The sequence below is a fragment of the Acinetobacter sp. YH16042 genome (assembly GCF_013417245.1).
Classification (GTDB): Bacteria; Pseudomonadota; Gammaproteobacteria; order Pseudomonadales; family Moraxellaceae; genus Acinetobacter; species Acinetobacter amyesii.
In genome coordinates this window covers 1-57,671 of sequence record NZ_VPEJ01000008.1, presented here as the reverse complement: position 1 = coordinate 57,671, position 57,671 = coordinate 1, and the positions used below count along the sequence as shown (strand labels likewise).

45 protein-coding genes, 1 tRNA gene and 2 pseudogenes (1 of these 48 running past the window's edge) are annotated in these 57,671 nt (G+C 40.3%); 23 read left to right on the top strand and 25 right to left on the bottom strand.

Annotation, left to right across the window (positions count from 1 at the left end; genetic code table 11):
* The 3 genes in view from sdhA to sdhC are tightly spaced (at most 12 nt apart) and all read right to left on the bottom strand, a layout consistent with a single transcriptional unit that may run on beyond the window.
* Window positions 1–1,870, bottom strand: the 5' portion of a protein-coding gene (gene sdhA, locus FTV37_RS07840) for a succinate dehydrogenase flavoprotein subunit (RefSeq protein ID WP_180026465.1). The gene continues 29 nt to the left of window position 1, outside the view; only the first 1,870 of its 1,899 coding nucleotides appear in the window; its start codon is at window positions 1,868–1,870; its stop codon lies off the left edge, out of view.
* Between the two features lie 12 nt (window positions 1,871–1,882).
* On the bottom strand, window positions 1,883–2,248 hold the full coding sequence (gene sdhD, locus FTV37_RS07835) for a succinate dehydrogenase, hydrophobic membrane anchor protein (RefSeq protein ID WP_078189907.1): 366 nt from the start codon (window positions 2,246–2,248) through the stop codon (window positions 1,883–1,885).
* Complete coding sequence (gene sdhC, locus FTV37_RS07830; protein ID WP_078192993.1) at window positions 2,248–2,646, bottom strand: succinate dehydrogenase, cytochrome b556 subunit; 399 nt, start codon at window positions 2,644–2,646, stop codon at window positions 2,248–2,250. Before sdhC ends, sdhD begins: the two co-directional genes overlap by 1 nt.
* Window positions 2,647–3,673: 1,027 nt before the next feature.
* Here sdhC and gltA point away from each other — a divergent pair.
* Window positions 3,674–4,951 (top strand): citrate synthase, encoded by a 1,278-nt coding sequence (gene gltA, locus FTV37_RS07825; RefSeq protein ID WP_078189909.1) that lies wholly within the window; start codon window positions 3,674–3,676, stop codon window positions 4,949–4,951.
* Window positions 4,952–5,285: 334 nt separating this feature from the next.
* Here the strand turns inward: gltA and FTV37_RS07820 are convergent, their stop codons facing one another.
* From FTV37_RS07820 to FTV37_RS07800, 5 genes are all read right to left on the bottom strand, one after another.
* The gene (locus FTV37_RS07820) at window positions 5,286–6,926 is read right to left on the bottom strand and encodes an NAD(P)/FAD-dependent oxidoreductase (RefSeq protein WP_180063462.1); all 1,641 of its coding nucleotides are present in this window, start codon (window positions 6,924–6,926) and stop codon (window positions 5,286–5,288) included.
* Window positions 6,923–7,789: an SDR family NAD(P)-dependent oxidoreductase gene (locus FTV37_RS07815; RefSeq protein WP_180063461.1), complete on the bottom strand. Its 867-nt coding sequence runs from the start codon at window positions 7,787–7,789 to the stop codon at window positions 6,923–6,925. The genes FTV37_RS07820 and FTV37_RS07815 overlap by 4 nt, the downstream gene beginning before the upstream one ends.
* Window positions 7,790–7,801: 12 nt before the next feature.
* Complete coding sequence (locus FTV37_RS07810) at window positions 7,802–8,758, bottom strand: metal-dependent hydrolase (RefSeq protein ID WP_180063460.1); 957 nt, start codon at window positions 8,756–8,758, stop codon at window positions 7,802–7,804.
* A 240-nt stretch (window positions 8,759–8,998) separates the two neighbouring features.
* Window positions 8,999–10,435, bottom strand: a complete 1,437-nt coding sequence (locus FTV37_RS07805) for a VWA domain-containing protein (RefSeq protein ID WP_180063459.1) — start codon at window positions 10,433–10,435, stop codon at window positions 8,999–9,001.
* On the bottom strand, window positions 10,423–12,060 hold the full coding sequence (locus tag FTV37_RS07800; protein WP_373683565.1) for an AAA family ATPase: 1,638 nt from the start codon (window positions 12,058–12,060) through the stop codon (window positions 10,423–10,425). The genes FTV37_RS07805 and FTV37_RS07800 overlap by 13 nt, the downstream gene beginning before the upstream one ends.
* 30 nt (window positions 12,061–12,090) lie before the next feature.
* Between FTV37_RS07800 and FTV37_RS07795 the strand changes: the two genes are divergently transcribed.
* Both FTV37_RS07795 and FTV37_RS07790 read left to right on the top strand, forming a co-directional pair.
* Complete coding sequence (locus FTV37_RS07795; RefSeq protein WP_180063458.1) at window positions 12,091–12,603, top strand: hypothetical protein; 513 nt, start codon at window positions 12,091–12,093, stop codon at window positions 12,601–12,603.
* A gap of 374 nt (window positions 12,604–12,977) precedes the next feature.
* Window positions 12,978–14,603, top strand: a complete 1,626-nt coding sequence (locus FTV37_RS07790; protein ID WP_180063457.1) for an NAD+ synthase — start codon at window positions 12,978–12,980, stop codon at window positions 14,601–14,603.
* A 266-nt stretch (window positions 14,604–14,869) separates the two neighbouring features.
* On the opposite strand, the gene FTV37_RS07785 is transcribed toward FTV37_RS07790, so the two are convergent.
* Window positions 14,870–14,946, bottom strand: a tRNA-Met gene (locus FTV37_RS07785).
* A 167-nt stretch (window positions 14,947–15,113) separates the two neighbouring features.
* Here FTV37_RS07785 and FTV37_RS07780 point away from each other — a divergent pair.
* Window positions 15,114–15,530: a hypothetical protein gene (locus tag FTV37_RS07780; RefSeq protein ID WP_180063456.1), complete on the top strand. Its 417-nt coding sequence runs from the start codon at window positions 15,114–15,116 to the stop codon at window positions 15,528–15,530.
* A gap of 293 nt (window positions 15,531–15,823) precedes the next feature.
* Window positions 15,824–16,264 (top strand): universal stress protein, encoded by a 441-nt coding sequence (locus FTV37_RS07775; protein ID WP_078189919.1) that lies wholly within the window; start codon window positions 15,824–15,826, stop codon window positions 16,262–16,264.
* Between the two features lie 109 nt (window positions 16,265–16,373).
* Here the strand turns inward: FTV37_RS07775 and FTV37_RS07770 are convergent, their stop codons facing one another.
* The 3 genes and pseudogenes from FTV37_RS07770 to FTV37_RS07760 form a co-directional block, all read right to left on the bottom strand.
* Window positions 16,374–16,691 (bottom strand): MGMT family protein, encoded by a 318-nt coding sequence (locus FTV37_RS07770; RefSeq protein ID WP_180011029.1) that lies wholly within the window; start codon window positions 16,689–16,691, stop codon window positions 16,374–16,376.
* Window positions 16,692–17,023: 332 nt separating this feature from the next.
* Window positions 17,024–17,456, bottom strand: a pseudogene (locus FTV37_RS17865) (transposase); the annotation flags it as partial.
* Between the two features lie 122 nt (window positions 17,457–17,578).
* Complete coding sequence (locus FTV37_RS07760) at window positions 17,579–19,075, bottom strand: sodium:proton antiporter (protein ID WP_180063455.1); 1,497 nt, start codon at window positions 19,073–19,075, stop codon at window positions 17,579–17,581.
* Window positions 19,076–19,294: 219 nt separating this feature from the next.
* Between FTV37_RS07760 and FTV37_RS07755 the strand changes: the two genes are divergently transcribed.
* A complete protein-coding gene (locus FTV37_RS07755) occupies window positions 19,295–19,852 on the top strand; it encodes a hypothetical protein (protein WP_180063454.1) in 558 nt (185 codons plus the stop codon).
* Window positions 19,853–19,909: 57 nt separating this feature from the next.
* On the opposite strand, the gene FTV37_RS07750 is transcribed toward FTV37_RS07755, so the two are convergent.
* On the bottom strand, window positions 19,910–20,815 hold the full coding sequence (locus FTV37_RS07750; protein ID WP_180063453.1) for a neutral zinc metallopeptidase: 906 nt from the start codon (window positions 20,813–20,815) through the stop codon (window positions 19,910–19,912).
* Between the two features lie 46 nt (window positions 20,816–20,861).
* Window positions 20,862–21,788: a DUF808 domain-containing protein gene (locus FTV37_RS07745; RefSeq protein WP_180063452.1), complete on the bottom strand. Its 927-nt coding sequence runs from the start codon at window positions 21,786–21,788 to the stop codon at window positions 20,862–20,864.
* Window positions 21,789–21,990: 202 nt separating this feature from the next.
* On the opposite strand from FTV37_RS07745, the gene trpS reads away from it, so the two are divergent.
* Window positions 21,991–23,004: a tryptophan--tRNA ligase gene (gene trpS, locus FTV37_RS07740; RefSeq protein ID WP_180007457.1), complete on the top strand. Its 1,014-nt coding sequence runs from the start codon at window positions 21,991–21,993 to the stop codon at window positions 23,002–23,004.
* 669 nt (window positions 23,005–23,673) lie between these two features.
* Here the strand turns inward: trpS and FTV37_RS07735 are convergent.
* Window positions 23,674–25,137: a capsule assembly Wzi family protein gene (locus FTV37_RS07735; protein WP_180063451.1), complete on the bottom strand. Its 1,464-nt coding sequence runs from the start codon at window positions 25,135–25,137 to the stop codon at window positions 23,674–23,676.
* Window positions 25,138–25,316: 179 nt separating this feature from the next.
* Window positions 25,317–26,843: a lysine--tRNA ligase gene (gene lysS, locus FTV37_RS07730; protein WP_180063450.1), complete on the bottom strand. Its 1,527-nt coding sequence runs from the start codon at window positions 26,841–26,843 to the stop codon at window positions 25,317–25,319.
* Between the two features lie 460 nt (window positions 26,844–27,303).
* Between lysS and FTV37_RS07725 the strand changes: the two genes are divergently transcribed.
* A complete protein-coding gene (locus FTV37_RS07725) occupies window positions 27,304–27,810 on the top strand; it encodes a YqiA/YcfP family alpha/beta fold hydrolase (protein WP_078189929.1) in 507 nt (168 codons plus the stop codon).
* A 90-nt stretch (window positions 27,811–27,900) separates the two neighbouring features.
* Here the strand turns inward: FTV37_RS07725 and FTV37_RS07720 are convergent, their stop codons facing one another.
* Window positions 27,901–28,446 (bottom strand): adenine phosphoribosyltransferase, encoded by a 546-nt coding sequence (locus FTV37_RS07720; RefSeq protein WP_180063449.1) that lies wholly within the window; start codon window positions 28,444–28,446, stop codon window positions 27,901–27,903.
* A gap of 526 nt (window positions 28,447–28,972) precedes the next feature.
* On the opposite strand from FTV37_RS07720, the gene rubA reads away from it, so the two are divergent.
* From rubA to FTV37_RS07695, 5 genes are all read left to right on the top strand, one after another.
* Window positions 28,973–29,137 carry a rubredoxin RubA gene (gene rubA / locus FTV37_RS07715; RefSeq protein ID WP_005179369.1) on the top strand — a complete coding sequence of 55 codons (165 nt, stop codon included), beginning with the start codon at window positions 28,973–28,975 and terminating at the stop codon, window positions 29,135–29,137.
* Window positions 29,138–29,214: 77 nt separating this feature from the next.
* On the top strand, window positions 29,215–30,393 hold the full coding sequence (locus tag FTV37_RS07710) for an NAD(P)/FAD-dependent oxidoreductase (protein WP_180063448.1): 1,179 nt from the start codon (window positions 29,215–29,217) through the stop codon (window positions 30,391–30,393).
* 58 nt (window positions 30,394–30,451) lie between these two features.
* On the top strand, window positions 30,452–31,390 hold the full coding sequence (locus tag FTV37_RS07705; RefSeq protein WP_218947575.1) for an alpha/beta fold hydrolase: 939 nt from the start codon (window positions 30,452–30,454) through the stop codon (window positions 31,388–31,390).
* Window positions 31,391–31,401: 11 nt separating this feature from the next.
* Window positions 31,402–32,307, top strand: coding sequence for a LysR family transcriptional regulator OxyR (gene oxyR / locus FTV37_RS07700; protein ID WP_180007453.1), 906 nt, complete (start codon window positions 31,402–31,404; stop codon window positions 32,305–32,307).
* Between the two features lie 1,046 nt (window positions 32,308–33,353).
* Window positions 33,354–33,965 carry a response regulator transcription factor gene (locus FTV37_RS07695; RefSeq protein ID WP_180063447.1) on the top strand — a complete coding sequence of 204 codons (612 nt, stop codon included), beginning with the start codon at window positions 33,354–33,356 and terminating at the stop codon, window positions 33,963–33,965.
* Window positions 33,966–34,053: 88 nt separating this feature from the next.
* On the opposite strand, the gene ppk1 is transcribed toward FTV37_RS07695, so the two are convergent.
* Window positions 34,054–36,135: a polyphosphate kinase 1 gene (ppk1, locus tag FTV37_RS07690; RefSeq protein WP_078189935.1), complete on the bottom strand. Its 2,082-nt coding sequence runs from the start codon at window positions 36,133–36,135 to the stop codon at window positions 34,054–34,056.
* Between the two features lie 145 nt (window positions 36,136–36,280).
* A complete protein-coding gene (gene mtgA, locus FTV37_RS07685; protein WP_180063446.1) occupies window positions 36,281–36,958 on the bottom strand; it encodes a monofunctional biosynthetic peptidoglycan transglycosylase in 678 nt (225 codons plus the stop codon).
* Between the two features lie 78 nt (window positions 36,959–37,036).
* On the opposite strand from mtgA, the gene FTV37_RS07680 reads away from it, so the two are divergent.
* Entirely contained in the window at window positions 37,037–37,861 is an 825-nt protein-coding gene (locus FTV37_RS07680) for a rhomboid family intramembrane serine protease (RefSeq protein ID WP_180063445.1), read from the top strand.
* A gap of 128 nt (window positions 37,862–37,989) precedes the next feature.
* Here the strand turns inward: FTV37_RS07680 and FTV37_RS07675 are convergent, their stop codons facing one another.
* A complete protein-coding gene (locus FTV37_RS07675; RefSeq protein ID WP_180063444.1) occupies window positions 37,990–40,491 on the bottom strand; it encodes an ABC transporter permease in 2,502 nt (833 codons plus the stop codon).
* Entirely contained in the window at window positions 40,488–41,219 is a 732-nt protein-coding gene (locus tag FTV37_RS07670) for an ABC transporter ATP-binding protein (RefSeq protein ID WP_180005271.1), read from the bottom strand. Before FTV37_RS07670 ends, FTV37_RS07675 begins: the two co-directional genes overlap by 4 nt.
* Before the next feature lie 11 nt (window positions 41,220–41,230).
* On the opposite strand from FTV37_RS07670, the gene FTV37_RS07665 reads away from it, so the two are divergent.
* Window positions 41,231–41,860 (top strand): arylesterase, encoded by a 630-nt coding sequence (locus FTV37_RS07665; protein WP_078189940.1) that lies wholly within the window; start codon window positions 41,231–41,233, stop codon window positions 41,858–41,860.
* Between the two features lie 83 nt (window positions 41,861–41,943).
* Here the strand turns inward: FTV37_RS07665 and FTV37_RS07660 are convergent, their stop codons facing one another.
* Window positions 41,944–42,558, bottom strand: a complete 615-nt coding sequence (locus FTV37_RS07660; protein WP_111884438.1) for a carbonic anhydrase — start codon at window positions 42,556–42,558, stop codon at window positions 41,944–41,946.
* 335 nt (window positions 42,559–42,893) lie between these two features.
* Here FTV37_RS07660 and FTV37_RS07655 point away from each other — a divergent pair, with 335 nt between their 5' ends.
* Complete coding sequence (locus FTV37_RS07655) at window positions 42,894–43,934, top strand: alpha/beta fold hydrolase (RefSeq protein WP_373423622.1); 1,041 nt, start codon at window positions 42,894–42,896, stop codon at window positions 43,932–43,934.
* A 46-nt stretch (window positions 43,935–43,980) separates the two neighbouring features.
* Window positions 43,981–44,988 carry a hypothetical protein gene (locus FTV37_RS07650; protein WP_180055370.1) on the top strand — a complete coding sequence of 336 codons (1,008 nt, stop codon included), beginning with the start codon at window positions 43,981–43,983 and terminating at the stop codon, window positions 44,986–44,988.
* Window positions 44,989–45,025: 37 nt separating this feature from the next.
* Here the strand turns inward: FTV37_RS07650 and FTV37_RS07645 are convergent, their stop codons facing one another.
* Together FTV37_RS07645 and nfuA are read right to left on the bottom strand one after the other, a co-directional pair.
* On the bottom strand, window positions 45,026–47,221 hold the full coding sequence (locus tag FTV37_RS07645) for a FepA family TonB-dependent siderophore receptor (protein ID WP_180063443.1): 2,196 nt from the start codon (window positions 47,219–47,221) through the stop codon (window positions 45,026–45,028).
* Between the two features lie 229 nt (window positions 47,222–47,450).
* The gene (nfuA, locus tag FTV37_RS07640; RefSeq protein ID WP_078189947.1) at window positions 47,451–48,089 is read right to left on the bottom strand and encodes a Fe-S biogenesis protein NfuA; all 639 of its coding nucleotides are present in this window, start codon (window positions 48,087–48,089) and stop codon (window positions 47,451–47,453) included.
* A 158-nt stretch (window positions 48,090–48,247) separates the two neighbouring features.
* Here nfuA and FTV37_RS07635 point away from each other — a divergent pair, with 158 nt between their 5' ends.
* The 3 genes from FTV37_RS07635 (at window position 48,248) to FTV37_RS07625 (ending at window position 51,060) form a co-directional block, all read left to right on the top strand.
* Entirely contained in the window at window positions 48,248–48,865 is a 618-nt protein-coding gene (locus FTV37_RS07635; RefSeq protein ID WP_111884441.1) for a rhomboid family intramembrane serine protease, read from the top strand.
* A gap of 245 nt (window positions 48,866–49,110) precedes the next feature.
* Window positions 49,111–49,290 carry a hypothetical protein gene (locus tag FTV37_RS07630; RefSeq protein ID WP_180005268.1) on the top strand — a complete coding sequence of 60 codons (180 nt, stop codon included), beginning with the start codon at window positions 49,111–49,113 and terminating at the stop codon, window positions 49,288–49,290.
* A gap of 219 nt (window positions 49,291–49,509) precedes the next feature.
* On the top strand, window positions 49,510–51,060 hold the full coding sequence (locus FTV37_RS07625) for a hypothetical protein (RefSeq protein ID WP_180005267.1): 1,551 nt from the start codon (window positions 49,510–49,512) through the stop codon (window positions 51,058–51,060).
* Window positions 51,061–51,225: 165 nt separating this feature from the next.
* On the opposite strand, the gene FTV37_RS07620 is transcribed toward FTV37_RS07625, so the two are convergent.
* A complete protein-coding gene (locus FTV37_RS07620; RefSeq protein ID WP_180063442.1) occupies window positions 51,226–52,845 on the bottom strand; it encodes an inorganic phosphate transporter in 1,620 nt (539 codons plus the stop codon).
* A 479-nt stretch (window positions 52,846–53,324) separates the two neighbouring features.
* On the opposite strand from FTV37_RS07620, the gene metH reads away from it, so the two are divergent.
* From metH to FTV37_RS18085, 3 genes and pseudogenes are all read left to right on the top strand, one after another.
* Complete coding sequence (gene metH, locus FTV37_RS07615) at window positions 53,325–57,014, top strand: methionine synthase (RefSeq protein WP_180063441.1); 3,690 nt, start codon at window positions 53,325–53,327, stop codon at window positions 57,012–57,014.
* A gap of 91 nt (window positions 57,015–57,105) precedes the next feature.
* Window positions 57,106–57,450, top strand: a complete 345-nt coding sequence (locus FTV37_RS18155; protein WP_180063500.1) for a lysozyme inhibitor LprI family protein — start codon at window positions 57,106–57,108, stop codon at window positions 57,448–57,450.
* Window positions 57,451–57,605: 155 nt separating this feature from the next.
* Window positions 57,606–57,671, top strand: a pseudogene (locus FTV37_RS18085) (helix-turn-helix domain-containing protein); the annotation flags it as partial.

Here is a 57,671-nt window from a genome sequence, read left to right as displayed (position 1 = left end):
CATCTACAGATAAAGGCTTGTAACGTACTGGTTTGTACTCAAGACGGTTATCTACAGAGAACCATAAAGTGTGTTTCATCCACTCATCATCACGACGACCGTATGGGTAGTCAGCATGATCAGGTGGTAATTCAAAATCTACCACTGTATGCGCACCACGACATTCTTTACGTGCAGCCGCAGAAATCAGTGTCGCTTTCGCAACTTCATACAGGTTTTCAACTTCTAGAGCTTCAACACGCGCTGTGTTAAATACTTTAGATTTGTCTTTCAAGTGAATGTTACGTACACGTGGTTCGATCGCAAGAATCTGTTTCACACCCTCTTCAAGAAGTGCAGATGTACGGAATACACCAGCGTGATCTTGAACGATGTCACGGATTGCATCTGCAACTTCTTGAGCATTTTCACCAGAAGTTGATTCATCAAGATGACGAACACGATTCAAAGTTTTTTCAAGAACAGTTGTAGGAAGCGGTGCATATTCATCACCGTGGTGTTTAGTTACATAGTCAACAATATGTTCACCAGCAGCTTTACCAAATACAACCAAGTCAAGCAATGAGTTTGTACCTAGACGGTTAGCACCGTGTACAGATACACATGAACATTCACCAATTGCATAGAAACCTTTCACTGGTTTAGTGAAATCACGGTCACCCGCATTGTGTGAGTACACACCAGTTTCTTTATTGTAGTTCGCAACCAAAGCTTCAGTTTCACGAGATACAGGAACAACCACTTGACCATGAATATTTGTAGGAATACCACCCATTTGGTAATGGATTGTAGGTACTACAGGAATTGGCTCTTTAGTGATGTCAACGTTCGCGAATTTCTTACCAATCTCAAATACAGATGGAAGACGTTTCATGATTGTTTCAGCACCAAGATGCGTCATATCAAGCAAGATGTAGTCTTTCTTAGGACCACAGCCACGACCTTCTTTAATTTCTTGGTCCATAGAACGTGATACAAAGTCACGAGGTGCCAAGTCTTTCAGTGTCGGAGCATAACGCTCCATGAAAGGCTCACCAGCATCGTTACGAAGGATCGCACCTTCACCACGACAACCTTCTGTCAACAATACGCCTGCGCCCGCAACACCTGTTGGGTGGAATTGCCAGAATTCCATATCTTGTAATGGAATACCTGCACGAGCTGCCATACCAAGACCGTCACCAGTATTAATATAAGCGTTAGTAGATGCACGGTAAACACGACCAGCACCACCAGTAGCGAACAATGTTGCTTTACCTTGGAATACTGCAATTTTACCTGTTTCTTGGTCAATTGCTGTCACACCAAGCACATCACCCTCTTCATTACGGATCAAATCAAGTGCGATCCATTCAACGAAGAATTGAGTACCCATTTTCACGTTGCTTTGATAAAGCGTATGAAGAAGAGCGTGACCTGTACGGTCGGCAGCAGCACATGCACGTGGAACAGGTTTTTCACCATAGTTCGCAGCATGACCACCAAACGGACGTTGGTAAATTGTACCGTCAGCGTTACGGTCAAATGGCATACCTAGGTGTTCAAGCTCATATACAACTTGAGGCGCTTCACGAGTCATAAACTCAATTGCGTCTTGGTCACCTAACCAGTCAGAACCTTTAACTGTATCGTAGAAGTGGTAGTGCCAGTTATCTTCTTGCATGTTACCAAGAGATGCACCAATACCACCCTGCGCTGCAACAGTGTGTGAACGAGTTGGGAATACTTTAGTCAGTACAGCAACTTTCAAACCAGCTTGAGCAAGTTGGTAAGAAGCACGCATACCTGAACCACCACCACCAACAATGACTGCATCGAAAGTTAGGTGTGGAATATTTGTGTAATCTTCTTTAGGGGTTATAGCGCCCATGATATTTTCCTATCAATTTGCCCAAAAAATCTGGATCGCCCAGATCGCGTATGCAAATACTGCAACAATCACTGCAGAAGTCAGCACTAAACGCAGACCGTTTGCTGAAGGACCCATTTGACGAGTAGTCACATAGTCAGTGAATACTTGCCACATACCAATCCAAGCATGCGCAACAAGAGATAAGACAGACAATAAAGATAAAATCTTCATTGGTGTTGTCATCATAAAGCCATACCATTGCTCAAAAGTGAATCCGCTATTGCAAAGGATCCAGCCCAGCACAACAATAGTATAAACAGCCAATACAACGGCACTTACACGTTGGATAAACCAATCGCGCGAACCTGATCCTGTTAAACCTGTAGCACTTTTCATTAGAGAACAATCCATACAAATGCTGCAACAATACCGATTGCAGACAAGATCAATGAAATAGTAGCTGCGATACGACCACTTTGAAGTTCTTCAGCAACGCCAAGATCTGCAAATAGATGCTTGATACCACCAATAAGGTGATAAATTAAGCCGGCTACAAATACCCATACGACAAAACGCACAATAAAGCTATCAAACACAGCTTGAACTTGCGCAAAACCTTCAGGTGAAGATAAAGATTTGTCTAAAATCCAAAGAAGGACCGGTACGAGTAAAAATACGATAACACCTGATAGACGGTGTAAAATTGATGCAATAGCCACAGGGGATTTTAAGTTTACGTCTAAAACTTGACCCATGGACAAATTGACAGGTCTGTTGCTTTTCACAGCGGGCATCCTGTAAGTAAAAACTCCATCCGGAGTTTGTTGGAATTAATTCGTAGGAAAGCTAGCATAGTCAGACATTACAATATAATAAACTCTGCAGCTGTCTGATCTTATAAACGACAGGGAATTATAAAACGTGAACTTTCAAAACACAAACGAAGACAATTAGGAATTTTGCAAAATATCCTTAAATAAGAATCATTAACAATAACTTTTCTAAAAACAAATACCTTATTTATCTAAGAAAATCATACTATGTTGTTGGTTTTAATCAGTTAAATGTAAATTTCACTTATTGTTTTTGTGTGTATATGGCGATTTAAACTTTTAGACTAAAGATGAACAAATCTAAATCTTTCTTTTCCCACTACATTTTAAAATCTTCCAGCACATTCGCCAAGCCATAATCATAAAAATAAATGTGCATCATTTTCTCAAATAATAAAACTCAAAGATCATGAAACGAAATAAGTACTTAGTCTGTGCATAAAAATCTTAGCAACAGCAAATCTGTTTAATAAAACGCCATTTTTTACCTTTCCAATGACAAAAATGCTCATTTATTGATCCTTTAAATGCGTTTAATTAACTATTTTTTAACCAAACGAACTTTTTTTTAAGTACGATTAAGTCGTTTTAATTATGAATAAGAAAACAGCAATTTAGAGCCACAGATGTGTGTAAGTTACGAAAATTATAATAATTTAATAAAATAGTGGTCTTGTAATTCATATTTGTTTCAGAGTTTTTAAGAATTAAAAATTGCTTACAATTAAGGCAATAGGCTTTTTTTAATCTGCACCTCCCCTGCAATTTGACTTATTATACTGCGTCGGCACTGTGATTTTACTCATTTTTTAAGCGGATGAATTGTGCTTCATTTCAATGAATGATCCTCAATTTATATCCATAAGTATAATTGACAAAATTTCAGTTCCCTCTAATCTTAGAGCAAATTTTTGATCCGTCTGATTCTCGCATTAAAAGATTAGTACTGAGTCAGATAAAACATTCACCAGGACAGGAGATCTATTGAATGTCTGAAGCAACTGGCAAAAAAGCCGTTTTACAGCTTGATGGCAAAGAAATTGACTTACCAATTTACAGTGGCACTCTAGGCCCAGATGTAATTGACGTTAAAGATGTGTTGGCCGCAGGTCACTTTACTTTTGATCCTGGTTTTGTCTCAACGGCTGCTTGTGAATCTAAAATCACTTTCATTGACGGCGGTAAAGGTGTTCTTCTACACCGTGGCTACCCAATCGACCAGCTTGCTACTAAAGCAGACTACTTAGAAACTTGCTACCTTCTTTTGAACGGCGAGCTTCCTACTGCTGAACAAAAACAAGAATTCGATGCTAAAGTTCGTAACCACACTATGGTTCACGATCAAGTTGGCCGTTTCTTCAATGGTTTCCGTCGTGACGCTCACCCTATGGCGATCATGTGTGGTGTTGTTGGTGCGCTTTCTGCGTTCTATCACAACGGTTTCGATGTTGAAAACATTGACCACCGCGAAATCACTGCTATTCGCTTAATCGCTAAAGTTCCTACTTTAGCTGCTTGGACTTACAAATACACAGTAGGCCAACCATTCGTTTACCCACGTAACGACTTAAGCTACGCAGAAAACTTCTTGTACATGATGTTTGCTACTCCTGCAGACCGTGATTACAAAGTTGACCCTATTCTTGCTAAAGCAATGGACCGTATCTTCACGCTTCATGCTGACCACGAACAAAACGCGTCTACTTCTACAGTACGTCTTGCTGGTTCTACTGGCGCTAACCCATACGCATGTATCGCTGCGGGTATCGCGGCTCTATGGGGACCTGCTCACGGCGGCGCGAACGAAGCTGTTCTTAAGATGCTTGATGAAATCGGCACTGTAGAAAACGTTGCTCCGTTCATGGAAAAAGTGAAAACTAAAGAAGTTAAACTTATGGGCTTCGGTCACCGAGTTTACAAAAACTTCGATCCACGTGCGAAAGTAATGAAAGAAACTTGTGACGAAGTGTTAACTGCACTTGGTATCAACGATCCACAACTTGCTTTGGCTATGGAACTTGAACGTATTGCGCTTTCTGACGAATACTTCATCAAACGTAACCTATACCCTAACGTAGACTTCTACTCAGGTATCATCCTTAAAGCGATTGGTATCCCAACAGAAATGTTTACCGTAATCTTCGCTCTTGCACGTACTGTTGGTTGGATCAGCCACTGGTTAGAAATGCATAGCGCACCTTACAAGATCGGTCGTCCTCGTCAGCTTTACACTGGCGAAACTCAACGCGATATCCAAGGTCGTTAATTCGAAAGAATTGTGCGAATCTAAAAACCGTCCCTTTGGGACGGTTTTTTTATGCGGTTAGATTTATTTTGCACTATTGAACAGACCCATCTGACTGAATTTTCCTGCTCAATCATTAGATAAAACGATGTCTCACAAGCTATAAAGTATGGTGTATATTGCTGAGTGTATTTTAAATCGTCATTTTCTAGAAAGTCTCACACTGTTTCATCAGATAGCGTCATAAAAAAAGCCTAATTCCACGTAGAAATTATGCTGTAAACAAAAGGCATTAATATTGATAATGCTTTATTTTTGCTTATTGAGTTAGGCAACTTTTAATAAACAATATTTTCTAAGCAACCGTCTCATAGTCTGCCAAGTCCATATGTTTAAGACGCAGCTTTAACTGTTTCAGTGACCACGGCCAAGCTGCAAAATTGCGCCCATTGGCATCTAAGTAATAACTCTTACAACCGCCACTATTAAAGACCGTAGTCTGTAAATGCGTCTGTACTTTTGCATTGTGATAGGCCAATACATTTGGCTTAATTTCAAGCCGTTGTATCTTCTCTTGTTTCATTTTTACCAAAGCATCAACGATATACCCAACCTGTGCTTCTGCAATCCCAATAAATGAGTCATAAACCAAAATATTTGGCCCAAGCACCAAGAAGGCATTAGGTACTTGCGCGATACTGGTACCCAAAAACGCTTCAGGAGAACTGTTTTTCCAAAGTTCTGACAACAACTCCCCTTTGGCATTTTTTACACGTTGCCCAATCGGTGGATGAGAAACCTCAAAACCTGTGCCCCAAATAATGACATCGACTTCATGACGTTCACCATTTGCAGCGATGACGGTATTTCCTTCTATTTCAACTAAACCATGTGGCACAAGTTCAACATTGGCTTGCTGCAAAGCAGGATAATAGTTATTGGCAAATAAAAGACGCTTACAACCAATAGAAAAGTTTGGTGTTACTTTTTCACGTAATTCAGTATCTTGAATCTGTGTTTTTAACAACTGACGACCCAAATAATTCACAGGCTCTAACAGTGAAGGATTACGCAGCCCTAAATTAATACCATTTAATATACCGGCCACACTTTTGCGCCAAGTTTCTTGAACAGTCGGAAAACGGGTAATGATGCCTTTCGCACGGTCATTCAGTGGTAAATCTGCTTTTGGTAATACCCATGGCGCAGTCCGTTGAAACACCACCACATTTTTGGCAATAGGTTGAATCTGAGGAATAAACTGAATCGCAGATGCCCCCGTACCAATCACGGCAATACGTTTATCTTTTAAATCATAGGCATGGTTCCATCGCGCAGAATGGAACATTTCACCTTCAAAGCTTTCAATACCTTTATTTTTTGGAATTTGCGGTTCAGTAATCGGCCCAGTGGAAAAAATCACAGTTCTTGCCGCATACTTACCTTTGCTCGTCTCCAATTGCCATTGCTTTAATTGCTCATTCCATTCCGCTGCCATTAATTCACAGTTGAACTGAATGTTACGATAAAGCCCATGCTGCTCTGCCACATCCTCTAAGTAGTTCAGAATCTCAGGTTGCTTGGCAAATAAATGACTCCATTTATGACTCGGAGCAAAGGAAAAAGAATACAAAGCCGAAGGAACATCACATCCACAACCTGGATAGGTGTTGTCGCGCCATGTACCTCCCACGCAATTGGCTTTTTCTAAAACCACATACTCTGTATAACCCCGTTTATTCATTTGATGAGCAGCAGCTAAACCTGATATCCCAGCACCAATTACAATAGTATCGTAGACACGCACTTGATTTTCTACGCTTGGTTTTTCTAGGCTAGGCTCTGACTCTGATTGATCTTGTACTGCTTTTTTTGCTTTGGCAGAAGACGTTACAGGACGACGTGCATTAGTATGTGCTGTGGGCTTTTTAGTTTGAGTTTTCTCTTGATCTAATGCGTTTACATCTTCGTCATGTAATTGTGTCGGCATGTTCATGCTTTTGCTCCCGACTTTTTAATATAGTTGTTAAATATGGGATAACCCACCCCCAATAAACGGGTATAGGTTTGCGGGGATAAACGCTTTAACCACCAAAATAATTTGGCATCAGGTTGCGGAATGGTGTACAACTTCCCTGCATCTAAATTATTCAATGTCAAATTGACTACATCGTGACTCGTCGTAAATGCATGATTCATCAGCAGTTGATCAGCCAAGCCTGAATATCGATTGGGCAAGCGTCCATTTTTCATGATATTGGTCGGCACCAAAGTTGGGCATAGTACATTCAGACGGATATTTGCCGATCTGAGCTCTGCCGATAAAGTTTCAGACAATGCCAACACACTCGACTTCGTCACGTTATATGCTGTCATTTCTGGTGCAGCGGTATATGCCGCAGCAGAAGCAACATTAATAATCGCGCCCCCCTGCTTATTTTGTTTCAACTTGGGTACAAAATAATGGCAGCCATGCACCACACCCCACAAATTGACATGCATGCACCACTGCCAGTCGTCTAAACTCAGTTCATCAAATTTACCACCCAGCCCGACGCCTGCATTGTTGATCACCAAAGTCACAGCATGTCCCATCAACTGCTCGGCTTGCTCTGACAGCGCTTTAACTTCTTCAGCCTTACCTACATCACACTGCACTGCATAAGCATTTGATGAGGTCATGGATTGAATTTGATCCACCGTTTCCTGTGCTGCCTCTAAATGAATATCGGCACAGACCACTGTTCCGCCACGACGTGCTAGCTCTAAAGCAAAGCTTCGTCCAATACCACTGCCTGCACCTGTGACCACCGCATAAGCGTTTTCACTTGGCTTGTTCTTTTTTCCAAATAGACCCATGGTTTTGTCCTTTTATCGTTTTAATGCTGGGGTAAATTCTTTGACAAAATAAGGTGTTAACACGCCATCAACAGGGTTCAACAAACGCTTTTTGTAATATTCAAGAAATGCAGAAGTGTCATGATCATTCGGATGAAAACTTGGTCGTAAATAATCAAAAATATGCCCGAGGCTGCTGCCATAGACACCATCTTTTAGACCAAAAATCAGCTGGAAACTGCGCGGAACATCCTTCCAGTAACTTAGGCTAATCAAGTTCGATGGCTTTCTGTAGAAAGGGACAATCGAAGCACCAATTGAAATCAAACCCAAAATGGTAATTAATGCAGGGAAAAAACCGGCAATACGTAAAGCATAATTACCTGATAATTCTTGATAGACATCATAGGCAATGTCTTTGTGTTCAGACTCTTCCAACATATGCCACATCCAAATAGCGCGCTGCTTTTCATCTATTGAATTAAAAAAGATTTCTTCATGATTCATCATGTATTCCGCAAGCACTGCGGTGAAATGCTCAATTGCTGCCATTAAGGATAACTTTATTGGCTGTGGCATACGTTCAAAACCATAGGCAAAGACGTAGTGTTCTAACTTTCTAAAAAATTGCACAGGCAGATTTCTTGCGCGATATGCTTCATTCATTTCTTCATGCATACGTGAATGAATGGCCTCTTGCCCAATCAACGACGTGACACGTTGTCTTAATACAGGATCTTGAATAAAGTCGCGATGATATCGAGCAGTATCAATCACCAAATCTTTGCCACGGGTTAAGAAAATAGATAAAGATGCAAAATAGGCACTGGCCAATTCTGCATTCATATAAAATTTTGGATCAATTTTTTCTGGCTCGAAATCAAATTTCATATGACGAATAGGAACAACGGCAGACTGTTTTGTTGGGTCAAAGACAGGGCCTGCAAATACGCGTGCTAAAGTTTTTTTTATCGGTTGAAAAGCGCTCATGATTTTGCTCTCAATTTGGGTGTTTCCCCTTCATTGACTTCATGTCGATTGAAGTAAAAACACATAGATTGAGGATCAAATTAAGTGAGATAGATCACTAGACCATTAGCAAAACCGACCTCTCGATTTGCAAAAATGCTCAAATATTTTCTTTGTCAGACAATCTTTAAAACATCAGTGCTGTATGGCTCAAAAGCTTGTCATTAAAGGTCATGGCGTATTTTTTGTGAGGGACGATTATTAGATTTTTTGCACTTTGCCAGTCGCAGATTGATAGACCCATTGATGATCAAACAGGCTGTCGTCTAAATGATCCAGTTTAAAATTACCGATCGCCACAGCATAGAATCCATTGCCCTGCTGCTTAACATGTGTGATCTCTTGCATGAGTTCTTCAGTCAGTTGACCCATAATAAAGTCGGAAATCACCACCACATCAGCATGTACAAAATTCGGTTGTTTCAGCATGTCCACGGCATGATTCATCGCAGGGATAATATCTGTTCCCCCATGAAATGACTGCCCTAAAAAGTGAATGACATCATCCAAAGCACTATTATGCTGTAAATTCAGCGCAGTTAAATTGGTCGAGAAATTCACCAAATACATCGCTCGCTTTTCTTTTAGCGCTCGAATCGATAAATATAGACAAATCGCTTTGGAAATCAGTTCAGGTTGTCCATTCATTGAGCCACTGGTATCTAAGCATACAATCATCGGGCCTTTTTGTCCGACTCGACGCTGCGTATGGCGTTGGTCTTCGATCACCCGTCCCTGTTGCTGACCTTCTCGATTAAAACTCATCAGATTAGATTCTAAATATTTCAAATCAAATAAAACTTGCAAGTCTGGATCGGCTAACAGCGCCAACTCGCTAGGTAAAGCCATACTGAGTTCTTGTGCCAATTTAATTCCAGTAATTTCCTCTTGCGCCATCGGGGTGTGAATAAGCTGCTGTGGCTCTTGTTCTAACTGAGCAGAAATCCGCTTACGTGGTATATTCGGCTGTGCGCTTCCGATCATTTGACATAAACGTTTAAGCGCCCGATCTTGCTCGAGATAATTCGCCCATTGCTCAAAGTTCTGTACATCATGCTCAGTTAATTGCCCTTTGGAATAGTCCAGAAAAATCCCTGTTTCAAACCCGACACTGTCATGGTGCTTGACCATTTTCGACAATGTCGCGAGAAAATCTTTGATTTCATCTAAAAAGGCATCGCGTTGTAAACGGAGCTGTTCAAACTCCCAATGTGCAATGGCTTCGGTCAATTTGCGCTGCCATTTACCTTTGAATAGCTCAATGTGTAATTGACGCTGCTGCTCGGTCAGCAACGACTGTTGGCTCTGTTGCCACATTTCAGTGAATTCTGGAATCCCCAAGGTTTGCATAAAGGCGGCATATTCAGTGTGGAATTGAACAAAATCACCCTGCTCCCAATGCTTTAACGCAAGCCAATGTTCCAATTGCTGCTGCACCACTGCATAGGGATGCTGCTGATCTAAACTCGATTTTGCCTGAAAGGCCCATTCCTGAATTTTTTGATCGAGCTTTTTTGCCACTTTATGATCATCCAACCAATGTTTTAAGCTGGATTGTTTTAATTCATCATAAAGCTGCGAACTTAATTCATCGAGTGCCGATTGGGTTTGGTGTCTTGTCGGTTTTAATTGCGACATAACTGTTCCAGACGCTCACAATCTTGCAACTGCAACTGATATCGTGCCAATTGCTGCTCAATAGATTGAATCAAATGTTCAATATCCTGTTCAGTGACAAAGACCGATTTAAACTGATGTTTTTGACTGTTAAATCGTTCCGTTAACAGTTCCAATTCTGTTTGAAACTGTGCTTTGAGCTGTTGAACTTCGTGTAACAGCTCATATTGGCTTTGTGCTGAAAGAGAGCTGCGTGGACTACCTTTGGTATGTTTTATATACGGCGTCACCACTTCTTCTAAGCCGTAATAGCCACCTTTTAACGTACACACTCTTGAACCATTAAAATTACATACGATGCCACGCACTTCTTCACCGGTATCATCTAAGGCAAAGAAGTCCTTTTTCGTATCCATTTTATCCAGTTCGAGATACAACAGTTTATCTTTATAGTGTCGATCTAGATTGGTCACTGCACGCAAGTAATCAGTGCCATGAATTAAATAACTCTCATACACATCATCGGTATAATAAAAATGATTGAGCACCCGCTGTTCAAGTGCATCCTTCTCTGCCACATGTTGTTCGAATTGCAAACCGTAATTTAAGCCATTTTCAGCCAATACTTCATCTATCTGCTGCGAAACAAAAGCAATGTCTTCAGGCTGATTCCATAAGCAATGTTTTAAAATTAATAGATCACTCAAAATCACTGATGGACGATCATTTAAAAATGCACAGGCTTTGACTAAATAAGCCACACGTTGCCAACGACGGTCAGAGACATAGACCACGTGATCTTCAAAGTTATGGTTGAGTCGAGTTTTAAGTTGATCAAACAGATTTAAAATCGAAGCGGGTAATTCCACCTGATATATCTGTTCCCGCCAATCTTGCAACTCGGCTTTTTTTATTTTTAAGGTCGCATCGACTTCAACACTGACTTGACTCGGCTTGGCCTGTAATAGTGCATGAAAGTTTTCTGCAACAGCAATCGGCGGCACTTCTAAGCGCAAAATAAAACGATCATACAAGGCATCTAGACCTTGATTTGGTTCGGGAATTTCATTCGATGCACTGACCAAAACATTCAATGGAACTTTTTGGACAATGTCACCATTTTTAAAACTCCGCTCATTCACCAAGGTCAGTAAAGTATTTAAAATCGCAGGGCTGGCTTTCCAAATTTCATCTAAAAATGCAAAATCTGCCCGTGGTAAATAATGTTCTGTTTTACGAATATATTGATCTTCTTTTAAGGCTTTGATCGATACCGGTCCAAAAATTTCTTCCGGTGTACTGAAACGATTCATCAAGTATTCAAAATAGTCATGGACTTCAAAAGCAGACGCGATTCGACGCGAAATCAAACTTTTTGCTGTGCCGGGCAAACCATATAAAAAGGTATTCATGCCCGCAACACCAGCCAGCAAACTCAATGCAATAATCTGCTCGCGTTCATACATATTTTTGCTGATTTCAGAAATTAAAGTATTGATCCGTGCTTGCATCTGACTATCTGTTTGACCGAAAACTAAATTGTAACGCCCTAACCGATTTTTCGCTGTAGCAGATGCAAAAATATCGCTCTTTAAATACAGCGCAACAGCGTGATATTGTATTTTCAGGTTATAGTAAAACTGCACATCCCTTTAGAGCTTTAGACACCTTTCATCATGTTGCCTTTCTTTCACACGCTCATCCGACTATTAAAACTTGAAGGTTTTAAATATCGATCTCTCACGGCAGGTGAAATATCCATGTGTCGGAGTGTGTTTGGGGATTTGATTCAATATGAGCAAGTGAAAGTGATGAATCACCCTTTTTTGCCTTGGCAATCGGCGCATGTGGTCATGGCGCCTCAGGGGTATATCCATGCACGAAATTTACTGTTTAAAGCGGACTATGCCAAAGCGTCTTTAGGATATCGTGCCCTGTTTATTCATGAGATGGCCCATGTTTATCAATACCAGCAGCAGATCAATGTTTTGGGTCGAGGCGCTGTGTTACAGATGGCGTATTTCTTCAGTTTTAAAAAATATAATCCTTACCGCTATACCCTCAAACCACACAAGGCATTTTTTGACTACAACATTGAGCAACAAGGTGACATTGCTCGTGACATCTATTTAAAGCGAATTAAAAATATTATTTTATATCCAGAACTTGTTCATCAAATTGAGCTGTAAAGCGTCAATGCTCTTTGACGAATATTTATAGATAAATTGAATATCGCCAGATCATTCTATTTCACGCTATTGCTCGACCATTGACGCTATTTTAAGTACAAAAAAACAGCATTAATATTTACTTTATGGCACATAAGCTCAGCTAGGCTTTTAAAAGCTATGAATACCTCTAGTATCTCGCTTAAATTCAGATAAAATAGGTTCACCTTATTTTTTTGCTTTGCATCAAAACAAGTGAATTATCATACGATGATGGTGTTTTGTTTTCGCCTTTCGGCAGTATTTTTCGTATCTAAATACACTCGCTGAATAATCACAATAATACAAATCAGTGTGTTAAGTGTATTCACCTATAGGAATAGGATTTAGTTGGAATGAATAGTTTTAAAATTGCACTTGCTCAGTTCTCTCCGCATATTGGTAACCTAGAATCAAACGCAGCAAAAATGCTTCAACAAGCCAATGCTGCAAAAGAACAGAATGCAGATATTATTGTTTTTCCGGAACTTTCTACAGTTGGTTATCCTGCTGAAGATTTATTATTACGTCCAAGTTTAAATAAACGTACACAGCAAGCTTTTGAACAATTAGCGAGCATTAAGGACATCGTTTTAGTCTTTGGTTTTGTGAATCAAACTGAAGATGGTCAGCGCTATAACTCTGCTGCTGTCATGAAAAATGGTCAAGTTCTCGGGATTTACAATAAACAAAATCTTCCAAACTATAGCGTTTTTGATGAAAGACGTTATTTCAGTGAGGGTCATCAACACCTTGTCTTTGAATATTTAGGTCATAAGTTTGGTGTGTTGATTTGCGAAGATGTTTGGGCATTACCAACTGTTCAACAGCTTGCTCAGTTAAATGTTGAAACCGCTTTGGTGTTGAATGCTTCACCTTATGAAGTTGGTAAACCACAGCATCGCATTGAAACCATGGCTGCATTGACCAAACAATTGAACATCAATCTGGTTTACTGCAACCAAGTGGGCGGTCAAGACGACCTTGTCTTTGATGGCACAAGCTTTGTGATGAACAATTCAGGTGAAGTTGCGTTGCAAGCACCAAGTTTTGTTGAAGATCTATATATCGCAGAATACGATGCTGAACAAAAAGCCTTTAAAACAGGTGCAATCACGCCTGTATTAAATACCATGGCTGAAATCTACCAAAGCCTTGTAATCGCAACCCGTGACTACGTACAACGTTCAGGCTTCCCTGGCGTGATTTTAGGTCTATCTGGTGGTATTGACTCAGCATTAACTTTAGCGATTGCTGCCGATGCGATTGGCGCCGATAAAGTTCAAGCGGTCATGATGCCATATACCTATACCGCGCAAATCAGCGTTGAAGATGCTGCTGAACAAGCCAAGAATATGGGCGTAACTTTTGGTATTGCCGAAATCAATCCAATTGTGAATGGCTTTATGCAAACCTTATTCCCTTTCTTTGGCGATGCACCGACTGATGCGACTGAAGAAAACCTACAAGCGCGTTCTCGTGGTACGTTGCTAATGGCCTTATCGAACAAGTTCGGTAATCTTGTACTTTCTACAGGGAACAAGTCTGAATTGTCTGTTGGTTACTGTACATTGTACGGTGACATGGTCGGTGGCTTTGCAGTTCTTAAAGACGTTTATAAAACGATTGTATTTGAACTAGCAAAATACCGTAACAGCATTTCAGAAACACCAGTGATCCCTGAACGTGTAATTACTCGTCCACCTTCTGCGGAACTTCGTCCAGATCAGAAAGACCAAGACTCATTACCTGAATACGAAGTATTGGATGCCATCTTATATGCGTATATCGAAGAAGACATGAGCCAAGATGACATCATTGCCAAAGGTTTTGATGCTGAAGTCGTGAAAAAAGTCATCCGTTTGGTTGATCTAAACGAATACAAACGTCGCCAAGGCGCGATCGGTCCACGTATTAGCTCACGTGCATTTAGCCGTGAACGACGCTACCCAATCGTTAATGGTTGGAAACCGGGTATCTAATTACTCAATTCAAATCAAAAAAGCCCAGTTCTATAACTGGGCTTTTTTATAGGCGCAAAAAACACAGCAGTAAATATAAAAAGTAATTGAGATGTGTATTTCAAAAGTTAGGACATCAATTCATAACATCAAAGATTTGAGTTCTCTTTTATTTCTACATTAACATCGTGAACAGATCATTTTATTAGTGCTGTAATTATTTCAATCTATTTGACTTTTTCTAGGCACAAAAAAAGAGACCAAGCTGAGAGCTTGGTCTATAAAAATGGTGGCTATGACGAGACTTGAACTTGTGACCCCCGCATTATGAGTGCGGTGCTCTAACCAACTGAGCTACATAGCCGTAAACTGTGGTGGCATTATCTAGATTTCACACATTATCGTCAAGCATTTTTGTTTGCAATTGTTCAGAGTTTAAACAAGCAAAGTTCAAGATGTTACTATTTAAGCAAATTATGCTATTTTTAGCCCTATTTACTATATTTTTTGATTAAAAATTAGAGTTTTATCATGCAATTCAATTCGATAAAAAAAGCCTGTCTGACCCTCAGCCTTGCCGTCATGACCTTAACGGGCTGCCAAATCGTCTCACCTATTTTTGTTGACTATAATGGTGTGCGACGTGATGTGGCGACTTGGATTAATAAACAGCCTTTACTGAGCATGCAACAAAAGCGCAGCATGGCTCAACTTAGCCGAGCACAGCAGCCTATCATTCGTCTCGACTTCAATGATCAGGAGAAATTAGTCAGTGTTGCTCGCGCCAATGAAGCTGCAATGTATTGTGCCAATCAGCATTTATCAGCACGACAGATTCAACGCCTGCAAAAACAGATCTTCCCTGAAGATGCGTTGCATAAATTAAGCTTGCTTGAGCAACAAACGTTGCATATTACCCTGACAGAGCAAGAAAAACAGTGTGATTGAAACCAAGTCAACTGATGGATGAATTATCTAGGCTCAATTTTTTCAGCACCAAATTGTCTTACAATCTAGACATAGCTGCTTACATTATTGAGCATTTTTGCTATCGCTAAGCATGGTGAAAACAAGTCCATATTTTTGCAATATTTTTATTACTAATTTCGCAATATCCTTATGAATTTACTTGGTTTTATTCCTAAATAAAAAAGCGTATGATGAAACTATGATCAATGTAAGTAGCGCTTTTTTTCAGGTTTTTCCATCCAAATTCAATTGATCAGATAAGGAGAAATAAGATGGCTTTAAATAATATTTTAGTTCCAGTGGACGGTTCAGAAACTTCTTATGCTGCGGTGGCTAAAGCTGTCGAGTTTGCAAAAACTTTTGGCAGTAAAATTACTGTGGTTCAAGTACTGACGCTCGATCCATATATTGCTGCAGAGTATATTTCAGCAGCGCAAACCAATGATTTAATTGAACGTGCTCGTGCATCGATTTTAAATACACTTGAAGAAGCAAAAGCGAAATTTTCAACTGAAGGTGTCACTGTTGAAACTCGCTTACTTGAAGGTCAAGTGGTGCATACTGAACTGGTTAAAGCTGCAGAAGAAACACATGCGGACTTGATTATTATTGGTTCACATGGCCGTACAGGGATCAAAAAATTCTTCTTGGGCAGCGTAGCTCAAAGCGTACTAGGTGCTTCAGACATTCCTGTTTTGGTTGTACGCAAATAAGCCATTAGATTTATAGCGTGAAATAAAAAGCCTTCTGATCCTAGAGGGCTTTTTATTGACTACTTCATCAATTATAAAATTATAATTCTATGTTTAAGGCAAGGATTTTTTAGGGTAACCATTGATATTGTTTCAATGAGATGCGTCCATTCACCACAAAGACATTTTCAGCTGCCAATTTCAATTGCTGGATATTTTCACCTTTTTCATTGCAACGCTGCGTGCTGATTTTTCCCTGAGCATTCACCACCCGATGCCATGGGATCGTTGATGTTGTATCTAGATGCTTTAGTACATAGCCAACCAGTCGTGCATGTTTCGGTAAACCCGCTAATTTGGCAATTTGTCCGTAAGTGGCAATCTTCGCCTGCGGTATCAATTGAATGACCGACAAAATTTGCGTTGCCAATTCATCACTCTGCTTCATCTGATCTCCTTTGAGCCGCATAAAAAAGAGAACCCGAAGGTTCTCTTTGATTAATACTTAATTTTGACAGATTAGTACAGTAATTGGTTGTGATCGATTAGATCTTGTAAAGTCACATCGGTATTTTTCAAAGTGAGTAATTCAACTTTATCGACACATTTGGGCTATGACAACCATTTGTATAAATATCGCCCCTTGGTAGAGAGCGCATTTATGCAATTAAAAACATGGCGAGATATCGTATTTCTTATGCAAAAAGACAGCGTCATTTAAAGCAGAACTTCAAATAAACTTTATCATGATGTGACTAAAAGCTTCATGACGGCACACCTTACACGTCGGACTGTCTTTAAGAATTCATTTCTTCCCAAAGCCACAGTTTTTTGTCTTTTCATGGTTTCGCATTTTTTCTTTGAGGAATGACTAGAGTGCTTATAAATCTGAAATGATATGCCTACAGCATTTTGTGTCATATGCGCCATCGGTATAGCTAGAATTCATTGGCTCACTAGGTGAAATTTATGCAAGTAAGTTTTCTAGTACTTATGAACTGCTGACATTGTTGTCATGAGCTGAATTGTCCATGTTTGCAATGTTTTCAGCATCTATACCAATACGAAGTTTACGCCATTGTCGTCGACCTTCAGACTGATGTTTATTAGGTTTCGATTCACCTTCAGCTAATAACTTCAAACCTATAGAGTCAACAAGTAGATGTAGTCCATCAGAACTTTTTTGATAGCTAATCGCAATATCAATATGTTTTTATCTCCTGCTGAATGACCAGTCATAATTTCCCACATTTTGCTGTTTCATGATGGAACACAGCTAGAAATAAAAAAAGGAAATGCTCAAGCATTTCCTTTTTTTAAATCGAACAAAGCAATTTAGAAGTTTTCGGGATTTTCTAATCGACGAACTTCTTGCACTTTCTCTGGATTATGTACAGCAGCAACACCATCATCCGCTTTGGTATCTATTAATGCTTCTGGGTTATATACCGTGATGGTTTCATTACCATGTATATCTTCGCCCACGATATATTGGAAACCCTTTTTATTCATTTTATGGCACATTCTTTGATACCAACCTTTGAAACCTTTGGTTTCTTCATTCGGGTTGTAATAAAAAGCATTCATCACAGCGGGTAAACCTAGGCCACACACGAGGCCCGACATTAAGACTGCAATAAATGTATATCCAATCAAAATACTGCTGTATTCACTGAGTTCAGGAATATTGGCAACAGCAAGGATTAAGGCCAATGAAATACCGCCACGAACCCCACCCCACGATAAGATGGCAAGGCTACCGTTGTAACTTTTTTTGCGGAAACTCGGGAAAAATGCGAAGGATAAATAGTTTGCTGCAAAGCGCGATGCATGCAAAATAATAAACGCCACCATACCGCCTAAAATCAAACTGATACTTAAATCTAAGATAAATAACTCAAGACCGATCAGGGTAAATAAGAAGGAATTGATGATCCCTTCCACGGTATGCCAGAAATGATTGACTTCCCGAATTTCACGATCTTGAAGGATTTCTTTCCATTTATTCCCAACAATCAAACCACCAATAACGCATGCAATTGGTGCTGATGCATGTGCGAATAAAGCGACTAGATAAGAACCACTTGCCAACAATGCAGTGGTTAAAATCAAGGATTCCATCTCATGTTTACCACGGAGTAAACGTAATATTCCTAAACCAAATGCCCAACCAATGATGACTGCGACAACAATTTCATATAATAGCGTTTCAAGCGTACCAATGACGGTAAAATGTTCACCTTGCAAGACATTGAGTAAAGTCATAAACACGGCAATACACATGGCATCATTAAAGAGCTCTCCTTCTAATTTCACCATCAAATGATGTGGCGCACGCACCGAACTTAGTACACCTTTAACCCCAATCGGGTCAGTCGCACCTAAAGCAGCACCTAATAACAACAACACTAATAAATCAACATGATGACCAATTAAGAACTGATAACCATACAGAGCAACACCAAAGAACACCGCACAAAGCACCAAGGCTATACTGGCCAAAATACTGATCGGCTTCCAATGCAAACGTAAATCTGAAACTTTAAATTTCAAGGCAGAAGAGGTCAAAATAAAACAAATCACGCCATTAATTAAAAAGTCATAAAAGTCAATATGACGAACGGCTTCTTCGATATTGTGCAAATTAATCGTCACAAATTGATTGCCATTGAGTAAACTCGCACCCCATTGCAAAATAAAGACAAAAATTGCAGAAACAATGGGAACACCTATGGCTTGTGGAAAACCCAAGATACGTTTATTAAAAATCGTGGTTGCAATCGAAAGTGCAAAAATAACGGTAAAAACCTGTAGAAAAAAATAATTTCCCATTTCGTTCCCAATTTTGGTGCTCTGTCGCCTACAGAGTGAGATATAGGTATTTTAAAAATAAATACTAAATTATTTGGTATTTAAAAATAAAATATTTTAACGAATTTTATCTAAATACCGTGTATAAATTCAGTTTTTTTCACATCTTTTATCAAGATCATTTAACATAGCAAGCCTGCATAGATTTTATGCATTTTCATCATCTACATGATTTCTCCTATGCATCAGACTATTAAAACTGTTTTTCGACTCTTTTTTGCTGCTGTGATTTTTATCATTACTGCGGCCCTGATCCTCACTTGCTATAGTAAGACACAGGAAATTTTACGTGCTGAGCACTATTTTAGTCAGGCAAAAACGATCTCACTGGATTCAACACCCAAAGAACAATTGGTTTTGGTCTCCAATAATGAATCACCCGATCGTGCGATATTTATCATGCTGGCGAATAATGGTTATCTTGCCAAACTGAATTGTGAAAACTATGCACAAGATATTTGTCTCGATGAATTCAATCAGCAACACACCCGACAAATTCAACACCTCGATTTACTAAAAATCGGACAATTTCAATATATCCAAAATGTGAGTTTCACCAATAGCCGTACTGGACAAAAACAACAATTACGCTATAGCGATGCCCAATTAAAACAGTTCTATCAAAACGATATTTCAGGCCTTAAATATACTGTTTTTGGCGTGGCTTTATTTGCATTTGCCGCCTTGTATGTGAGCTATCGTATTGTTCGAAACTTTAGATCATTTCTCAACAAATAAGTTTCAATCTATTTTTCAATGAAAAAAAGAGGATGTTTGCATCCCCTTTTTTTTGTTTTAAATGGCTTGATTAAAGGTATCGCAGCTATTGATATTGCCTGATTTTAATCCAGTCTGGAACCATTTCATACGTTGTTCGCTGGTGCCGTGCGTGAAACTGTCTGGTACCATTTGCCCAGTTGCACTTTTCTGTAAATAGTCATCACCAATCTTATGCGCAGCGTCCATCGCTTCTTCTACATCGCCCTGCTCTAAAAATTGGGTACGCTGTTGATTATGATGCGCCCAAATACCCGCAAAGCAGTCTGCTTGTAGTTCTTGCATAACCGAATAACGATTACCTTCAGCTTTAGACGCTTGCGCACGGGCCTGCTGAACTTGCTGAGAAATGCCCAAAATCGTTTGGATATGATGTCCAACTTCATGGGCAACCACATAGGCTTGCGCAAAATCACCCGCCTGATCTTGACGACTCAATTCAGTTTGATTTTGTTCACCCGTAATGCCCATTTGCGTACGCATATCTTTAAAGAATGTAGTATCAATATAGACCTTTTGATCTGCTGGGCAATAAAACGGCCCCATTGCAGCTTGTGCTGTACCACAACCCGAGTTGACCACACCATTAAACATAACCAACTTAGGCGGTTTATACTGGGCATTTAACTGTTCTTGGAAGACTTTAGTCCATGTATCTTCCGTATCAGCCAAAACCGTTCCAACAAAATCCATCGCTTCTTGTTGTTCAGGTGTTGGATTATCCAGACCTTTGACTTCAGCCGTTTGACCCTGTGAAGTCACTTGTTTGGTCGCCTGATATGCTTGCTGCGGGTCTACACCAAAAAACTTCCACGCAACAAATGCCACAACCAAACCGAGAATACTGATCCCACCCGCTTTTGCACCGCCACCACCGCGACGGTCTTCTACGTTTGAACTAACTCTTCGACCTTTCCAGCGCATAGCGACCATCCTTTTATAAAATAGTTGATATCCGTGCGTTTACAGATTAATCCTTTTGCGACTTTGGCCATACTTTTTGAATTAAAGATACGACGCACAACACGATTAAACCTGCAATAAAACCTGTCACTAAATTGATTAAAGTCGGTGTTAATGCACCCACAATACTGCCAACTGTAGGAATATGTTCTGCATAATCTACAGAGCCTTCAATAAAATGGTGTAGTAAAGGCACACCATGGGTAATGATGCCACCACCCACTAAAAACATGGCAATGGTACCGACAATGGTCAATGTCTTCATCAACTTAGGTGCAAATGCTAACAAACCTTGTCCAACGATCTTTTTAAATTGTGATGCTTGTTGAGTGAGATAAAGCCCTAAGTCATCAATTTTGACAATCATCGCGACAAAACCATAGACACCAACGGTCATTAATATTGCAATCACCGAAAGTACCATGACCTTGGTCCCAAATGCCGCAGTTGCAACCGTACCCAATGAAATCACCACAATTTCAGCAGATAAAATAAAATCGGTCCGGATGGCGCCTTTGACTTTTTCTTTCTCAAAAGTCACCAAATCCGTTTCAATATGAGTCATCTCTTCACGAGCAACTTCTTCTGTTTTGGCTTTTTTATGATGCAAACTATGCAGAACTTTTTCCACACCTTCATAACATAAGAACAAACCACCAATCATCAATAGTGGTGTAATCAGCCAAGGTGCAACCACACTGATCAATAAAGCAGCCGGAACCAAAATTAATTTATTAATAAAAGAACCTTTGGCCACAGACCAAACAACTGGAAGTTCACGATCTGAACGGACACCACTGACTTGTTGCGCATTCAGTGCTAAATCATCCCCAAGGACACCCGCTGTTTTTTTGGCTGCCATCTTACTCATAACAGCAACGTCATCCAGCACAGTTGCAATATCATCAAGTAAGATTAATAAGCTATTCGCCATTATTTTTATCCTTTAGGCATTTTTTAATATTCTAATTCTATTTAACGCTAAAATTGTATTTAGTTTTTTAATAATTAACAAAATATTCACCCATTTTTCAGTCAATTGTGCTGTGTCAGTAACAATCAAAAATAGAATGCCGTACAATGGGGACATTCTTTGAAAATCAGCCGTAGCTTTGACTACCACTTTGGAACAGATAATGAGTACTCAAGATAATCGTCCAGTGATTTTGACTGGCGACCGTCCGACTGGACAATTACATTTAGGTCATTTTGTAGGTTCTTTACGTTCACGTGTAGGTTTACAAGATTCGCATCATCAACATCTTCTTTTAGCTGATGCTCAAGCCTTAACTGATAATGCCGATAACTTCGAAAAAGTTCGTCGCAATATTATTGAAGTCGCAACCGATTATCTTGCTGTAGGAATTGACCCAACCAAAACCACGATTTGCGTTCAATCATGCTTACCAGCATTAAATGAATTGACCATGTTGTATTTGAACTTTGTGACGGTGTCTCGCTTAGAGCGTAATCCAACCATCAAATCTGAAATTCAAATGCGTGGATTTGAGCGTGACATTCCTGCAGGTTTCTTATGCTATCCAGTAGCTCAAGCTGCCGATATTACAGCGTTTAAAGCATCTGTCGTTCCTGTCGGCGAAGACCAAATTCCAATGATTGAACAAACCAACGAAATTGTTCGTCGTTTAAACCGTCAAATTGGTCGTGACGTACTTCCTGAATGTAAAGCTTTACTCTCCAATGTAGGTCGTTTACCTGGTTTTGATGGTAAAGCAAAAATGTCTAAATCTTTGGGCAATACCATTGTGCTTGACGCGACTGATAAAGATATCAAGAAAGCTGTTAATGCAATGTATACTGATCCAAATCATTTACGTATTGAAGATCCAGGTCAAGTTGAAGGTAACGTGGTCTTTACTTACCTTGATGCATTCGACCCTGATAAAGACGCTGTTGCAGAACTGAAAGAACACTATCGTCGTGGTGGCCTAGGCGATGGTACTGTAAAAAAACGTCTTGAAGGTGTGCTAAAAGAGCTGATCGGCCCGATCCGTGAACGCCGTTTAGAATTGCAAAAAGATCCTGACTACATCATGGATATTTTAAAAACCGGCACCGATAAATGCCGTGATATTACCCAACAAACGTTGGATGAGATTAAATCTGGACTGGGTGTATTCCACTTCTAAATTTAAAAAATTCCATAAAATTAAGCCTTTCCAATGTGAAAGGCTTTTTTATAGGCACTTTTTGTGAAAGTATTCACAAAATCTCCTTAGTTTTAACGTTAGGTAACATCACTTAACGTGAACACCAATGAAATGACTGAACGTTCACTCTATTATCTATTTATGTTTTAGGAATACCTAAATTCATAACATTTCTCCTTTACCGAACCTGTGGAAACAGATTCGTTGTTATACGCAATGAACACCCCAATCATTGCGTATTTTTTTGTCTGAAAATTGGCAACTACCAATATCCAAAAGTCCACTATAAGCGGACTTTTCAATGAATACATCATTTTAAAAATGAATATAAATTAGTAACTGATGTTACGCAGTAACATCAGAAGCGCAATTTTCTTCAAATAAAAGAACGATACGCAGTAACGTCATCCGCAACTGTTCGAGGCAGGACTACTTCTAATCAAAAAAGTTTTTGCGATACTTTGAGTAATTTGACGCTAGTAAACGAGTTTTGCGGATGACAATGGTTTTGGGTACTTTTGCCGAAACAAAAGTACCTCCAGCCGAAGGCTAATCCCTTTATTCAAACCCTAGATGCAAGACTCCGTCGAATAGACTTAAAAAAATCATTTTAAAAATGCGTAATTACTTTTACGCGCGTAACATCAGTTAGTAATGAAATAAACGGTTATCTAATGGTAGTTCAATTCCAATTGACACTCCACCATCATTACCATTTAAATCTGAGTCACTTACCCAACCGTTAATTTTTAAAGGCATATCTGGACGTAAATAATGTGTCCAAGTTAAGTCTAGAGCTTTCAATTCATCTTTTTCAGGAAATGCTGCGTTGTTCAAAGCAGCACGCTCTGTTTCAGAAACTTTTGCAAACAGTACACGACCATTTAGACGGTTTAGTTGATCAATACGTATATTTCCACCCACTGAAACCATTTGAGCATCACCACCTAAGGCATGACCTAGTGGATAGCCATGTTGATAGTAGCCATCTGTATATATGTGGTGGTTATAAGAAATGCCTTTAGCATCACCATTGGTTCGAGTATCGACCCATTCAGTATAGAGTTGATAAGGCATATTTTTCACACTTGAAGAATAATCAACCCCAGCAAGATACATGCTTTTTGCAGGCAAACCACCTGCTTCATCTTCACCAATATATTGGCCATACAGACTGGCTGGAACTTGCAATAATGGTTGTAAATTCAAACGCGCATCAAAACCAGCCAATTGATTTGAGGGATTTCCTTCACCCGCGCAACCCGTATCTGTACATTCATTATCTTTGCCAATGAATGCATTCCAATACGCCTTAGCACTTCCTGGTTGCCCTTCCCCATCAATTTGGAAAGTACGTGAAGCCCCTAACTCAAGATATGGTAATGGCTGTGCTGTAAGTCTAAAACCAATTAAATTCGTATCTGGAACCGCAGCATAGTCATCTAATCGACCAGCAAAAGCTTGATACTGCCAAGGGCCGATCCAAGATAACCACGGTGTTTCAAAAGCATTCTGTTCTGCACGCTGTGCAGTAAAACCATACACAGGGCGACTCGCATCACCACGGATTAAACTACCGTCATGACCAGGCCCCCAATAAGTCGGAATCTGACCTGCAATTAACCATTGGTTCCAAAGCTTCCCGGCAATGTATGTGCCTTCTACATTTACATCTTGATCATTATTAATTTGTTGTTTATCTTCAGCATTTACACGTAAACGACCATCCCAATTTTCACCACCAACGTTCAGTTCAAGTGCACCTTGATACTGCGCTTTTTGATGATCACCAAAATTTTGCGGTAAATTATTTTTATCTGACTCAGCAAATAATTCGGCTTTTAATAGTGTATTTTCAGCAGTCAATTTATTTTGAATGTTTTGTAATACTTTTTGCTGTACAGATGTCGTCGCTTTTGCAGCAGATAAAGCGCGCTGTATTTCATCACCACTCATCGGCCATGTTGAGGTGCTAATTTGAATGACGCCTTGCTGATTTAACCAATTTAAATCTGCGCGTAATTCTTCATTATTTAATACAATCCCCTGAGCAAAAACAGGAACTGATAATCCAAACAGTACAGCAGCATAGAGTGACTTTCTTAAATACATGCTCTTTTTCTCAAGTTTAATTCACAGCCCACCTTAGATTTTTCAACTCATTTATTCAAGGGCGAAACTGTATCTACCCTAATTTTTTATCATTTCGATTAAAATGCTCAATAAAAGCACAAAATAAAAAACCCGCATTAAGCGGGTTTTTCATTTCAAAACTTAATTAGTTTTTATGATTAGTTTTTATGACGCATATGTGGGAACAAGATCACTTCACGAATACTTGCAGCATTGGCAAATAACATCACCAAACGGTCAATACCGATACCCTCACCCGCTGTAGGAGGTAAGCCGTATTCCAATGCTTCAATAAAGTCTGCATCGTAATGCATTGCTTCATCGTCACCCGCATCTTTTTCAGCAACTTGGGCTTGGAAACGTTCAGCTTGGTCAATCGGATCATTTAACTCTGAGAAACCATTTGCCAACTCACGACCACCGATGAAGAATTCAAAACGGTCCGTAATATGTGGATTTTCATCATTACGACGTGCCAATGGTGAAGTTTCCGCTGGGTATTCTGTGATGAATGTCGGTTGACGAAGTTCTGTTTCAACAGTTTCTTCAAATACGATGGTTTGAAGTTTGCCTAAACCAAAACCAGGTTTTACTTGCTCTTTCAGTTCATTTTTAACGAAATTTGCAAGAAACTCACGGTCAGATACATTTTCAGCGGTGAACGTTGGGTTATGTTCAAGAATCGCATCAAACATCGAAATTTTCTTGAATGGACCTTTGAAGCTATACACTTCATCACCATAAGGCACATCAGTCGAACCCAAGATGTCGATCGCCAATTTTTCAAGCATATTTTCAGTCAAAGCCATCAGGTCTTTGTAGTCTGCATACGCTTGGTAGAATTCAATCATGGTGAATTCTGGGTTATGACGTGTTGATACACCTTCGTTACGGAAGTTACGGTTAATTTCGAACACACGCTCAAAACCACCAACGACCAAACGTTTTAAGTAAAGCTCAGGCGCAATACGTAAAAATAAAGGCATATCTAATGCATTGTGATGAGTTTCAAATGGACGCGCAGATGCACCACCCGGAATCACATGCATCATTGGCGTTTCAACTTCCATGAAACGCTCATTGCTCAAATATGAACGAATACCTGACACCACTTTTGCACGAATTTCAAAAGTTTTACGTGTTTCTTCGTTCATGATGAGGTCTAAATAACGCTTACGGTATTTAACTTCAGTATCAGTCAAACCATGGAATTTGTCTGGAAGAGGACGAAGTGATTTGGTTAAAAGTTCAAAATGTTCAATATGAACATACAGGTCACCTTTACCAGAACGACCAATATAACCTTCGATGGCAATAATATCGCCCAAATCGAGTGCTTTAATGGTCGCAAGAACGTCAGCATCTAACTCTTTACGTGGTACATAAAGCTGAATACGACCAGTCATATCTTGGATTACGATGAATGAACCACGGTTCAACATCACACGACCCGCAACTTTTACATAAACCTGTTCGCCTGCTTCAATTTCTTCTTTTGATTTTTCAGCGAATTGGTCTTGTAGATCTTGTGCATAGTGTTCACGCTTAAATGTGTTAGGCCACGGGCTAACACCTGTTTCCTTGGCGTGCTCTTTGATGTGCTCTAACTTGGCATGACGCTGTGCAATTAAATCGTTTTCGGAAATGGCTTGTTCAGAAGTCGATTGAGCGTTATGTTGCGTCATCTCTGTCTCAAATAGTTAAAAAACGGAAGTTGCATAGCATAGCAGATTTCCTTTGAATTGAGCAGTAAGCAATGTACGCATTTTTTCAATAAGTTGAAATTTATCAAAGTAAGATGTTTTGACAGCTATACCTTCAGGTTTGCTTAATCCATACCTTTCAGATATGCACGAGATAAAAGTTAAATATTTAAACTTAGCAAGCCAATATTTAGCGATATCACAATGACAACTGCGTACTTTAAAATATTTATAACTATCAATATATTGAAATATATTTCAATAGCTTAATTCAACCTTTTAATCTATTTTCTTTAAGACTAAAGTCTTTTAAATGCCTACAAATTAGACCAAAAGCTAAATTCTCTTTTTGACAATTCTCTCTACAATGAAGTCATAAAATTGTTGAAAAATAAAATATTCAACACATCCAAAATGTCTGAAAACAGTGTGTAGAAAAACAATGACTTCCTGCTTATCGAAAATTCTGTTTTTACATGGATTGGATTCTTCCCGTGAATCTACCAAATTCCATGCCATCGATGCAAAACAAAAATTCTGCATTGAAGTGGACTATCGCAACTTAAATTTTCAAACTGTTGCGGACTTTTACCACGAGAGTATTGAAACCATTAAGCCTGATATCATCGTCGGTCATAGTCTCGGGGCATACTGGGCTTTGAAAATGTCGCTGTTTCATCGCATTCCGTGTGTAATTGCCAACCCCAGTCTGCATCCAGACTTTCGCGACGACTACCCTGCAATCAATGAAATGGATTTGGATCACGATATTCCACAAATTGCCTATATCGAACGTGGTGATGAAATCTTGGATATGTATGAAGCAGAACAACAACTCGAAGATTATATGCAAGTTCAAGTCATGGATGGCGGACACCATCGTCTACAATGCCCTGAAAATATCAATGATTTAATCCAACATCTCGAATTAAACTACTTAAAAAAATAAATCATATTAATCATAAGTAGCAACGTCGTTTTTATCAGACATAAAAAAGCCCTGTCATAGACAAGGCTTTTTACATTTTAAAGCTGACGCTTAGGCAGCATCTGCTTCAGGACGTGTTTTATCATCTAAAACCGACCAGATATTTAAACCCAAATCTTTATGCAAGTCAGGCAAATCTAAGAAAATGCTTGCGCCTAAAACTTGGTGTTTACATTTTTCAGCCAATTGTTTCACTGCACGAAGCGTACCGCCCGTCGCCAATACATCATCCACAATAATCACTTTTTGTGATTCGATTTCAGCTGACATTTCAAGACGATCTAAACCGTATTCAAGGCTGTAACCAACACCGACCACTGGTGGTGGTAATTTGCCGGCTTTACGTACTAAGACCAAACTTTTGCCAGTACGCTGAGCAAGTAAACTTGCCAAAACAAAACCACGTGCTTCAACCGCAATAAAGCTATCTACTTCTGCCAATTGCTCAGCTGGAATACTTGCAATTAGGGCATCAGTTAACGATTCGATGTTATTCATAAATAACGGCGTAAGGTCAAAGAAACAAATTCCTGGTTTTGGAAAATCTTGGACAGTACGAATGTTAGACCACAATGCCGCAGCAGTAGAATTACTCATAATAGGAGAAAATAAATTAAGAAAGGAATGTGTGAATTTTAACGCGATTTGAAAGAAAAGAACAGCTAACGCCCATCTAAAATGCATATTTAAAATACAATGAATTTGCATAAGTTATTGATTATTAATATTGTATTTATTTAAAAAATATCAAATATATATTTTCCTAATCATAAAATAAAAGATTTTAGAGATTTTTTCTGCAATACTTTAGTCTATGAAGATAGAAAAAGCGGTATTTAGAACCCAATTCACGGAAATGAATTCCAGTATAGCTTTCAATAGGCATAAATATTGTCAGACAATTTTTCCCAGATCTGGGGTTTGATGATATTTATTGTCCCTCACTGCCATTCTGCTTTTAATTTCACTCATTAAACTCTTAGCCACTTTACTTTATCGTTAGAACTGCGTAAAAATTTAACATAAGAGTCTACTGTATAAGGCTAATTAACCTTAAGGTATAAACTTATACAGTTATGAAGTATTTACTGACTTAATTTTGTGTCAGTTTTTGGAGAATGGAATGAAAAAGTATCAGTGCATCGTTTGTGGATGGATTTATGACGAAGCAGAAGGCTGGCCACAAGACGGTATCGTGGCAGGAACGAAATGGGAAGATATCCCAGATGATTGGACTTGCCCAGACTGTGGAGTCTCAAAAGTAGATTTTGAAATGGTTGAAATCTAATAAATAGAATCTAAGGCCATCATCGTTATGGTCTTTTTTTTGTCTTTAAAAAATATGAAATGTGTTTGGAGTTGAGTATGCACCCTATTGTCATTATTGGTTCTGGTATGGCGGGATATGCCGTTGCGCGTGAATTTCGTAAGTTAAATCCTGAACTAGAACTTATTATGATCTGTGCAGATGATGCCATTAACTATGCTAAACCGACATTATCCAATGCGCTCGTTGGCAACAAAGCCCCTGAGCAAATCCCTTTAGGTGATGCCGCAAAAATGTCGGCTCAACTCAATATGCAAATTATCAATAAGAGTTGGGTGAAAGCGATCGATGCAGCAAAACATGAGCTCACAATTGAAAGCCAAAATGGAACTCAAACACAACTATATTCAAAACTCGTTTTAGCAGTCGGCGCAAATCCAATTCGTTTAGCCATTTCGGGTGATGGCAGTGAAGACATTCATGTCGTCAACAATTTAGATCACTATAAAGCATTCCGTAAACAGCTTGCAGCACGTGAAGATAAACGTGTGGTGATTTTAGGGGCAGGCTTGATTGGCTGTGAATTTGCCAACGACCTCCAAAATACTGGGGCGAAAGTATCGGTGGTTGATTTAGCTCCGCAACCTTTGGGTCGCCTCCTGCCGTCTCATGTTGCAGCTAAATTCCAAAGCAATTTAGAAGAAACGGGTATTCAATTCGTTTTAGGTACGACAGTCGACAAAGTGTCACGTATTGAAAATGGTGATTATCAAGTAAGCCTTGCCAATGGTCAAAGCTTAGTGGCAGATGTTGTGTTGTCTGCGATTGGTCTACAGCCTGAGATTAACTTAGCAAAACAAGCCGGTATTCACACCAGTCGTGGCGTATTAACCAATAAAAGCTTAGAAACCAACTTGGCAGATATCTATGCTGTCGGTGACTGTGCTGAAGTCAATGGTACCCTTCTGCCATACGTGATGCCAATCATGCAACAAGCGCGTGCTTTGGCAAAAACCCTCAATGGCGAACATACCGCAGTGCATTATCCTGCCATGCCTGTAGCTGTTAAAACACCTGCTGCACCTTTAACTGTCCTTCCTGCGCCAATTGATGTAGAAACCCAATGGGAAACAGAAGAGCTTGAAGATGGCATGATTGCCCGTGCGATCGATCAAGATGGCGTATTACGTGGATTTGTACTGCTCGGTGCAACTGCTGGGAAGCAACGTTTAACTTTGACTAAGCAGGTTCCGGACTTGATTCCTGCTTCAGTTTAAGGTTTAAATACAAGGACGTCCTGATAATAATAGACGTCCTTTTTAAAGGAAAATAACAATGAATAGTGCCCTTCAGTTTAATATTTCACCTTATGCCTCTTTTATGCATGAAACTCGCGTAGAGTTAGGCAATGGCATTGAACTTCATGTCGAGGTGGGTGGTCATCCTGAAGATCCTGCAATCTTACTAATTATGGGACTCGGCGCACAAATGTTGTATTGGCCCGATTTCTTTTGTAAGTCCCTAATAGATCAAGGTTACCGAGTTATTCGCTTTGATAATCGTGATATTGGTCTGTCGAGTAAAATTCGTAACCCAGGCCCACGTCTTAACACCTTTAAATTGATGGGACGTTTTGCCTTAGGTCTAGAGAATCAGGGTGCGCCTTATGATCTATACGATATGGCAGACGATGTTGCACTATTAATTGATCGTATGGGACTCGATAAAGTCCATATTTTAGGTGCTTCGATGGGCGGCATGATCGCTCAAATCGTGGCGGCACGCTATCCCGACAAAGTCCACAACTTAAGCTTACTTTTTACCAGTAACATCCAACCCTTACTTCCACCGCCATTTCCAAAGCAATTATTTAGTCTAATTGAAAAACCTGAATCTAACGATGAAGATGGCATTATTAACCATAGTCTGAAAGTTTTTAATATTATAGGCTCTCCAGGCTATATTAATCAGCTTGAAGTGATACAAACTGCACGTAAACTCTATAAGCGGAGTTATTACCCAGCGGGTGTACTTCAACAGTTTTTAGCAATATTATGTACAGGTTCCCTGCTGCAGTTAGATAAACAAATTCAGCATAAAACCATTGTGGTTCATGGAGCTCGTGACCGTTTGCTGCCGCCAAGCCATGGTAAGGCCGTTGCAAAGGCTATTTCAGGTGCTAAATTTGAATTAATTGATGGAATGGGGCATGATATCCCACCGCATTTTATTCCATATCTTAGCGGTTTGTTTGCTGATCACTTTAAATCATAAATTAGGACACTATGGCTGCATTACCATCCTTAAGACAGCTGTCATATCTAGTAACACTGTCAGAAACGCTACACTTTACTGAAGCTGCGCGTCGTTCTTTTGTCACCCAGTCTACTTTGTCTGGCGGGATCATGGAACTTGAGCGTTTACTAGGTGGCGTATTGGTAGAACGCGACCGTCAAAACGTGCGTTTAACTCCTCTTGGTGAACAAGTTGTCGGAAGAGCTCGAGTTCTATTGGCAGATGCGCAAGACCTAATGCGTTTAAGTCGTGAAATGAGCGAACCTCTAACGGGTGATTTACATCTAGGGGTCATTCCTACTATTGCGCCATTTTTACTTGCACCATTATTAGAAGAAGTGCATAAGCAACTACCAAAAATTCAATTGCATTTACATGAAGCACAAAGTGAAAAAATTGTTGAGAAACTCGAGCACGGTAATCTAGATATCGTATTACTTGCTCTTCCTTTCGATACACGTAGCTTGAAAGTTGCAGAAGTAAACAAAGAAAAATTGTTCTTGGTGTACAACAAAGCTGACCAAAATGCAGCTCAAGCGAAATCTTTAGACGACTTAGATTTATCTCGTTTAATGTTGCTTGAAGAAGGCCATTGCTTACGTGATCATGCTTTGAGTGCATGCCCGATTGGTGAACGTAAAAATGACCATCGTTTAAAAGCAAGCTCTTTACCAACTTTGGTTGAGATGGTTTCCGCAGATTTAGGCTTTACCTTATTGCCTGAAATTGCAGTTCATACCAATATGATCAAAGCCAATGAAGATTTGGCTGTGAAAGAAATAGAAGCTAGTCCTACACGCACATTAGCATTGGTAACGCGTAAAAGTACGCCGCTTCAAAGTGAATTTGATGTATTGCTTCAAATCTTGCAGAAAATCACTAACAATCTGCACTAACTAATCAGTGTGAAAATTAAAGAGAGCCCTGTGCTCTCTTTTTTATTTGGCAGAAGTTAATATTAATTTAAAAACTGATGTTACTCACGTAAAAGTAATTTCGCATTTTTAAATCTATTCGATGGAATCTTACATCTAGGGATTGAATAAAGAGATTAGTTTTCGGCTGGAGGTACTCTTACGAAACGTTGTTTCTTCATTCGGCAAAATGAGAAGTGCGCTTCGTAAGAAAACCATCTTGCAGAGCAATGCTCCTCACCGCAAAACTCGTTCACTAGCGTCTACTTATTCAAAGTATCGCAAAAACATTTTTGATTAGAAGTCATCCTGTCTCAAACACTTGCGGATGGCCTTACGCATATCGGTTTTTATTTAAATCAAATCGCGCTTCTAATGTTACTATATAACATCAGTTAAAAAATGAAATACAGCATCTAGAAAAAAGAAAAGGCTAACCCAAATAGGTAGCCTGATAAGGTAATATATGACTTGATGTATATCTCAATTCATCGCCTCGATAATATCTTCACACTAGCCAGATAAGTAAGAAGATAAATACATCTTATTAAAATATAACCTTCGTTAAAATCACTAGTTTCAGGTATTTTAGATAAAGTAGGCGAATTGAAAATAAGGTCCTATAGAATAAATGTTGACTAAAAATCAATCACATTATTTTAAATATTTACTACGCTTTATATTTAAAATAACTAAGCAATAGATAGAAATAAATTCATATCGGAAACAGTCCAATTTATCCGTTGTCAAAATACGATATTCACATTTCGATTATTTTTTTCAATCCGAATACAAATTTAATTGTTATTTAACCAATAAATCTAAAATTAAAAACAAAAAACCATAAATCTTTTCATTCAAAATAATGAAAAACACCAAAAATATACGCTATTTAAATTCCATTATATCACAATAATTTAATTATACTTTGATGTATAAATCACTACTTCTAGGTATATTTTTCTAATTCACTTCCATGCACATTATGGAAATGCAATTTGATTAAAAATAATAAATGAGCGAAATGTATGATGAGTGAATTTTTATTACCAGTACCCGTTTTGATCATTGATCATCAATCAATGACTTCAAAAACAGTGCTGTTTAACATCTTAGGAGACCTCGGTTATCCTGAAGACCTCATTACATTTTCAGAAAATTTAGCAGATGCAGAACAACAAATTTTCAATCAATTGCCCAATTTAATCTTTTTAGTGGTCACGCAACAGTCTGATATCTCATTCATACATAAAATTAAGAAAATCTATCCTTCGAGTAATCTCATCATTTTAGTCAATGAACAGTCTGCAGATTTAACTTTACATGCGATTCAGTTAGGTGCAACTGCCTATATGTTGATTCAACAACCAATTGAAGACACTTATAACCAACTGAAAACCATTTTAAGAGGTGGCGCTGCCCTTCATCCTAGTTTTGCTAAATTTTTATTGAGTGAAACTTTTAGTCCGCAAAATGCAGCGCCGAAACAGCTCAGTCTAAATCCAGTAGAATATCAAATTTTGGATATGGTCAGCCATAGTGCGACTCAAGAGCAGATGGTCAATGAATTAAAACTTTCTACTTATCAAATTGATGGTTTTGTCAAAAATATCTATAGAAAAATTTGTAGCTACAGCTAAATTTAGCTGAGATAAACGATTCAAAAACAATCTAGAAAATTTAAAAAAATAAAGGGAGCATTGCTCCCTTTATTTTTGTTCAACACATTTATTTAAATGCGTCTAAAAGCACATGCTGTGAATTATGTGCTTCCTCGCCCTCTTGGACATGGGTACGAATCCAACGCCCATCACTTTGGAGCAACCAAGCTTGCTGATTATCTTTTAGATAATTCACTAAACCTAATTGATAAATACGCTTTTTCAAGGCTGGATCCTCAATTGGGAAACAAGCTTCAACACGGTTAAATAAATTACGATCCATCCAGTCTGCACTTGAACAGTAAATCCGTGCATCGCCATTATTACTGAAATAATAAACTCGGGTATGTTCTAAGAAACGGCCAACAATAGAACGTACGCGAATATTTTCAGACAGCCCCGGTAATCCCGGACGCAAACAACAAATAGAACGAATAATTAAATCAATCTGTACACCCGCTTGTGACGCTTCATACAGTTTATTGATCAACTGAACTTCAGTTAATGCATTGACCTTGACAATGATTTGCGCAGGCTTACCTGCTTTAGCATTGGCAATTTCATTATCAATATAATTGATCAGTTGAGCATGTAAGGTAAATGGCGCATGCAGCAATTTTTTCAACTTCGCCATTTTGCCCATACCGGTCAGCTCTTGGAAAATGCGATGTACATCCTCGCAGAGTTCTTTATCGGTGGTTAACAGGCCATAATCGGTATAGATACGCGCATTGCCCGCGTGATAGTTCCCCGTACCTAAATGCACATAACGCACCAATTTATTATTTTCACGGCGTACCACCAAAATCATTTTGGCATGGGTCTTATAGCCCACGATGCCATACACCACCACTGCGCCCGCTTCTTGTAATACATTGGCTACAGCAATATTTGATTCTTCATCAAATCGTGCTCGAAGCTCAATTACTGCGGTAACCTCTTTACCATTACGTGCTGCTTCCGCTAAGACTTGCACAATTTCAGAGTCTGCGCCACTTCGATAAAGCGTTTGTTTAATGGCCAAAACTTGTGGATCACGTGCAGCTTCGCGCAGTAGGTTGATTACAGGTGCGAATGATTCAAAGGGATGGTGTAGCAAAATATCTTGCTTTTGCATCGCACTAAAAATGTTTTCAGATTTTTTGAGTACTTTCGGTATAACAGGAATATGTGCGTCATAACGTAGATGTGGACGTTTAAAGTTTGACAGTAAACGTGCAAGGTTAACTGGCCCATCTACTTTATAAAGTTGCTCTTCTTCTAAATCGAACTCATCAAGCAAATATTCATAAATATGCTGCGGACAATTTTCTGTCACTTCCAAGCGAACGGCGCGACCAAAACGACGTGAATTCAACTCACCTTTCAGAGCTTTGGCCAAGTCTTCAACATCTTCATTCAAAGCCAAATCGGCATTACGCGTCACGCGGAATTGGTAGCAACCCGTCGCCGTCATACCGGGGAACAAGTCAGAGACATGTTCATGAATAATTGCCGATAGCATCACGTGATGTTCTTTGCCACCGGTTAATTCATCAGGGAGTCGAACGACACGTGGCAGCGAACGCGGTGCAGGTACAACGGCTAAGTCAATCTGACGACCAAACGCATCCTTCCCTTCTAAAGTCACAATAAAGTTCAGCGACTTATTCACCAAGCGAGGGAATGGATGTGCAGGATCTAAGCTAATTGGCGTTAAGACCGGAGCAACTTGTTCTTGGAAATACTTTTTTACCCATGCCGACTGTGCAGGGGTTAATTCACCACGACGTAAGAAGCAAATGTCTTCTTCACGCAGTTTGGGTAAAATTTCTTGATTTAAAATACGATACTGGCGCTCAATTGCCGCATGCGCTGTCGCAGAAATTTCATCTAATACTTGTTTTGGTGTTAAGCCATCTGGACTGCGGCTTTCATTACCTAAGTCTAGCTGTTCCATCATTCCCGCAACACGAATTTCAAAAAATTCGTCTAAGTTACGTGAAAAGATCAGTAAGAAATTCATCCGCTCTAATAATGGATGAATGGGGTCAACCGCTTGTTCGAGCACACGCAGATGAAAGTCGAGAATCGATAACTCTCGATTGATATAACGATCATTATAAGTATATTCAGTAGGTACTTGCGCGACTTCAGCTGCGGTATTCATCTCAAACCCATATAAAAAATGTGTGCTGTACTCAGTTTAGTATGCTTCAAATTTATGACAATTTCATAAAAAAAGCCCATAAAGATGAGCTTTTTGTTGTAATTCAAATCGCTGCCATGCCATTTGACGAGTGTTTAGATCGTTCTTAATCTGGGATATGGCTATAACGCATATATTTTTGGATCATGCGCTTACGATAATTTAGCTTTCTATCATTTCGATTTTCATCATAATATTTTGGATTGGGTAAAATAGCCGCAATAAATGCCGCTTGTTCTCGACTCAAACTCCGTGAACTTTTACCAAAATAGTGCTGTGTTGCAGCTTCTACGCCGTAAATGTTGTCCCCAAACTCAACCGAGTTGAGATATACCTCTAAAATACGTTGCTTCGTCCACATGCGTTCCATCATCCATGTTGCAACAGCTTCCTGCCCTTTTCGAATAAATGACCGCTTATTATATAAAAATAAGTTTTTTGCCAATTGCTGCGAAATGGTAGACCCACCTGCAACCACTTTGCCCTTATCTTTATTGCGTTCTAAAGCATTTTGCATGCCTTCCCAATCAAAACCTTTATGTTGTAAAAACTTGCCATCTTCCGCGGCAACAACAGCATGTTTGACATAATCACTGATTTGGTCGTAATCACGCCATTCGTGTTTAATCGGTTTGGATGGCTCAGACCAATAATCTAAACGCATCATCATCGTCGATTCCACAGGATGCGTACGCCACCACACCAAACTACCAAAGATCCAAAGCTGCACCAAAAGTACAAGACTGACAAGAATTAACAATGTACGAACAATAAAGGCTTTCATGTCAGTGTGTTACTCCAGAAATTCTGTTTTTTCATGTTAAGCTTATTTTTAAATATTTTGACACAGTACAAGAATAGCATGTCTGAACTCAGCCCTCCTGCTGTATCAACCCGTAAGCTGCAAATCCAACTGTGGTGGATCACGGCACTCTTAATTACCATCAATGTTGGACTCTTTGGCTGGCAAGTGTTGCATGGAATGAACGTTAGCCAACCCGACACACTGGATGCTTTGCGTTGGGGTGCTGATTATGCACCTTTAACCTTTTTAGAGGAACCCATCCGCTTATTCAGCAGTATGTTTTTTCATTTTGGCCTGATTCACCTGATGTTGAATATGTGGGCTTTGTATATTTTTGGCAGTGTTGCCGAGCAAATGTTAGGTCGTTTCTACTTCCTCGGCCTGTATGTTTTAGCAGGACTGATGGGAAGTTTATTGAGTGGGTATTTAACCATTCAGGACAGCTATGCATTATTGGCCGAAGGTGCAGCCAATCAGCAGCTTTTCCCGAGTATTGGTGCAGGTGCATCGGGTGCAGTGATGGGTCTCGGTGCCGCGCTGACGATTATTTCGCTGCTCCCTATGTTACCTAAACAGCAATTTTATCTGGATAAAAAAACCTTATTGATGGTGATGGGCATTAACCTCGCGATGGGCTTTATGATTAGTGGAATTAATAATGCCGCGCATATTGGCGGCATGTTGATGGGCGCTGCATTGGCTTTCATTTGGTATGTGGGACAAAAATTACATCAATCCCTAATCATTCAAATGATCGGTCTAATCGCCGCAGCTGTCGGATGCTACCTGTTTTATCTGCATTGCCAACAATTAATCCAACCGATTTTACCGCTTTGGGAACACTTTATCCTGCTGATGAAGCAATCTTTCGCAGCACGTTAAACAGTGGAATGAACCCTGTGGCTATAACACAGACATGTTGAAAACACGTCAAATCTTGTCTAAATCCAAACTACGCACTTGGTTCTTGCTCCACTCTTAACTTGCTCGGCTGTTAACCATCTCCACCCTTAACTATTCAGTTCACGCAAACTTTCTAAGGGTGGAATATCGCAAAGATAACTTAAGCGATAACGTCCGATCAATGTACAGACTAAGGTCATTACCAGTGGGAGGATCAACCAAATCTCGGCATGTAGCTGGATGACCAATTCCATTTTATAACTGACAATCGCGCTGATCACTTCAGCAAAAATACATGCCACAACACCCGAAATTAGACCCATCAAACCGACTTCCAAACTGAGCATCGACTTTAATTTTTGCTTGGAACTGCCGAAGGAACGCAGTAATGCCACTTCTTTTTTGCGTTCATCCATAAATAAGTTCAAACATGCGATCAAGACCAAAATGCCTGAAATACTGACCAATAGCGCCAAGATAGTAATAATCTGAACCAATACGCTGACGATGCGTTTGATCTCATCCAAAATCAGACTGACATCAATAAACACGGTATTCGAAAACTGCTGAATTAGACCAATTAACTGATTTTTATCTTGCGGTGGAACATAGAAACTCCCCAAATAGCTGCCGGCATTTTCATCCATGGTTTGGGGAGAGAAAATAAAGAAGAAATTTGGACTAAAGCTTTCCCACTCCACACTGCGAAGGTTGATCACCTTGGCTTGCAAAATCCCTTCAGGAAGGCTAAAACTCAGTCGATCTCCAATTTGAATACCGAGCTCTTGTGCGGTTTTCACCTCTACCGATACTTCATTGACTTGTTGAAACTGCTGACTACCCGCGATGATTTGATTATCTTTTGGAAAAGTTGCAGCCTGTGTGAGATTCAATTCACGGCGTAATGAATTATTACTTTTAATTAAAGCATCCGAAAAAGGGAGATCATTTTTGGCAACTAATCGTCCACGAATATTCGGGTACATCGGCGTCCCTTGCCAACCATGCAGCCTGAGTTGTTGATTAAAATCCTGTAACTCAAATGGCGGTAATCCATAGACAAATTGGTTAGGTGTCCCTTGTGGTAATTGTTGTTGCCAACGTTCCAGCAAATCCGTGCGCAATACCGCTAAAACCGTGATCAGACTTAGCCCTAATGCCAATGCAGTAATTTGAAATGCCGTTTGATACGGTGTACGTATATATGCTGAGATTTTCCTCCCCCAACTTTTCAAGGCTTTCAAACTGAGCCAGACCATCATATATAGGCCTATACACAGGAAGATGATGGCGCAAATCAGCCACAGGGTGAGTTGTAAATTTTCAGTTAAAACCACACAAAACACCACCAAACTGAGTGTTCCGAAACTGAGCATCCAAAGCATGGAACGTACAGAACGCTCTTGTTGTCGTATCACCCGTGCTGGCGGCGTCCCTAATAATTGCCAAAGACTTGGAAGAACAAATCCTAATAGCACAATCGCACTGGTGAATATTGCAATTGGAAGTGGGCCAAGCAGCATAGACAGGGCTGAAAACTCTAATTGTAAATTTGGAATCAGCTGTAGCATCAGTTGCAATAAGCCATAACCCAATCCCAGACCAATCAAACTTCCAAACAGGATTGAAAGCCCGAGTACAACCAACAGTAAAGCCAGATAAGCACTTAATATTTGCTGTTTGGTCGATCCAATACAGCGCATCAGTGCAATGGCATCTTGATTTTGTTGGACATAGCGCTGACTGGTTAATGCGATGGCGATACCACAAAGTAAAATAGTTAAAATATTGGCCAGTTGTAAAAACGTTTCTAGGTTGGCAATCGGCTTCATCAAGCGAGTATTGCCTTCACTGGCATTTCTCAATTTCAAACTGCTTTGAGCTGCATCCTGAACCTGCGTATGATCTGAGTTAGCGGAACGGTCTTCACTTTGATCGCCAAATTTCTGCTTATACAGTTTTTCAAAGCGCTGGGTATTTTGTGCATCTCCTGCCATTAACAGGCGATATTCAATCCGACTCCCGACTTGGATGGCATTGGTTCTCTCCACCTCAGACTGCGCAATCATAACTGTCGGTGAAAAACCACTGAAACCGAGTTCCTGATTGGTGTCATGGATGATTTTGGCACTGACTTGAAAAGCAGCATCAGCAATATTGATCTGATCTCCAACCTTTACACCCAATAAATCCATGGCACGAGGACTTAACCAGACCTCACTAGCTTGTATAGAACGGTTTAGTTTCGGTTCTGTTTCGAGTTCACCTCGTAATGGAAATGCAGCATCAACGGCTTTGACATTAACCATGACAAATTGCTGATCAGTGTGCGCCATGCTGCTAAATAGCGTGACATTCGATTGTTTTAATTGCTGTGCTTTGGCTTGTTGTTGCCACTCTTGTGGAATTGGTTCATTGGCTGTCAGCACCAAATCTGCTGCCAACATTTCAGCAGCTTGTAGCGCTACAGCATTTTGAATTTGTACATTACTAAACTTTAAAGCCGTGGTGGCACTGATCGCCAAGGTTAGTGCGATCAATAATAAATACACACCCGTGGTTTTAAAACTCAGCTGTAAGAGTGGTCGAAACAGTGCCAAAAGATTCATGCAGCATCTCCTGTTCGATGCTCAATCAATTGACCATTGACCAATTCAAAATGGCGCTGACATTGACGGGCCAAATCGGCATCATGTGTCACCAATACCAATGTGGTTCCCATTTCACGATTTAACTGAAATAACAATTGTTCAATTTCCTGTGCCGTTGCACTGTCTAAATTACCTGTCGGTTCATCTGCAAAGATCAGATCGGGTTCACTCACCAAAGCACGGGCAATCGCAACCCGTTGCTGCTCACCACCGGATAAAACTTTGGGAGCTTGATGCGCTTGGCGTTCTAGTCCGACCTTTGCTAACAGTTTTAATGCTTTTTCTTCGGCGGCTTTGACCTGAAAATTTGCTTTTAGCCGTAGCGGCAGCATGACATTTTCCAGTGCCGTTAAATGTGGCAACAACTGGAAAGACTGAAAGACAAATCCAATATGAGCCAAACGGACTTGAGCACGCTGTTCTTCATTTAATAGATGAATGTCTTGACCACAGACCCGTAATTGTCCCGAACTGGCCTGATCTAAGGTCGCCAAAATACCCAACAAGGTGGATTTACCTGAACCAGAACGACCAGTAATCGCAACTTGTTCCCCTGCAAAGATTTCAAGATCGAGTTGTTCGAAGATCGATAACTGTTTTTGTGGAAGTTGTATCTTTTGTGTCAATTGCTGTGCAGAAATAATCGCCTGTGGCATGATGTCAACATCTGTCGTGAGTTGGGTCATATCTTCCCTATATGCAAAATCGCATTCAAAATAATCGTCTATTGAGTTACTTGCTGGCTATTGCACTGATGTTCTGCCCGATGCTGCTCTCTGCCAAAACCATCATGATTTTGGGCGATAGCTTAAGTGCGGGTTATGGTGTTTCAGTGCAGCAAGGCTGGGTTCACTTATTACAAAAACGTCTAGACCAACAGTATCCGAAACAACATAAAGTGGTCAATGCAAGTGTCAGCGGTGAAACCACCAGTGGTGCTTTGGCACGACTGCCTAAACTGTTGCAGACCCATCGTCCAGACCTTGTGGTGATTGAGTTAGGTGGTAATGACGGTTTACGCGGACAGCCCCCTGCACAAATTCAAAAAAATTTAGCGCAGCTGATTCAAAAAAGCCAACAGGCCAAATCGAAAGTGATTTTATTTGGAATGAAAATTCCACCGAATTATGGCAAGGCATATAGCCAAGCTTTTGAAAATAACTATCAAGTGTTGAGCCAACAGTACAAAGTCAAATTATTGCCTTTCTTTATGCAAGGCGTGGCGGGGCATAAAAATTTGATGCAACAAGATCAAATTCACCCAAATGCCAAAGCGCAACCAATTTTGCTGAATAATGCTTATCCATTGATCAAAGCAAGTTTATAAAGTTAGTGGGTGAAAATGGATTCGTTAAAAAAGGCGCTTCATTTGAGCGCCTTTTTTTAAATCTTGTATTTACTGTAGTTTGCTTAGAAATCGTAGAAGCTTACTTCACCCGTTTCGAGTGAATACTCAGCGCCCACCACTTTTAATTTGCCTTGCGCAATTAAGTTTTCGAGGACTGCTGAACCATGACGAAGTTGATTTACTGATGCAAAAACGTTTGAACGTACTGCATGCATTGAAAGTTTTTCAAGGTCATCTTTCAATTCAGTTTGCATGAGTATTTCTACAGATGGACGAACGCGATTCACAATCGACATCAAGTTAGCTGATGGTGGTGTCGCAGGGTTAGTTAAAGCTTCAATCGTAGAATGAATCGCGCCACAGTGTGTATGGCCCAGTACAATGACCACAGGACAACCGAAGCTTTCTGCTGCAAATTCCACGCTACCGACTTGAGACGGTGCCACAATATTACCTGCAACACGAATCACGAATAAATCGCCTAAGCCTTGGTCAAATACCATTTCAGCAGGAACACGTGAGTCTGAACACCCTAAAATAATCGCAAAAGGTTCTTGGCTTTCGGCCATTTCAGCACGTTGTTGATGCGTCAAAAGCTTTGGGTGATTCGTTTCACCGTCTACAAAACGTTGATTCCCTTTTTTTAAACGATCTAAAGCTTCTGCTGCTGTTAGCATGTTCTAATTACCCTTATCCGAAGTTGCAATATTTTAATCCCAGTCGAATCGATTGTCACTTGCAAAAACAATTGCTGTGAATTTTTTCTACGACGATGCAACTTGATAGAAAATGCTAGTCTACATTCATCAAAAAAAAAATATTTTTTCTGTAATGGTTCACATTATTAAAACGCAAGTTTAACCACGTCAAAAAAGCAATGGATGACAAAGGTCATTTTTAATTTACAATATATTTCATAAATATACGCTTTTGCTATTTCAGCCCATTCTGATAATAGTCATATAAATGATCTAAAAAATATATCTATTCGATTTAACTGGGGTAAACGTCAATGAAAGGACATCATTCACGCGTTTTTGACTTTTTCAAGCTAGCAACAATTTGCTGTATGACGTTTACTGCCAACCATGCTTTGGCTGCAAATCCGTCTCCCATCAGCAAAAACCTGGCTGTACCCTCTATCGTGCAAAACTATTTGAGCCAAGAACGTAAAGCGGCTGGTTTAGTTACACATAGCGTTCAAGTCGGCAATGTGAATTGGAGTTATAGCGAAGGCGGTCAACGCTCTAAACCTACCATTTTGCTGATTCATGGTTTAGGCGGCACACGTGATAATTGGAATCGTGTTGCGCATTATTTAACACCGAACTATCACGTGATCATCCCCGACCTTCCGGCCAATGGCGATACCCATGTCCCTGTCGATTTTGATGTCTCAGTGCCGAATGTCACGGAACAACTACGCCAGTTTGTCCTTAAAATAGATATTGAAGATAAACTGAATGTTGCAGGTCACTCATTGGGTGGTTCCATTGCCACGGTATATGCCTCTCAATATCCTTTTGATACCCAAAGTTTATTTTTACTCAACAGCGCGGGCATTTATAAACAGGCCAATACCAGTTACACCCGCGACCCGTATAAACTTAAAAATTTAATCGTTTCAAAACCGGGGGATTTAGATGATGTTATGCATAAACTCATGCAAAATCCGCCCAATGTTCCAACACAGCTCAAAGAAGCGCAGGAAAATATCTTAATTGCGCGTGCGCCCTTCACCAGTAAAATGATCGATCAAGTCGTCACGCTCAATCGAATCTACACCCCTGAAACTTTTGCCCGATTAACACGAACGGTGGAAGCACCAACCCTGATCCTTTGGGGCAAACAAGATAAAATCTTTAATGTTGAAGTGGCTGGCGAACTCAAGTCTTTACTGAAACGTGCAGAAACCCCTGTAATTTTAAATAACGTCGGTCATATGCCAATCTTAGAAGCCGAACAACAAGTTGCAGACCATTACTTACCTTTCCTTGCGAAAAGTCAAAAGTTTAAAAATCCTTTGGTAGATAAACTGATTCAGTTAAACTGAGCATTCGCCATTTTTAGATACCCATCACTGGGGCTTCAGGGAAAGTATGCAGAAAAACCCGATGATTGAGCAGTTGATTGACGCTCAACTGAACTTTTTAGATCAGAGCTTTTCACACAATGATACCGTAGCCACTGAATTCACCCATTTTTATCAATGGTTTCGTAAACAATCTTTGCAGCAAATTTGGAGTTTTGATCAAATCAATGCCTTGTTGCAGAAACAAATTATAAATACCCCTGCAAGTCAATTTCTAATTGAGCAAATTGCTGAACATATCAAATTTGCACTGATTCACCCTGCAAATGACAGCACTACGATTGCCGAAATCATTCCAGTGTTGACCATCGATAAAATTGCACAGTATGTGGCAAGTAAACAGGGACATCGTCAGCGTTTAATTCATACCATGGTCAACAATCCTGCATTTTCAGCCATGATCAGTCAATTGATTCAACATGCGATACAAGATTATTTAGATAATTCGGTGATTGCAAAATCGGTCCCCGGTGTTTCACGATTTATGAAAATGGGGAAATCGGTACTGGAAAACGTCACAGATACCAATTTAGATAATGCGGTCAGTAAATATTTGCAAAAGAATATTTTAAAGCTCAGTCAAATGAGTGAAACCGTGTTAAATCAGCACTTTGATGATCATAAGCTGTACCATTTTCAAGCCAATTTGTGGCATAAAATAAAAGCGCTGCCAGTTTCGGTATTAAAGAACTATGTTGAAGTTCAGGACTTGCCGCAAACAGTTGCCATGGGCCATGAAATTTGGGACTTTATGCGACAGTCTGAGTATATGAAACAGCAAGTGCATGATGGCGTATACGCTTGGTACGTGCGTAATGCAGAACGCCCTTTTGATTTATTGCTGCGTGATTTAAATATTGATGAAGCACTGATTCAGCATGAACTTCAAAACTTACTCAATCCAATCGTACAACAGATGATAGAGTCGGGTTATATACGTGAGCGTTCCCGTCTGTATCTAGAACAGTTTTACTACTCATGTGAAGCACTGAAAATTTTAAATATCCAAGCATAAAAAAAGCCGCGTTAAGCGGCTTTTCTTTTGGAAATACTTAGAACTGGTATTTCAAACTTGCATAGTAAGCACGACCCGGCTCGTTATATGTTTGGTTGACCGTTTTATCACGCAGTTTTTGCTCATCAAATAGGTTATTCACACCGATACGAGCACTCAAATCCGCATTAAATTTATAACCAAAGTTAATGCCTGCAATGCCATAACTTTTCACGCTATCCATCGCCAAGCCATCTTTGCTTTCAAGACTGGTTTCTGCATATTGACGTGGTTTTTGACGTCCATATTGGGTATAGACAAAGTTACTGTCTAATCGATCCGTGATGTTGTAGTTCAAAATAGAGTTCAGCGTGTAATTCGGAATAATCGACAGCGGATTACCAGTACGTTTATCTTCAGAGTTGATCATATAGGTAACGTTATTGGTCCACGTGATATCCCCCCAGTCCAAAGAAATACTTCCTTCAACACCTTCTACCAAGGCTTCAGGCGTATTCATCCAACGCAGTACATTATACGTTGTACCATTTACTTCTAGTTCTTCCAGACGCGTATCCCCTGCAACGATCTTATTTTTATAATCATTACGGAACCATGCAAAGCTTGTATTCACGATGTCTTTTTCGAACTGCACACCTAATTCTTTATTCACTGAAGTTTCAGGTTTAAGATCGCCATTACCTTGTAATAGACATTGGCTCAGCCCAATCGGACAACCATTACCGCGAGTACTTAACAGATAACCTTCCGCATTTTGGTACATATTGGGTGCTTTATACGCCTTAGCCACACCACCTTTTAATGTCCAATAATCGCCAAGCTTTTGCGTAATATTGAGACTTGGACTCCAGCTATCGCCTGATTTGCTATGATTATCATAGCGTAGTGCCAAAACGACATCGGTGCTTTCGCCCAAGTTCATATTGTTTTCAATATAGGCCGACGCAATCCGTGAATCCATTTGTGAACGGTCACCTGAGGTCAACACATCACCAAAACCGCCTGTGCCAGCTTGTGTATTAACCGTATCGGTAAAGTCATCTTCAACCCATTCAGCGCCTAAAGTTAATACTTGTGGGACATACCATTGGAACGGCAGATTGGCTTCTGCATTAAAGCGAATGGTTTCTAGATATGACGTTTGTTTATTTTCAAGATTATTAATCTGTCCCTCAGTACTACCGCCTGTTCCTTCAGGTAGGCGTTTATTTTTGGTTTTGTCATATTGCGCAATGAGTTTACTGTCACCCCACCCCCACGTACCTTCATGGGTTAATGCAAAACTATCACGATAAATGGTATTGGTTTCTTCACCAATTAAAGCCGATAGAATAGGCGCTTTGTTTGGATCGGCTGGATCAAATACACTGTTTTGACTGTCACCTGCAAAACGGTTGCCTTGGCGGCCAACACTTGCGTCAAACATCAAGACTTGTTGATCGTTCAACTGCCAAGCCAAACGCCCTGCAATATCTTTATTTTCAACGCCTTCTCGACCCGCCATACGCGCGGCATTGTCCATTAAGGCATTAATATCCGCAGCATCTGAATCGGTTTTGTTATAACTACCGTATAAACGATATGAAAGGACATCTTTGAGAATTGGCCCGCTCAAGTTAAAGCTTTCACGGTGACTAGCACCCTCTTTAGCGTCTTCAGGCTGATTGGTAAAAACTTCCACAGAGCCATGCACTTCGTTGGTCACTTTCTTGGTTTTAATATTGACCACACCACCCATCGCACCTGAACCATAACGCGCTGCAGCTGGACCACGCAGTACTTCAATCGATTCAATAGCATCTACAGGTACCCAGTTCGAATCGCCACGAGTATCACGCTCACCGCGCCAGCCATAACGTACTGAGTTTCTCGAATTTACGGGCTTACCATCAATTAAGATCAACGTGTTTTCAGGCCCCATACCACGGATATCAATCTGACGGTTATTACCACGTTGGCCTGTGGCACTGTTACCAGTCAAATTCACACCCGGCATACGGCGCACATGCTCTGAAATATCATTCACAACCGGCATTTTTTCTAAATCTTCTGCCGTAATTTTTGAAGCACCTAATGATTGTTTAACCTGTTCTGCTGCGGTAACAACAATGGTTTCCATCTTCGTTACGGATTCGTCTATTGCTTCAGTTTGCACATCTTCTGCATGCGACAAACTCACCAATGCACAGAGGATTGAAAGTGTCAGCGTTGATTTGAATAGTTGTTTGGTCATTGAGTGCTTCCAAATGAACGTATTTATGGAGAAATCTAGAATAATGTGTTGCACATTGTAACCACCACAAACAATATTGCAATTAATTTTAATAATCATTCTCACTTATATTTGTGATATAGCTTATCATTTTGATGTAAAAACCCTAGAAATATCTAAAAATCTTCGTTTTTTTGATTTAGACAATAAAAAAGCCGCAAGGTTGCGGCTTTTTATAAAAATACTGAACTTATTTGAAATAAGCACCTTCAGTATTACTGTGATCCGTTTGGTCAACAACGCGCATTAATTCAGGTACATGCTGCTTCAATGTTGTTTCAACACCTTGTTTCAAGGTTAAATCGATTGAAGAACAACCTTGACAACCACCACCGAATTTAAGCACTGCAGTTAAACCATGTTCTGCATCTTCAACCACTTCTACCAGTGCACAGTTACCACCATGACCTGCAAGGCCAGGGTTAATTTCTGACTGTAGAACATAAGTGATACGCTCTTCTACAGAGGCATCTGGACCCACACGTGGCACTTTTGAGTTTGGTGCACGGAATGTTAACTGACCACCAAAACGGTCTTTGTTATAGTCAATCACCGCATCCAAAAGATATGGAATAGACGGTGTGTCAATAAATGCAGGGAAATCTGGATAGTCTTGTTTATAGTCTGTAGGCACAACTTCTTCTGGTGCACTGTAAGCCATACAACATTCAGCACGTGGCGTACCCGGATTTTCCACAAAAACACGTACACCAATGCCCGGTGTATTTTGTTTATCCAAAAGATCTTTCAAATACTCTTGGGCATTTGGAGTGATCAATAGGTTTGGAATTTCTTCAGCAACTGCTGTGCTGTTGTTCTCAGTCGACATTACAATATTTCCTCAAGCTGAAGTCGCTATTTTAACTTAAGATGCGGGGCATTAGAAAAAAATCAACTAAAATTGTCGGAATTATTCTGAAAGTTCACGCTTTAGGCAGATTTAATGGCATTATTGAGCATAAATTTTAACAAGTAGAATAGTCATATATGTTGGGCCTACCCTTTAACCACACCGTGACCATTATCCTGATTACGGTGGTGATTTCACTGATTGCATTTTCAAATCAGAAAGTGATGAATCGTTTGTTATTTTGGCCGCCAGCCCTTAGTCGTGGCGAGTATGACCGATTTATTAGCCATGGTTTTATTCATGCAGATGGCGCGCACCTATTGTTCAACATGATTACCTTATTTTTCTTTGGTAGCGTGATTGAAAGTTTTTATCGCCAATATTTCTTCGACATGGGCTTTGTGCTGTTTTACTTGGGCGGCTTGATCGCAGCGATTATTCCGAGTTATTTAAAACATAAGCACGATACCCATTGGGCAAGTTTAGGGGCTTCTGGGGCGGTATCTGCAGTACTCTTTGCTTATATCTTGTTTGAGCCGTGGAAACTGATTTTTGTATTCTTTATTCCTGTTCCTGCGATTATTTTTGCCGTGCTATATGTTGCTTATAGTATCTGGTCAGGTAAACGTGGCAACAGCAACATTAACCACAGCGCACACCTTTGGGGCGCAGCGTATGGTGTAATCATGACGATTATTCTTGAACCGAAGCTCATTCCACATTTCTTAAGTCAGTTATTAAACGTTCCTTTCTAACGTTAAGTCTAAAAAATCAGCTGGATTTAACCTGAAAATGACAGCCTAAACCGTTTCAGTTTAGGCTTTTTTATTGTGCTTCGTTAAACCGAAATGTCCTTTAATTTTTTTCTTTAGCCAATTTCCCACATTTACAGCACCGCACTTTGAATATCGAGCTATACAATTTCACAGCAGATTGAAACGCTATCTACCCTTGCCCTGATTTAAACTGAAATGACACAGAATAAAAAAGGAAAATTCCAATGAAAATAGTCCTGATGTTCTCAAGTTTGCTGTTGACCTGCGTGTTGAGTGCTTGTGCCGTTCACACTCGTGAAGGCAGTATCGTGGTCGACCCAGATCGTAATCACTATCCTTATAATTACCCAGATCGCCATGGCGACTTTTGCCCGCCCGGACAGGCTAAAAAAGGCCGTTGTTGATTTGCCGTTATTGATTTAATGCCCTCTTCTTTTAAGCCTTCAAACCGAAGGCTTTTTCAATTCCGTCAGTAAAATTTGAAGCTGTATATTCTACGAAAGTTCACAAAAGCACATGACAAATCATATAAATCTGGCATTTTATGCCACCCTGTTTTTTAATTTGGCATAGATAATGTATACATCTGTATATTAATGACAAAATTAGCTGAGATATTTTGCATGTCGAGTTCAACTGAAGGTCTTCAATTTCCCATTTCGGCTTCAAACCAAAAGCCGAGTACATCTAAAACCGGTCGTGAAATTATCGCTGAAGCCTTAGCTGCAGTTGACCATCAGTCTTCTGTACGTGCAAAACAAGAAAAAAACTGGCGTAAAAAATATCCTGAATATTTTAAAGCCTTGGTTGAACAAGGGATTCAATCATCTGAAGCAGCGATCAACATTGCTGAGCAAGGTTTAAATAAAGCACATCACGTCTTTGAATTTTATCGTGATCAAGAAAAGCATACGCTCAAAGATGCAGTGGCTTTAACTGCACATCCACTGCATACCGTGAAATTAAAAGGTGAAAGTGACGCAGCGCCTGAGTGGTATGTGCCCTATCATGGCCAAAAACTGCAAGGTGAGGCGTTACTGGCTCAGATTCAAAAATGGCAAGATGCTGGCATCATTGAAGCCAGTCATGCCGACGCATTACGTGAAGCCATTGCCCACCCAGAATGGTTCGATTTGTCAGATCGGACTATGGTGCTTTTTGGTGCTGCTTCCGAAGCTGGCCCACTGACGTGGTTAGCAAAATGGAAAGCCAATATTGTGGCAATCGACCTCAATAATGAACGTGTTTGGGATCGAATCTTAAGCATTGTTCAAGCTGGTAATGCCACTTTATATGCACCGAGTCTCGACACTGTGCATGAAGACACACCCATTCAAGAACTAAAACACAAATTGGGCGCCAATTTACTGACACACATTCCTGAAATTGCACAGTGGCTTGCACAAAGTGAACATCAACTTGATCTGGCTGCAATTGCCTATTTAGATGGTGAAAAGCATGTTCGTGTTGCAATGGCAATGGACAGCATCATGGCCTATGTCAGTCAACAAAAAGCCAACACCAGCTTGATGTTTATGTGTACTCCGACCGATGTCTATGCGGTTCCAGAAGAGATCGTTACGGCAGCGCAAGCCAAATTCCAAAACCGTGCGTCTGCACAAAAGCTATTGACGCAAAGCATTGCCAAAGTCACAGGTCAGCATTTCTTTAAGCAAAATAATGAGCAAACCACCACAGCAGACAATGGAAAATCCTATGGTATCGCTGACTGTTTGGTGGTGGAACAAGGTCCAAACTACGCACTCGCAAAACGCATCCAACAATGGCGCGCAACTGTCGCACGTCAAAATGGTCAGCGGGTTAGTATCAATATTGCGCCATCCACCACGACCCGCTCAGTGACGAAGAATCCATTATTAAAGGCCGCATTTAATGGTGCGAGTTTATTTGATGTGGAATCCTTCCAACCTGAAACCACCAATGCACTCATGGCAGCTTTATGGATTCACGACTTGAGAAACCCTCAATCGGTTGCTAACCCTGAAACGGCGCTAGACCACCCATTAGAACTCATGATGCATGGTGCCAACCATGGTGGCTTATGGCGTGTGGCTTATTTGGCGCGTACTGCCTTACCTTTTGCAGCGCTGTATGGTTTTGCTGAAGAGAAATTGCCCGTGAAAAAAGTATTGGGACTGTTTAAAAAAGCGTAACTGCATTGGTTCAAATAAGTGTTGAACTTTGCAAAGCTTCAACTCGCTAGTTTGATTGTTCTAATTCAGCTCTCAGTCATCCCATTAAAATCGGTGATGTCTGAGATAAAGCCATAAGAAAACGCTGCCGAAGCAGCGTTTTTTTATATCTGGAATTTGAGTTGCTTAGAACACTTTCAAGAATAACCAGTACAAGCAGCCTGATAGACAGATCGTTGCAGGTAAAGTGAAGACCCAAGCCGATAGAATGGTCTTCACTGTTGCAAAGTTCAGACCCGATTTATTCGCGACCATGGTACCTGCAACCGCAGAGTTCAATACGTGTGTGGTCGATACAGGCATACCAAAACCATCCGCAGCAGCAATCGTTGACATAGCAACAAGCTCGGCAGACATGCCCTGACCATAGGTCATGTGGTTTTTACCAATACGCTCACCTACAGTCACGACAATACGTTTCCAACCCACCATGGTTCCAAGACCCAGTGCCAATGCAACAGCGACTTTCACCCATGTTGGAATGTACTGTAAGAACGAGTCTAAGTGACTACGATATTCCTTCACAGTCTTTTGTTCAGCTTCTGCCATTGCTGGTAGTTGGTCAGCTTTATCTAGACGTTTAAAAGCAGTGGTACTGAGGTACATGTCATTACGAATCGAAGATACTTCTTGTTCAGGAATATCTTTTAAGTCGCCATACTGTGCAACTCGCTCACCTAAATGATCCGTCAAACTTGCCAAAGCTGGCACAACTTCTGGACTGACTTCTTTGGTTTGAATGTATTTGGTGAGTACATCACGCGCTTGTGCATCAGGAATATCCTTATGCCCTGCGTAGATCGCAGTCGCAGTTTGAGCAGATAACTGATGGAAAGATTGAATATGTTGATTATCTAAGTTCTTATTCAATGAATAAGCCAATGGCACACATCCGATCAAAATCAGCATGATCAGCCCCATACCTTTTTGACCATCATTTGAACCGTGCGCAAAACTTACACCTGTACAGGTAAAGATCAAAATTGCACGAATCAGTGGTGGTGGCGGCTTATTGCCTTCTGGTGGCTGAAACAATTCTAGCTGTTTGCGGAAAATACGCTTCACCAACAAGAAAACGAGTGCTGCAAATGCAAAACCAATCAGTGGAGAGAACAATAAAGCCTTACCGACTTTAAGCACCTGCTCCATATCTACACCGCTCGCACCACCGCCTGCATTTAACAGGTAGTTCATGATGCCAACGCCAAGAATAGAACCAATCAAAGTATGCGAACTAGACGCTGGGATGCCCAAGAACCAAGTCCCTAAATTCCACAAAATCGCTGCGATCAACATAGCGAAAACCATGGCAAAGCCAGCACCTGAACCAACGTTCATAATCAATTCAACAGGTAATAAAGCAATAATGCCGTAAGCGACTGCACCACTGGCAACCATTACGCCTAGGAAGTTACAGAAACCCGCCCACATTACCGCAACCGGTGCTGACAAGGCGTTGGTATAAATCACTGTTGCTACTGCATTTGCAGTGTCATGGAAACCATTTACAAATTCAAAGCCAAGTGCGATGAATAAGGCTGTGCCCAATAAAATCATTGAATAAAGACTTAAAGGCGGAACATGCGCTAAATCGGCAGTCACCTGAAAACCAATATAAATCAACGTTGAAATAATCACCGTCAAAAATACCGGCATAAAGAATTTCGGTGTAGGCACATGAACATTCGTGGACTTTTGAGGAGTCGACGTGTGCGCTGAATCTACGGGAGTTTGTTTAGAATTCATGCAGGCAGGAATAGAGGATTTTAAAATCCCCATATTGTTCAATTTAATTATGACAATTATATGACAAAGCGGTGTCATATAAAGCAATTTTTCATGCTTTATTTGTTTTTTTTAAGTATTAAAAACCGACTTCCACACTCTACTTTCATAAAGTAAATCAGTTATTTAATCTACGTATTTAAACTTTATTTTCTTTGAAACCCAATGTTTCAGCTTATATTTCATCTGTCATGTTTTTTTGTCATATTGCATAGCCCTGCTGGATGTTTTTTAATCTTGCCTGAGCAATATTACAAATTCATGAAGCTTTCCATACATTTATATGAAATTGGAATATGAAATTATCAAGTTGCAATATTGCTCATTAATTCAACAAGCTAATAATTGCGCGCTGTGAAGATGATTGAATATCAATAAAACTGCAATGAATTCTGTTAATATATTTGCCGATTTTATATTCCATCGGATTGGGGTTATTTATGTCCACGCTTGCCACCCTAAAAGAGCTGCTCGCTCAACGGATTCTGATTATCGACGGTGCAATGGGCACCATGATTCAGCGTCATAAACTCGAAGAAGCTGACTACCGTGGTGAGCGTTTTGCAGATTGGGCATCTGACCTCAAAGGCAATAATGACCTATTGGTGTTGACGCAGCCGCAAATCATTCAAGGCATTCATGAAGCCTATCTCGATGCTGGCGCAGACATTATTGAAACCAACAGCTTTAACGGCACAAAAGTTTCAATGTCTGACTACCACATGGAAGATTTGGTATCAGAGATCAACCGTGAAGCAGCGCGTATTGCCAAAGCCGCTTGTGAAAAATACTCAACGCCTGAAAAACCGCGTTTTGTAGCAGGTGTGCTTGGCCCGACTTCACGTACTTGCTCGATCTCGCCAAATGTAAATGACCCAGCATTTCGTAACATTACTTTTGATGAGTTAAAAGAAAACTATATTCAAGCTGCGCATGCCCTGATTGAAGGCGGTGCGGATATTCTACTCATTGAAACTGTATTCGATACCTTAAACTGTAAAGCTGCCATTTTTGCAGTGAAAGAAGTCTTCAACCAAATTGGCTACGAATTGCCATTGATGATTTCAGGCACGATTACCGATGCCTCTGGCCGAACTTTAACTGGCCAAACTGCTGAAGCGTTCTGGAACTCTGTGCGTCATGGTGATTTATTGTCGATTGGCTTTAACTGTGCCCTAGGTGCAGATGCCATGCGTCCGCATGTAAAAACCATTGCTGACGTTGCCGATACTTTTGTTTCGGCGCATCCGAACGCTGGCTTACCAAATGCCTTCGGCGGTTATGATGAAACCCCTGAAGAAACAGCTGCCTTTATTAAAGAATTTGCAGAAAGTGGCTTGATTAACATTACCGGCGGCTGCTGCGGTACAACGCCGGATCACATCCGTGCTATTGCCAATGCCGTAAAAGACATTGCCCCGCGCCAAGTGCCAGAGACTAAACCTGCGTGTCGTTTAAGTGGTTTAGAGCCATTTAACATCACTGAAGAATCACTTTTTGTGAACGTGGGTGAACGTACCAACGTAACAGGTTCTAAAAAATTCTTACGCTTAATCCGTGAAGAAAACTTTGCCGAAGCTTTAGAAGTTGCACAGCAGCAAGTTGAAGCCGGTGCTCAGATTATCGACATCAACATGGATGAAGGCATGCTGGATTCAGAAGGCGCAATGGTGCACTTCCTGAATCTTGTAGCCTCTGAACCTGAAATTTCACGTGTGCCGATCATGATTGACTCATCTAAATGGGAAATCATTGAAGCGGGCTTAAAATGTGTACAAGGTAAAGCGGTTGTTAACTCGATTTCCTTAAAAGAAGGCTATGACGAGTTCGTTGCAAAAGCGCGTTTGTGCCGTCAGTATGGCGCTGCCGTAATTGTGATGGCCTTTGACGAAAATGGTCAGGCCGACACTGCTGCACGTAAAAAAGAAATCTGTAAGCGCTCTTATGACGTGTTAGTGAATGAAGTTGGCTTCCCTGCTGAAGACATCATTTTTGACCCGAACGTGTTTGCCGTGGCAACTGGTATTGAAGAACACAATAACTATGCTGTGGACTTCATTGAAGCGACTGGCTGGATTAAGCAAAACTTGCCGCATGCCATGATTTCTGGCGGTGTGTCTAACGTATCGTTCTCATTCCGCGGTAACGAGCCTGTACGTGAAGCGATTCACTCAGTGTTCTTATACCATGCCATTCAGCAAGGCATGACTATGGGTATTGTCAACGCAGGTCAAATGGCGATTTATGACGATATTGATGCTGAACTGAAAGCTGCGGTTGAAGATGTGATCTTGAATCAAAACCAAGGTGAAAGCCATCAAGAAGCAACAGAAAAGCTGCTTGAAGTTGCTGAAAAATACCGTGGTCAAGGCGCTGCACAAAAACAAGTTGAAAACTTGGAATGGCGTGAACTTCCAGTTGAAAAACGTCTTGAACATGCTTTGGTGAAAGGCATCACAACGTTCATCGATGAAGATACTGAAGAAGCTCGTTTAAAATCAGCTCGTCCTCTAGACGTGATTGAAGGCCCGCTGATGGACGGCATGAACGTCGTGGGCGACTTGTTTGGTTCGGGCAAAATGTTCCTGCCGCAAGTAGTGAAATCTGCACGTGTAATGAAGCAAGCCGTAGCTTGGCTGAACCCGTTCATTGAAGCGGAAAAAACAGCTGGCCAATCTAAGGGTAAAGTCCTGATGGCAACTGTGAAGGGCGATGTGCATGACATCGGTAAAAATATCGTAGGTGTGGTGTTGGGCTGTAACGGCTATGACATTATCGACCTTGGGGTGATGGTGCCTTGCGAGAAGATTCTGCAAACTGCCATTGATGAGAAAGTCGACATTATTGGTCTATCTGGCCTGATTACGCCGTCACTGGATGAAATGGTTTTTGTTGCGAAAGAAATGCAGCGCAAAGGCTTTAATGTTCCATTGATGATTGGCGGTGCAACCACTTCTAAAGCGCATACGGCAGTGAAAATTGATCCGCAATATTCAAATGATGCAGTCATTTATGTTGCCGATGCTTCACGAGCTGTGGGTGTAGCAACAACTTTACTTTCTAAAGAAATGAAGCCAAAGTTTGTAGCAGAAACCCGTGCTGAATATGAAAAAGTCCGTGAGCGTATTGCCAACAAACAGCCGAAAGCAGCGAAACTGACGTATGCTGAATCGGTTGAAAATGGTTTAAAAATTGACTTTGCAGCCAATGCACCTGTGAAGCCAAACTTTATTGGTACGCAAACGCTGACCAATTATCCATTGGAAACATTAGTTGAGTACTTTGACTGGACACCGTTCTTCATTTCTTGGAGTTTGGCAGGTAAATTCCCTGCAATCCTGAAGGATGAAGTGGTGGGTGAAGCAGCAACTGACTTGTATGAACAAGCACAGACCATGCTAAAAGACATCATCGACAACAAACGTTTTGATGCTCGTGCTGTGTTTGGTATTTACCCTGCTAACCGTTCTGCAGCGGATTCGGTTGAAGTGTATAGCGAAGATGGTCAATCGGTTACGCATACCTTCCATCACATTCGTCAACAGTCTGATAAAGTGACAGGTAAACCAAACTTGTCATTAGCGGACTTTATTGCGCCTAAAGGTGTCGCAGAAGACTACTTGGGCGGTTTCACTGTATCGATCTTTGGTGCAGAAGAAATGGCCAATGAGTACAAAGCTAAAGGCGATGACTACTCTGCAATTCTTGCGCAATCTTTAGGTGACCGTTTTGCGGAAGCGTTTGCGGAGCATTTGCATGAGCGCATCCGTAAAGAGTTCTGGGGTAACCAAGCGTCTGAAACCTTAAGCAATGAAGAATTGATTAAAGAGAAGTATATAGGCATCCGTCCTGCACCGGGCTACCCTGCTTGTCCTGAGCATTCTGAAAAAGCGCCATTGTTTGACTGGTTAGGTTCTACCGACAAGATTGGTACGCAATTGACTTCTAGTTTTGCAATGTGGCCGCCTTCATCTGTCAGCGGTTTCTACTATGCAAACCCTGAAAGCCAGTACTTTAACGTGGGTAAAATCGCAGGCGACCAGCTTGAAGATTATGCGCAGCGTAAAGGTTGGACACTGGATGAAGCGAAACGTTGGTTAGCGCCAAATTTGGATGATTCAGTTCAATAATTAGTTTGAAAAAATCCCCTCGTGTGAGGGGGTTTTTTATTTATAATCAAAAATCTTAAAAACACATAAACGAATTTTATAAAATGAAAAAATATTCTTACTTTTAGTTTTACCTTTTATTTCATCTTTTGCTTTTGCAGAATGTAAGATAAGTAATGTTTATGATGAAATTGCCTGTTATGAAAAAGAATTAAAATCTAATAAAACCAAGCTCAACCAAACTTATCAAAAGCTTTATAACACTATGGATGAGGAAGGTAAGAAAATTTTAGAAACCTCTCAAAAGAATTGGTTGTTATATAAAAATAGTCATTGTGATGAACTCGTATCTTATCTATCTAGCAGTGTACAAGGTGCAGGATCTAAGTTAATCAATCTATCATGCAATGCTGATCTTATTGACCAGAGAATCAAGCAATTAAATCAGTTAGAATAATAGCCCCCCTACCTTTAGCCTTTAAAAATAAAATGAACTTTTTTTAATTTTGTGAATAGTTGGTGGCTCGAAATGATTATGGAAATAAGCTTTGGTAAGTTGACAAAAATAACTAATCATGCGAAAAGGTTTTTTTAGTTAACAGATGTTCACACATGCCTCGGATTGTTTCTGTACCACTTAGTTTAGAACAGCGAGAACGACTCATTTTTCTGGCCAAA

Excerpts from the sequence above, each read along its gene's own strand:
- sdhD (WP_078189907.1), bottom strand. The coding sequence starts at position 2,248 with ATGAAAAGTGCTACAGGTTTAACAGGATCAGGTTCGCGCGATTGGTTT.
- sdhC (WP_078192993.1), bottom strand. The coding sequence starts at position 2,646 with ATGCCCGCTGTGAAAAGCAACAGACCTGTCAATTTGTCCATGGGTCAA.
- gltA (WP_078189909.1), top strand. The coding sequence starts at position 3,674 with ATGTCTGAAGCAACTGGCAAAAAAGCCGTTTTACAGCTTGATGGCAAA.
- FTV37_RS07820 (WP_180063462.1), bottom strand. The coding sequence starts at position 6,926 with ATGAACATGCCGACACAATTACATGACGAAGATGTAAACGCATTAGAT.
- FTV37_RS07815 (WP_180063461.1), bottom strand. The coding sequence starts at position 7,789 with ATGGGTCTATTTGGAAAAAAGAACAAGCCAAGTGAAAACGCTTATGCG.
- FTV37_RS07810 (WP_180063460.1), bottom strand. The coding sequence starts at position 8,758 with ATGAGCGCTTTTCAACCGATAAAAAAAACTTTAGCACGCGTATTTGCA.
- FTV37_RS07805 (WP_180063459.1), bottom strand. The coding sequence starts at position 10,435 with ATGTCGCAATTAAAACCGACAAGACACCAAACCCAATCGGCACTCGAT.
- FTV37_RS07795 (WP_180063458.1), top strand. The coding sequence starts at position 12,091 with ATGTTGCCTTTCTTTCACACGCTCATCCGACTATTAAAACTTGAAGGT.
- FTV37_RS07790 (WP_180063457.1), top strand. The coding sequence starts at position 12,978 with ATGAATAGTTTTAAAATTGCACTTGCTCAGTTCTCTCCGCATATTGGT.
- FTV37_RS07780 (WP_180063456.1), top strand. The coding sequence starts at position 15,114 with ATGCAATTCAATTCGATAAAAAAAGCCTGTCTGACCCTCAGCCTTGCC.
- FTV37_RS07775 (WP_078189919.1), top strand. The coding sequence starts at position 15,824 with ATGGCTTTAAATAATATTTTAGTTCCAGTGGACGGTTCAGAAACTTCT.
- FTV37_RS07770 (WP_180011029.1), bottom strand. The coding sequence starts at position 16,691 with ATGAAGCAGAGTGATGAATTGGCAACGCAAATTTTGTCGGTCATTCAA.
- FTV37_RS07760 (WP_180063455.1), bottom strand. The coding sequence starts at position 19,075 with ATGGGAAATTATTTTTTTCTACAGGTTTTTACCGTTATTTTTGCACTT.
- FTV37_RS07755 (WP_180063454.1), top strand. The coding sequence starts at position 19,295 with ATGCATCAGACTATTAAAACTGTTTTTCGACTCTTTTTTGCTGCTGTG.
- FTV37_RS07750 (WP_180063453.1), bottom strand. The coding sequence starts at position 20,815 with ATGCGCTGGAAAGGTCGAAGAGTTAGTTCAAACGTAGAAGACCGTCGC.
- FTV37_RS07745 (WP_180063452.1), bottom strand. The coding sequence starts at position 21,788 with ATGGCGAATAGCTTATTAATCTTACTTGATGATATTGCAACTGTGCTG.
- trpS (WP_180007457.1), top strand. The coding sequence starts at position 21,991 with ATGAGTACTCAAGATAATCGTCCAGTGATTTTGACTGGCGACCGTCCG.
- FTV37_RS07735 (WP_180063451.1), bottom strand. The coding sequence starts at position 25,137 with ATGTATTTAAGAAAGTCACTCTATGCTGCTGTACTGTTTGGATTATCA.
- lysS (WP_180063450.1), bottom strand. The coding sequence starts at position 26,843 with ATGACGCAACATAACGCTCAATCGACTTCTGAACAAGCCATTTCCGAA.
- FTV37_RS07725 (WP_078189929.1), top strand. The coding sequence starts at position 27,304 with ATGACTTCCTGCTTATCGAAAATTCTGTTTTTACATGGATTGGATTCT.
- FTV37_RS07720 (WP_180063449.1), bottom strand. The coding sequence starts at position 28,446 with ATGAGTAATTCTACTGCTGCGGCATTGTGGTCTAACATTCGTACTGTC.
- rubA (WP_005179369.1), top strand. The coding sequence starts at position 28,973 with ATGAAAAAGTATCAGTGCATCGTTTGTGGATGGATTTATGACGAAGCA.
- FTV37_RS07710 (WP_180063448.1), top strand. The coding sequence starts at position 29,215 with ATGCACCCTATTGTCATTATTGGTTCTGGTATGGCGGGATATGCCGTT.
- FTV37_RS07705 (WP_218947575.1), top strand. The coding sequence starts at position 30,452 with ATGAATAGTGCCCTTCAGTTTAATATTTCACCTTATGCCTCTTTTATG.
- oxyR (WP_180007453.1), top strand. The coding sequence starts at position 31,402 with ATGGCTGCATTACCATCCTTAAGACAGCTGTCATATCTAGTAACACTG.
- FTV37_RS07695 (WP_180063447.1), top strand. The coding sequence starts at position 33,354 with ATGATGAGTGAATTTTTATTACCAGTACCCGTTTTGATCATTGATCAT.
- ppk1 (WP_078189935.1), bottom strand. The coding sequence starts at position 36,135 with ATGAATACCGCAGCTGAAGTCGCGCAAGTACCTACTGAATATACTTAT.
- mtgA (WP_180063446.1), bottom strand. The coding sequence starts at position 36,958 with ATGAAAGCCTTTATTGTTCGTACATTGTTAATTCTTGTCAGTCTTGTA.
- FTV37_RS07680 (WP_180063445.1), top strand. The coding sequence starts at position 37,037 with ATGTCTGAACTCAGCCCTCCTGCTGTATCAACCCGTAAGCTGCAAATC.
- FTV37_RS07675 (WP_180063444.1), bottom strand. The coding sequence starts at position 40,491 with ATGAATCTTTTGGCACTGTTTCGACCACTCTTACAGCTGAGTTTTAAA.
- FTV37_RS07670 (WP_180005271.1), bottom strand. The coding sequence starts at position 41,219 with ATGACCCAACTCACGACAGATGTTGACATCATGCCACAGGCGATTATT.
- FTV37_RS07665 (WP_078189940.1), top strand. The coding sequence starts at position 41,231 with ATGCAAAATCGCATTCAAAATAATCGTCTATTGAGTTACTTGCTGGCT.
- FTV37_RS07660 (WP_111884438.1), bottom strand. The coding sequence starts at position 42,558 with ATGCTAACAGCAGCAGAAGCTTTAGATCGTTTAAAAAAAGGGAATCAA.
- FTV37_RS07655 (WP_373423622.1), top strand. The coding sequence starts at position 42,894 with ATGAAAGGACATCATTCACGCGTTTTTGACTTTTTCAAGCTAGCAACA.
- FTV37_RS07650 (WP_180055370.1), top strand. The coding sequence starts at position 43,981 with ATGCAGAAAAACCCGATGATTGAGCAGTTGATTGACGCTCAACTGAAC.
- FTV37_RS07645 (WP_180063443.1), bottom strand. The coding sequence starts at position 47,221 with ATGACCAAACAACTATTCAAATCAACGCTGACACTTTCAATCCTCTGT.
- nfuA (WP_078189947.1), bottom strand. The coding sequence starts at position 48,089 with ATGTCGACTGAGAACAACAGCACAGCAGTTGCTGAAGAAATTCCAAAC.
- FTV37_RS07635 (WP_111884441.1), top strand. The coding sequence starts at position 48,248 with ATGTTGGGCCTACCCTTTAACCACACCGTGACCATTATCCTGATTACG.
- FTV37_RS07630 (WP_180005268.1), top strand. The coding sequence starts at position 49,111 with ATGAAAATAGTCCTGATGTTCTCAAGTTTGCTGTTGACCTGCGTGTTG.
- FTV37_RS07625 (WP_180005267.1), top strand. The coding sequence starts at position 49,510 with ATGTCGAGTTCAACTGAAGGTCTTCAATTTCCCATTTCGGCTTCAAAC.
- FTV37_RS07620 (WP_180063442.1), bottom strand. The coding sequence starts at position 52,845 with ATGAATTCTAAACAAACTCCCGTAGATTCAGCGCACACGTCGACTCCT.
- metH (WP_180063441.1), top strand. The coding sequence starts at position 53,325 with ATGTCCACGCTTGCCACCCTAAAAGAGCTGCTCGCTCAACGGATTCTG.